The sequence below is a fragment of the Bacillus sp. SG20033 genome, from assembly GCF_044570195.1.
Taxonomy (GTDB): Bacteria; Bacillota; Bacilli; order Bacillales; family Bacillaceae; genus Bacillus; species Bacillus subtilis.
This window is the reverse complement of sequence record NZ_CP172606.1, coordinates 3,042,919-3,099,838: the sequence shown is the minus strand read 5'-3', so window position 1 is coordinate 3,099,838 and position 56,920 is coordinate 3,042,919. Positions and strand designations below refer to the sequence as shown.

The 56,920-nt window shown below is 44.2% G+C and carries 59 protein-coding genes and 1 other annotated feature (2 of these 60 running past the window's edge); of the genes, 46 read left to right on the top strand and 13 right to left on the bottom strand.

Annotated features, from left to right (window positions below; all coding sequences use genetic code 11):
• Together motP and motS are read left to right on the top strand one after the other, a co-directional pair.
• Positions 1-714: the 3' portion of a flagellar motor protein MotP gene (gene motP, locus ACFVP7_RS16390; RefSeq protein ID WP_015714528.1), read on the top strand. The gene continues 105 nt to the left of window position 1, outside the view; 714 of the gene's 819 nt are visible here — the last part of the coding sequence; the start codon falls outside the window, past its left edge; its stop codon occupies positions 712-714.
• Positions 704-1,414 (top strand): flagellar motor protein MotS, encoded by a 711-nt coding sequence (motS, locus tag ACFVP7_RS16385; protein ID WP_338730685.1) that lies wholly within the window; start codon positions 704-706, stop codon positions 1,412-1,414. The genes motP and motS overlap by 11 nt, the downstream gene beginning before the upstream one ends.
• Positions 1,415-1,442: 28 nt before the next feature.
• On the opposite strand, the gene ACFVP7_RS16380 is transcribed toward motS, so the two are convergent.
• The 3 genes from ACFVP7_RS16380 to acuA are packed head-to-tail and all read right to left on the bottom strand — an operon-like array spanning position 1,443 to position 3,906.
• The gene (locus ACFVP7_RS16380; protein ID WP_338730684.1) at positions 1,443-2,606 is read right to left on the bottom strand and encodes an acetoin utilization protein AcuC; all 1,164 of its coding nucleotides are present in this window, start codon (positions 2,604-2,606) and stop codon (positions 1,443-1,445) included.
• Entirely contained in the window at positions 2,603-3,247 is a 645-nt protein-coding gene (locus ACFVP7_RS16375) for an acetoin utilization AcuB family protein (RefSeq protein ID WP_003229294.1), read from the bottom strand. The genes ACFVP7_RS16380 and ACFVP7_RS16375 overlap by 4 nt, the downstream gene beginning before the upstream one ends.
• 26 nt (positions 3,248-3,273) lie before the next feature.
• Entirely contained in the window at positions 3,274-3,906 is a 633-nt protein-coding gene (gene acuA, locus ACFVP7_RS16370) for an acetoin utilization protein acetyltransferase AcuA (RefSeq protein ID WP_003229296.1), read from the bottom strand.
• Positions 3,907-4,066: 160 nt separating this feature from the next.
• On the opposite strand from acuA, the gene acsA reads away from it, so the two are divergent.
• The 3 genes from acsA (at position 4,067) to sr7p (ending at position 7,653) form a co-directional block, all read left to right on the top strand.
• Positions 4,067-5,785 (top strand): acetate--CoA ligase, encoded by a 1,719-nt coding sequence (gene acsA, locus ACFVP7_RS16365; protein ID WP_396582496.1) that lies wholly within the window; start codon positions 4,067-4,069, stop codon positions 5,783-5,785.
• Positions 5,786-5,839: 54 nt separating this feature from the next.
• Positions 5,840-6,076: a binding site (T-box leader), on the top strand.
• Positions 6,077-6,126: 50 nt separating this feature from the next.
• Complete coding sequence (gene tyrS, locus ACFVP7_RS16360) at positions 6,127-7,395, top strand: tyrosine--tRNA ligase (protein ID WP_003229300.1); 1,269 nt, start codon at positions 6,127-6,129, stop codon at positions 7,393-7,395.
• Between the two features lie 129 nt (positions 7,396-7,524).
• Positions 7,525-7,653 (top strand): small protein SR7P, encoded by a 129-nt coding sequence (sr7p, locus tag ACFVP7_RS16355; protein WP_260849809.1) that lies wholly within the window; start codon positions 7,525-7,527, stop codon positions 7,651-7,653.
• Between the two features lie 21 nt (positions 7,654-7,674).
• Here the strand turns inward: sr7p and rpsD are convergent, their stop codons facing one another.
• Positions 7,675-8,277 (bottom strand): 30S ribosomal protein S4, encoded by a 603-nt coding sequence (rpsD, locus tag ACFVP7_RS16350; protein ID WP_003229304.1) that lies wholly within the window; start codon positions 8,275-8,277, stop codon positions 7,675-7,677.
• 294 nt (positions 8,278-8,571) lie between these two features.
• Between rpsD and ACFVP7_RS16345 the strand changes: the two genes are divergently transcribed.
• Positions 8,572-10,311, top strand: coding sequence for a diguanylate cyclase domain-containing protein (locus ACFVP7_RS16345; RefSeq protein WP_338730682.1), 1,740 nt, complete (start codon positions 8,572-8,574; stop codon positions 10,309-10,311).
• 37 nt (positions 10,312-10,348) lie between these two features.
• Here the strand turns inward: ACFVP7_RS16345 and ACFVP7_RS16340 are convergent, their stop codons facing one another.
• Positions 10,349-10,840, bottom strand: a complete 492-nt coding sequence (locus ACFVP7_RS16340) for a GAF domain-containing protein (protein WP_014477664.1) — start codon at positions 10,838-10,840, stop codon at positions 10,349-10,351.
• Between the two features lie 126 nt (positions 10,841-10,966).
• Here ACFVP7_RS16340 and refZ point away from each other — a divergent pair, with 126 nt between their 5' ends.
• A complete protein-coding gene (gene refZ / locus ACFVP7_RS16335; protein ID WP_042974951.1) occupies positions 10,967-11,590 on the top strand; it encodes a transcriptional regulator RefZ in 624 nt (207 codons plus the stop codon).
• On the opposite strand, the gene hisJ is transcribed toward refZ, so the two are convergent.
• Positions 11,587-12,393 carry a histidinol-phosphatase HisJ gene (hisJ, locus tag ACFVP7_RS16330; protein ID WP_003229318.1) on the bottom strand — a complete coding sequence of 269 codons (807 nt, stop codon included), beginning with the start codon at positions 12,391-12,393 and terminating at the stop codon, positions 11,587-11,589. The genes refZ and hisJ overlap by 4 nt on opposite strands.
• Positions 12,394-12,589: 196 nt before the next feature.
• On the opposite strand from hisJ, the gene ezrA reads away from it, so the two are divergent.
• Positions 12,590-14,278, top strand: a complete 1,689-nt coding sequence (gene ezrA, locus ACFVP7_RS16325; protein WP_014480561.1) for a septation ring formation regulator EzrA — start codon at positions 12,590-12,592, stop codon at positions 14,276-14,278.
• Between the two features lie 95 nt (positions 14,279-14,373).
• On the opposite strand, the gene brnQ is transcribed toward ezrA, so the two are convergent.
• Positions 14,374-15,711, bottom strand: a complete 1,338-nt coding sequence (gene brnQ / locus ACFVP7_RS16320; protein WP_003229322.1) for a branched-chain amino acid transport system II carrier protein — start codon at positions 15,709-15,711, stop codon at positions 14,374-14,376.
• A 194-nt stretch (positions 15,712-15,905) separates the two neighbouring features.
• Here brnQ and ACFVP7_RS16315 point away from each other — a divergent pair, with 194 nt between their 5' ends.
• The 5 genes from ACFVP7_RS16315 (at position 15,906) to ACFVP7_RS16295 (ending at position 21,940) form a co-directional block, all read left to right on the top strand.
• Positions 15,906-17,051, top strand: a complete 1,146-nt coding sequence (locus ACFVP7_RS16315; RefSeq protein WP_086344201.1) for a cysteine desulfurase family protein — start codon at positions 15,906-15,908, stop codon at positions 17,049-17,051.
• A gap of 3 nt (positions 17,052-17,054) precedes the next feature.
• Positions 17,055-18,260, top strand: a complete 1,206-nt coding sequence (gene thiI / locus ACFVP7_RS16310) for a tRNA uracil 4-sulfurtransferase ThiI (protein WP_130572697.1) — start codon at positions 17,055-17,057, stop codon at positions 18,258-18,260.
• 93 nt (positions 18,261-18,353) lie between these two features.
• Positions 18,354-18,563, top strand: coding sequence for an alpha type acid-soluble spore protein SspA (gene sspA, locus ACFVP7_RS16305; RefSeq protein WP_003223491.1), 210 nt, complete (start codon positions 18,354-18,356; stop codon positions 18,561-18,563).
• 178 nt (positions 18,564-18,741) lie between these two features.
• Complete coding sequence (gene mbcS, locus ACFVP7_RS16300; RefSeq protein WP_029318249.1) at positions 18,742-20,331, top strand: acyl-CoA synthetase MbcS; 1,590 nt, start codon at positions 18,742-18,744, stop codon at positions 20,329-20,331.
• Between the two features lie 19 nt (positions 20,332-20,350).
• On the top strand, positions 20,351-21,940 hold the full coding sequence (locus ACFVP7_RS16295; protein WP_338730681.1) for an amidohydrolase: 1,590 nt from the start codon (positions 20,351-20,353) through the stop codon (positions 21,938-21,940).
• A 31-nt stretch (positions 21,941-21,971) separates the two neighbouring features.
• Here the strand turns inward: ACFVP7_RS16295 and ACFVP7_RS16290 are convergent, their stop codons facing one another.
• The gene (locus tag ACFVP7_RS16290; protein ID WP_338730680.1) at positions 21,972-22,775 is read right to left on the bottom strand and encodes an NAD kinase; all 804 of its coding nucleotides are present in this window, start codon (positions 22,773-22,775) and stop codon (positions 21,972-21,974) included.
• 185 nt (positions 22,776-22,960) lie between these two features.
• Here ACFVP7_RS16290 and sppA point away from each other — a divergent pair, with 185 nt between their 5' ends.
• The 14 genes from sppA to ACFVP7_RS16220 all read left to right on the top strand — a co-directional run bounded on the left by sppA (position 22,961) and on the right by ACFVP7_RS16220 (position 34,092).
• Complete coding sequence (sppA, locus tag ACFVP7_RS16285; RefSeq protein WP_069703824.1) at positions 22,961-23,968, top strand: signal peptide peptidase SppA; 1,008 nt, start codon at positions 22,961-22,963, stop codon at positions 23,966-23,968.
• Positions 23,969-23,980: 12 nt separating this feature from the next.
• Positions 23,981-24,475, top strand: a complete 495-nt coding sequence (locus ACFVP7_RS16280) for an RDD family protein (RefSeq protein WP_014477652.1) — start codon at positions 23,981-23,983, stop codon at positions 24,473-24,475.
• Positions 24,476-24,549: 74 nt separating this feature from the next.
• Positions 24,550-25,230: a DUF2953 domain-containing protein gene (locus ACFVP7_RS16275; RefSeq protein ID WP_004399127.1), complete on the top strand. Its 681-nt coding sequence runs from the start codon at positions 24,550-24,552 to the stop codon at positions 25,228-25,230.
• Between the two features lie 13 nt (positions 25,231-25,243).
• Positions 25,244-25,699: a GerW family sporulation protein gene (gene ytfJ / locus ACFVP7_RS16270; protein ID WP_003223504.1), complete on the top strand. Its 456-nt coding sequence runs from the start codon at positions 25,244-25,246 to the stop codon at positions 25,697-25,699.
• A gap of 109 nt (positions 25,700-25,808) precedes the next feature.
• On the top strand, positions 25,809-26,312 hold the full coding sequence (tpx, locus tag ACFVP7_RS16265) for a thiol peroxidase (RefSeq protein ID WP_003223506.1): 504 nt from the start codon (positions 25,809-25,811) through the stop codon (positions 26,310-26,312).
• Positions 26,313-26,372: 60 nt separating this feature from the next.
• Positions 26,373-27,362: a class I SAM-dependent methyltransferase gene (locus ACFVP7_RS16260; protein ID WP_003229346.1), complete on the top strand. Its 990-nt coding sequence runs from the start codon at positions 26,373-26,375 to the stop codon at positions 27,360-27,362.
• Entirely contained in the window at positions 27,334-27,537 is a 204-nt protein-coding gene (locus ACFVP7_RS16255) for a hypothetical protein (RefSeq protein ID WP_123372909.1), read from the top strand. The genes ACFVP7_RS16260 and ACFVP7_RS16255 overlap by 29 nt, the downstream gene beginning before the upstream one ends.
• Positions 27,538-27,709: 172 nt before the next feature.
• Complete coding sequence (locus tag ACFVP7_RS16250; RefSeq protein ID WP_003223511.1) at positions 27,710-28,897, top strand: acetate kinase; 1,188 nt, start codon at positions 27,710-27,712, stop codon at positions 28,895-28,897.
• 84 nt (positions 28,898-28,981) lie between these two features.
• The gene (locus ACFVP7_RS16245) at positions 28,982-29,494 is read left to right on the top strand and encodes a molybdenum cofactor biosynthesis protein B (protein ID WP_338730679.1); all 513 of its coding nucleotides are present in this window, start codon (positions 28,982-28,984) and stop codon (positions 29,492-29,494) included.
• A gap of 169 nt (positions 29,495-29,663) precedes the next feature.
• Positions 29,664-30,875: an argininosuccinate synthase gene (locus ACFVP7_RS16240; protein ID WP_003229357.1), complete on the top strand. Its 1,212-nt coding sequence runs from the start codon at positions 29,664-29,666 to the stop codon at positions 30,873-30,875.
• The gene (gene argH / locus ACFVP7_RS16235; protein ID WP_088467328.1) at positions 30,872-32,257 is read left to right on the top strand and encodes an argininosuccinate lyase; all 1,386 of its coding nucleotides are present in this window, start codon (positions 30,872-30,874) and stop codon (positions 32,255-32,257) included. Before ACFVP7_RS16240 ends, argH begins: the two co-directional genes overlap by 4 nt.
• A gap of 61 nt (positions 32,258-32,318) precedes the next feature.
• Positions 32,319-32,453 (top strand): hypothetical protein, encoded by a 135-nt coding sequence (locus ACFVP7_RS16230; protein WP_004399018.1) that lies wholly within the window; start codon positions 32,319-32,321, stop codon positions 32,451-32,453.
• A 126-nt stretch (positions 32,454-32,579) separates the two neighbouring features.
• A complete protein-coding gene (locus ACFVP7_RS16225; RefSeq protein ID WP_227057862.1) occupies positions 32,580-33,347 on the top strand; it encodes an SDR family oxidoreductase in 768 nt (255 codons plus the stop codon).
• A gap of 61 nt (positions 33,348-33,408) precedes the next feature.
• Positions 33,409-34,092, top strand: a complete 684-nt coding sequence (locus ACFVP7_RS16220) for a metal-dependent hydrolase (protein WP_003245964.1) — start codon at positions 33,409-33,411, stop codon at positions 34,090-34,092.
• A gap of 50 nt (positions 34,093-34,142) precedes the next feature.
• On the opposite strand, the gene ytlI is transcribed toward ACFVP7_RS16220, so the two are convergent.
• On the bottom strand, positions 34,143-35,069 hold the full coding sequence (gene ytlI, locus ACFVP7_RS16215; RefSeq protein WP_122895541.1) for a LysR family transcriptional regulator YtlI: 927 nt from the start codon (positions 35,067-35,069) through the stop codon (positions 34,143-34,145).
• A 152-nt stretch (positions 35,070-35,221) separates the two neighbouring features.
• Between ytlI and snaA the strand changes: the two genes are divergently transcribed.
• From snaA to ACFVP7_RS16150, 13 genes are all read left to right on the top strand, one after another.
• The gene (gene snaA, locus ACFVP7_RS16210) at positions 35,222-35,758 is read left to right on the top strand and encodes an N-acetyltransferase SnaA (RefSeq protein ID WP_338730678.1); all 537 of its coding nucleotides are present in this window, start codon (positions 35,222-35,224) and stop codon (positions 35,756-35,758) included.
• 13 nt (positions 35,759-35,771) lie between these two features.
• Positions 35,772-36,581, top strand: a complete 810-nt coding sequence (gene tcyJ / locus ACFVP7_RS16205) for a sulfur-containing amino acid ABC transporter substrate-binding protein TcyJ (protein ID WP_396582488.1) — start codon at positions 35,772-35,774, stop codon at positions 36,579-36,581.
• A 13-nt stretch (positions 36,582-36,594) separates the two neighbouring features.
• Positions 36,595-37,410: a sulfur-containing amino acid ABC transporter substrate-binding protein TcyK gene (tcyK, locus tag ACFVP7_RS16200; protein ID WP_338730677.1), complete on the top strand. Its 816-nt coding sequence runs from the start codon at positions 36,595-36,597 to the stop codon at positions 37,408-37,410.
• Between the two features lie 21 nt (positions 37,411-37,431).
• A complete protein-coding gene (gene tcyL / locus ACFVP7_RS16195; protein WP_004399112.1) occupies positions 37,432-38,151 on the top strand; it encodes a sulfur-containing amino acid ABC transporter permease TcyL in 720 nt (239 codons plus the stop codon).
• Positions 38,152-38,180: 29 nt separating this feature from the next.
• Positions 38,181-38,888: a sulfur-containing amino acid ABC transporter permease TcyM gene (tcyM, locus tag ACFVP7_RS16190; RefSeq protein WP_019712895.1), complete on the top strand. Its 708-nt coding sequence runs from the start codon at positions 38,181-38,183 to the stop codon at positions 38,886-38,888.
• Positions 38,885-39,664 carry a sulfur-containing amino-acid ABC transporter ATP-binding protein TcyN gene (gene tcyN, locus ACFVP7_RS16185; RefSeq protein ID WP_003229383.1) on the top strand — a complete coding sequence of 260 codons (780 nt, stop codon included), beginning with the start codon at positions 38,885-38,887 and terminating at the stop codon, positions 39,662-39,664. Before tcyM ends, tcyN begins: the two co-directional genes overlap by 4 nt.
• On the top strand, positions 39,661-40,665 hold the full coding sequence (locus ACFVP7_RS16180) for an LLM class flavin-dependent oxidoreductase (protein ID WP_004398798.1): 1,005 nt from the start codon (positions 39,661-39,663) through the stop codon (positions 40,663-40,665). The genes tcyN and ACFVP7_RS16180 overlap by 4 nt, the downstream gene beginning before the upstream one ends.
• A gap of 14 nt (positions 40,666-40,679) precedes the next feature.
• The gene (locus tag ACFVP7_RS16175) at positions 40,680-40,961 is read left to right on the top strand and encodes a glutaredoxin family protein (protein ID WP_163131705.1); all 282 of its coding nucleotides are present in this window, start codon (positions 40,680-40,682) and stop codon (positions 40,959-40,961) included.
• Positions 40,958-42,286 (top strand): LLM class flavin-dependent oxidoreductase, encoded by a 1,329-nt coding sequence (locus ACFVP7_RS16170; RefSeq protein ID WP_163131703.1) that lies wholly within the window; start codon positions 40,958-40,960, stop codon positions 42,284-42,286. Before ACFVP7_RS16175 ends, ACFVP7_RS16170 begins: the two co-directional genes overlap by 4 nt.
• A 46-nt stretch (positions 42,287-42,332) precedes the next feature.
• On the top strand, positions 42,333-43,025 hold the full coding sequence (gene ribR / locus ACFVP7_RS16165) for an RNA-binding riboflavin kinase RibR (RefSeq protein ID WP_029318236.1): 693 nt from the start codon (positions 42,333-42,335) through the stop codon (positions 43,023-43,025).
• 17 nt (positions 43,026-43,042) lie between these two features.
• A complete protein-coding gene (sndA, locus tag ACFVP7_RS16160) occupies positions 43,043-44,293 on the top strand; it encodes an S-alkyl-N-acetyl-metabolite deacetylase SndA (protein ID WP_163131701.1) in 1,251 nt (416 codons plus the stop codon).
• Between the two features lie 18 nt (positions 44,294-44,311).
• Entirely contained in the window at positions 44,312-45,214 is a 903-nt protein-coding gene (locus tag ACFVP7_RS16155; RefSeq protein WP_088467317.1) for a sulfite exporter TauE/SafE family protein, read from the top strand.
• A gap of 175 nt (positions 45,215-45,389) precedes the next feature.
• Positions 45,390-46,709 (top strand): CBS domain-containing protein, encoded by a 1,320-nt coding sequence (locus ACFVP7_RS16150; RefSeq protein ID WP_004398641.1) that lies wholly within the window; start codon positions 45,390-45,392, stop codon positions 46,707-46,709.
• A gap of 18 nt (positions 46,710-46,727) precedes the next feature.
• On the opposite strand, the gene ACFVP7_RS16145 is transcribed toward ACFVP7_RS16150, so the two are convergent.
• The gene (locus ACFVP7_RS16145) at positions 46,728-47,030 is read right to left on the bottom strand and encodes a YtpI family protein (protein WP_396582483.1); all 303 of its coding nucleotides are present in this window, start codon (positions 47,028-47,030) and stop codon (positions 46,728-46,730) included.
• A 130-nt stretch (positions 47,031-47,160) separates the two neighbouring features.
• On the opposite strand from ACFVP7_RS16145, the gene nrnA reads away from it, so the two are divergent.
• Positions 47,161-48,102 carry a bifunctional oligoribonuclease/PAP phosphatase NrnA gene (nrnA, locus tag ACFVP7_RS16140; RefSeq protein WP_134156553.1) on the top strand — a complete coding sequence of 314 codons (942 nt, stop codon included), beginning with the start codon at positions 47,161-47,163 and terminating at the stop codon, positions 48,100-48,102.
• A 16-nt stretch (positions 48,103-48,118) separates the two neighbouring features.
• Here the strand turns inward: nrnA and ACFVP7_RS16135 are convergent, their stop codons facing one another.
• The 3 genes from ACFVP7_RS16135 to ytrH all read right to left on the bottom strand — a co-directional run bounded on the left by ACFVP7_RS16135 (position 48,119) and on the right by ytrH (position 49,253).
• Entirely contained in the window at positions 48,119-48,310 is a 192-nt protein-coding gene (locus tag ACFVP7_RS16135; protein WP_003229407.1) for a hypothetical protein, read from the bottom strand.
• Between the two features lie 101 nt (positions 48,311-48,411).
• Positions 48,412-48,915 (bottom strand): sporulation membrane protein YtrI, encoded by a 504-nt coding sequence (ytrI, locus tag ACFVP7_RS16130; RefSeq protein ID WP_003229408.1) that lies wholly within the window; start codon positions 48,913-48,915, stop codon positions 48,412-48,414.
• The gene (gene ytrH / locus ACFVP7_RS16125) at positions 48,912-49,253 is read right to left on the bottom strand and encodes a sporulation membrane protein YtrH (protein ID WP_003229410.1); all 342 of its coding nucleotides are present in this window, start codon (positions 49,251-49,253) and stop codon (positions 48,912-48,914) included. The genes ytrI and ytrH overlap by 4 nt, the downstream gene beginning before the upstream one ends.
• 139 nt (positions 49,254-49,392) lie before the next feature.
• On the opposite strand from ytrH, the gene dnaE reads away from it, so the two are divergent.
• From dnaE to pfkA, 5 genes are all read left to right on the top strand, one after another.
• Positions 49,393-52,740: a DNA polymerase III subunit alpha gene (gene dnaE, locus ACFVP7_RS16120; RefSeq protein WP_396582481.1), complete on the top strand. Its 3,348-nt coding sequence runs from the start codon at positions 49,393-49,395 to the stop codon at positions 52,738-52,740.
• 136 nt (positions 52,741-52,876) lie between these two features.
• Entirely contained in the window at positions 52,877-54,109 is a 1,233-nt protein-coding gene (gene maeB, locus ACFVP7_RS16115; protein ID WP_014664951.1) for an NADP-dependent malic enzyme, read from the top strand.
• Between the two features lie 334 nt (positions 54,110-54,443).
• Positions 54,444-55,316 (top strand): acetyl-CoA carboxylase, carboxyltransferase subunit beta, encoded by an 873-nt coding sequence (gene accD / locus ACFVP7_RS16110; protein WP_003223544.1) that lies wholly within the window; start codon positions 54,444-54,446, stop codon positions 55,314-55,316.
• On the top strand, positions 55,301-56,278 hold the full coding sequence (gene accA, locus ACFVP7_RS16105) for an acetyl-CoA carboxylase carboxyl transferase subunit alpha (protein WP_003229417.1): 978 nt from the start codon (positions 55,301-55,303) through the stop codon (positions 56,276-56,278). The genes accD and accA overlap by 16 nt, the downstream gene beginning before the upstream one ends.
• Before the next feature lie 183 nt (positions 56,279-56,461).
• Positions 56,462-56,920: the 5' portion of a 6-phosphofructokinase gene (gene pfkA / locus ACFVP7_RS16100; protein ID WP_003237788.1), read on the top strand. The gene runs 501 nt beyond the window's last position; only the first 459 of its 960 coding nucleotides appear in the window; the start codon lies at positions 56,462-56,464; the stop codon falls past the right edge of the window.

Sequence of the window (56,920 nt, the reverse complement as noted above, 5' to 3'; positions counted from 1 at the left end):
CTTGATCTGACCTCTTTCTTCATCGTAACAGGGGGACTTTGCGCCGCTGTTTTTATCAGTTTTCCGCCAAGAGAGCTGAAAAAAGCGCCCTCTGTGTTAAAGCAGGCATTCATCCGCCAGGAAGACAATGTGAAAGATCTTGTGAAAACCTTTGTTTCCCTTTCCGATCACGCGCGAAAACACGGGCTTTTATCATTGGATGATCAGGCTCGGGAAATCAAAGATCCATTCTTGAAAAAAGGGCTGCTTTTAGCGATTGACGGCTGGGATGAAGAAACGATTCGGCTCGTCATGGATTCAGAAATCGCAGCAATGGAGGAACGGCACCGAAAAGGGCGGCGAGTTTTTGAAAAAGCGGGAGAATTCGCTCCGGCGTGGGGAATGATCGGAACACTCGTCGGGCTTGTGCTGATGCTCAAAAACTTAAATGACCCGCATATGCTTGGACCAAATATGGCCATTGCGCTTCTGACGACTTTGTATGGTTCATTACTGGCAAATATGGTCTTCAACCCGATCGCGGCTAAGCTTGAAGAGAAAACAGAAAGTGAAATTTTCATCAAGCAGGTAATGGTGGAAGGGATTATCGGTGTTCAATCCGGAAAAAACCCGCGCAACCTTGAAAGCCAGCTGGTCGTTTTCAGCTCACGGGAAGAATGGAAGAAGCAGCCAAAACAAGTAAAAACAAAAAAGGGATCTGTACATGAAGCTTAGAAGAGAACGTTTTGAAAGAAGGAATGGAAGCGCAAAAAACAGTCAATCTTCGTCCAGCTGGATGGTAACCTTTACAGATCTGATCACCTTGATCCTTGTGTTCTTTATTTTACTCTTTTCGATGTCCCAAATCGATCTGCAAAAATTCAAAGCGGCAGTGGACTCGATCCAGAAGGAAGGCAACGGGCTTCAGCCGGACCAAACATCCATAGAAAAAAAGAATACATCCCCATCTGATACGAAGAAGCAAGAGGATCAGCAGGATCAGCTTCTCAAGAAAGTAAATACATATATAAAAGACAATCATTTGAAGGCCCAAATGACAGCCAAACGGGATGAACGCGGTGTCGTGCTCGTTCTTCAGGAGGCTGTGCTGTTTGATACAGGTGAGGCAAAGGTGCTGAAAAATGCCGAAACACTTCTTCACCAAATTGCCGTTCTTCTTCAAACAATTCCAAATGACATTCAGGTGGAGGGGCATACAGACAGCCGAAACATTTCGACATACAGATACCCGTCGAATTGGGAGCTATCAGCAGCACGGGCAAGTGGAGTGATTCAATACTTCACGTCAAAAGAGAAGCTTCCCTCCAAGCGCTTTATTGCTGTCGGGTATGCGGATACTAAGCCGGTAAAGGATAACAAGACAAATGAACACATGAAGGAAAATCGGCGTGTGGAAATAGTGATCAAAAAATAAAAAACGACCTCTTCGTAAAGGTCGTTTTTTATTTTGTTCTTTGCTGTTCAGAACGTATCGCATATAATGCTTTGCTGACAGTTTGGGCATTTTTTTCTGTAATTTCAGGCTTGCGGGGAATCGGAGGATATAAATCAGCCGGATCGCTCCAGCTCGACGGAAGGGCCACGGGGCATTGTTTTTGCCATTTAGCAATCCATTCCGGCGGGATCTCGTGTCCCGGATCAATTCCCTTCATTTCAAGCCATATTCTGGCCCAGGCGCGGGGCACGACACGCCAAATATCATATCCGCCGCCTCCGACTGCAATCCATTTCCCTCCGCAATATTGATGAGCCAGAGTGTGTGCAAGACGGGGGATTTCTTCGTATATATTGATTGTTGCTGATAAATGCGTCAGCGGGTCGTAGTAATGGGCATCGGCGCCGTTTTGACTGATAATGACATCAGGCTCGAAATACGCGGCGACTTCTGAAGCTGCTGTCCGGTAAGCCTCAAGAAAAGAATCATCCTCTGTAAAAGCGTCAAGCGGGATATTAAAGGAATAGCCATATCCTTTTCCGCTGCCTTTTTCTTGGATCTGGCCGGTTCCGGGGAATAAATACCTTCCTGTTTCATGAATGGACAGCGTGCATACGTCAGGATTATCGTAAAATGTAAATTGCACACCGTCCCCGTGGTGGGCGTCCGTATCAATATAAAGCACTCTGGCGCTATATTTTTTCTGGATATATTGAATCGCCACAGCGCTGTCGTTGTATATGCAGAATCCTGATGCTCTCCCGCGAAAGCCATGATGAAGCCCTCCGCCAAGGTTTGCCGCATGCAGGGCTTGTCCTGACATGACCCAGTCTGCGGCCGTTAAAGTGCCGCCGACCAAGAGTGATGCCGCTTCGTGCATGCCGGCAAAGACGGGTGTGTCCTCAGTGCCGAGCCCGTAGCTTTCTCCTTCTTCAGCGGGAAGCTTTCCGGCGCCCGCAAGCTTTACAGCCTGAATGTAATCGTCCGTGTGGACAAGGGAAAGCTCCTCTTCTGAAGCGAGTCTGGGGGTGACAATGTCTCCATCATCAAAGGCATTGATCGACTTAAGCAAATCATATGTTAACAGAACCCGCTGCTGATTAAAGGGATGCTCCTGATGAAACATATAGGTTTGGTAGGATGGAGAATAGATAAATACACTGTCTCTCATAGCAGGTCCCTTTGCTCTGACGGCCATACGACGTGGTGTCCATTTCTTTGTAATGCCTGCAAAAACGGCAGCGGATTCATCGTTTTTACACGGAAGACAAGGACTTTTACACCGGGATCGTCATGCGGATAAACAAGCACGCTTAATATTTTCACTTGAAGGTCTTGGCAAAGACTGCTGATCTCAGCGAGGCTTTTGGTGATGTCGTTTACTTTTATCTCAATTTGCGATCCCGGCTGGTCAGCGCCTGTCAATTTGACAAACGTCCGCAGCAAATCGGTTTTTGTTAAAATGCCTATTAATTTTTGATGGTGTACCACTGGAAGGCAGCCGATGCCATGCTCGTAGAACACGGCTGATATTTCTTCGACAAAATCTAACGGGTGGGCGCAGACAACATCCTTTTTCATAATTGAATCTACGCTTCGTGTGAGAAATAGGCTTCGTTTGTTTTCTTCAAAAATACTCGGGCTGGCCTGTTTCATGTCTCTGTCTGTAATCATGCCGATCACGTGTCGTTCTTCATCTACAACAGGCAGATGCCTGATATGGAATTCCTTCAGTTTGCATATGGCTGTTTCAAGCGTATCCGTCTTCGTTAATGTAATGACATCTCTTTTCATGATTTGCTCAACAATCATTATTTTTTCCCCTTTGTCAGTGTCAGTTAATACATATAACGATGATAAAAACGGAGCCTGTCAAATTGCTCAATTGATTCTTGGCTGACGTTTTTTCCGATGCGGGCCATCAGACAGTTTGCAGGGTGGGAGCTGATCTCCGGCTCATCCGTTGCAAACCAGACCAATCCGCCTGCATTCATCATCTTTTCCATGATCTTTCTGTATTCCCACACATCTTTTTTCATCCCTTTTAAATCCCAATGCCAATAATATTCTGTCGTCATCACAATGTAGTTTTCCATTTGTTCATCCATCATGCTGACGGTCAGGAGCGTCTTTCCGACAGCGCATCCCCGATAGTCCGGCGCTACTTCGATGGCTCCGAGCTCAATCAAATCCTCCATATTTCCTTCAGACCATCTTTCGAGCGGGTCAGGATATAAATACGTGACATAGCCGACAATGGTTCGGCCGTCTCTGGCAATAATAATGCGCCCTTCGGGAAGGCCTGCAATGTCGACTAGCGCTTCATGCTGCTCGCGAGGCGGGCGAAATGCGGTTAAATCTTTATGAAACTCATAACCTGCCAAATCCTCTGGAGAGACAGGCCCTTCTATCAGTAAAGAGCCGGTTGCTGTTTTGATGTTTGCTGAATGGTATGTTTTATGATGTTCCACTAATTCACCGTCCCATCAATTCTTATCAAAAATACATGCCTTCTTTAAGAATACCAAATTATAAAGCGTTTTCAACATGGTTTATATTTTAAAAATTGAGAAGAATATGAATATATACTATAATAATTGTGACAACTTCAGCAAAGGGGGATGTTTGGGCATGAATTTGAAAGCGTTACCAGCAATAGAGGGGGATCATAACTTAAAAAACTATGAAGAAACGTACCGGCATTTTGATTGGGCCGAGGCAGAGAAACATTTCTCTTGGCATGAGACAGGGAAACTGAATGCGGCGTATGAAGCGATTGACCGCCATGCCGAATCGTTTCGAAAAAACAAAGTAGCGCTTTATTATAAAGACGCAAAAAGGGATGAAAAATACACATTTAAAGAAATGAAGGAAGAATCAAACAGAGCCGGGAATGTGCTGAGACAGTATGGAAATGTGGAAAAAGGGGACCGCGTTTTTATTTTTATGCCGAGATCACCCGAGCTTTATTTTATTATGCTTGGCGCAATCAAAATTGGCGCCATCGCCGGGCCGCTGTTCGAAGCATTTATGGAGGGAGCGGTGAAAGACCGGCTTGAAAACAGTGAGGCAAAGGTTGTTGTCACAACACCTGAGCTGCTGGAGAGAATACCGGTAGACAAACTGCCTCACTTGCAGCATGTCTTCGTAGTCGGGGGAGAGGCTGAGAGCGGCACGAATATCATCAATTATGATGAAGCAGCGAAACAGGAGAGCACAAGACTGGATATCGAATGGATGGATAAAAAAGACGGCTTTCTGCTTCACTATACATCAGGTTCCACTGGTACGCCAAAGGGCGTGCTGCATGTCCATGAAGCGATGATTCAGCAATATCAAACAGGAAAGTGGGTCCTTGATTTAAAGGAAGAAGACATTTATTGGTGCACGGCTGATCCAGGCTGGGTGACAGGTACGGTATACGGCATTTTTGCACCGTGGCTGAACGGAGCGACAAATGTCATCGTCGGCGGACGTTTCAGCCCGGAAAGCTGGTATGGTACGATTGAACAGCTTGGCGTCAATGTCTGGTACAGCGCGCCGACTGCTTTTCGGATGCTGATGGGAGCGGGAGATGAAATGGCTGCGAAATATGATCTAACTTCACTCCGGCATGTGCTCAGTGTCGGTGAGCCGCTAAATCCGGAAGTCATCAGATGGGGACATAAAGTTTTTAACAAACGAATCCATGATACCTGGTGGATGACCGAAACGGGCAGTCAGCTCATCTGCAACTATCCTTGCATGGATATTAAACCGGGTTCAATGGGTAAGCCGATTCCAGGAGTGGAGGCAGCGATCGTTGACAATCAAGGCAACGAGCTTCCGCCGTACCGAATGGGCAATCTCGCCATCAAAAAGGGCTGGCCTTCCATGATGCATACCATTTGGAATAACCCTGAAAAGTATGAATCGTATTTCATGCCGGGCGGCTGGTATGTGTCTGGGGATTCTGCTTACATGGATGAAGAGGGATACTTTTGGTTCCAAGGCAGAGTTGATGACGTCATCATGACCTCCGGTGAGCGCGTCGGCCCATTTGAAGTGGAAAGCAAGCTTGTCGAACATCCGGCTATTGCAGAAGCAGGCGTAATCGGAAAGCCTGACCCGGTGCGTGGAGAAATCATTAAAGCCTTTATTGCACTCAGGGAAGGATTTGAGCCGTCTGATAAACTGAAAGAAGAGATCCGCCTATTTGTAAAGCAGGGTCTTGCAGCCCATGCGGCTCCGCGTGAGATCGAATTTAAAGATAAGCTTCCGAAAACCCGAAGCGGAAAGATCATGAGGCGTGTGCTGAAGGCATGGGAGCTTAATCTTCCTGCTGGAGATCTGTCAACAATGGAGGATTAAAAGGCGGCGTTGACACAGGATTTTATTTATGTTAAAAATGATATAGCTTCATATGAAAAGGTAAAGATTGAGACAAGTAGAATATCCTTACGTTCCAGAGAGCTGATGGCCGGTGAAAATCAGCACAGACGGATATATCGAATACACTCATGAACCGCTTTTGCAAACAAAGCCGGCCAGGCTTTCAGTAGTGAAAGAACGGACCTGATCCGTTATCAGGCAAAGTGATAAGACGAATGTTTGCATTCTCTTATTAGTAGGGTGGTACCGCGATAATCAATCGTCCCTTCGTGTAAACGAAGGGGCGTTTTTTATTTTAATCAAAAAAGGAGCTTTATCTTATGACTAACTTACTTGAAGACTTATCCTTCCGCGGATTGATTCAGCAAATGACAGATGAAGAAGGGTTAAATAAACAGCTGAATGAAGAAAAAATCCGCTTGTACTCAGGCTTTGATCCGACAGCAGACAGCTTGCATATCGGACACCTGCTGCCTATTTTAACACTTCGCCGTTTTCAGCTTGCAGGGCATCATCCGATTGCGCTTGTGGGGGGCGCGACGGGCCTCATCGGTGATCCAAGCGGAAAAAAAGCAGAGCGTACACTAAACACTGCTGACATCGTATCCGAATGGTCCCAAAAAATCAAAAACCAGCTGTCCAGATTTCTAGATTTTGAAGCAGCAGAAAACCCAGCTGTCATCGCGAACAACTTTGACTGGATCGGCAAAATGAATGTGATCGATTTTCTTCGTGACGTTGGTAAAAATTTCGGCATCAATTACATGCTGGCAAAAGATACGGTCAGCTCAAGAATTGAATCCGGCATCTCGTACACGGAATTCAGCTACATGATTCTTCAATCTTATGATTTCTTAAATCTTTACAGAGACAAAAACTGTAAACTGCAAATCGGCGGAAGCGATCAGTGGGGCAACATCACAGCGGGTCTTGAACTGATCAGAAAATCAGAAGAAGAAGGAGCAAAAGCGTTCGGCCTAACGATTCCGCTTGTCACAAAAGCAGACGGCACGAAGTTCGGAAAAACGGAAGGCGGCGCGATCTGGCTTGATAAAGAAAAAACATCGCCATATGAATTCTATCAATTCTGGATCAACACAGACGACCGTGACGTTGTCAAATACTTGAAATACTTTACGTTCCTTTCAAAAGAGGAAATTGAAGCGTACGCTGAAAAAACAGAAACGGCGCCAGAAAAACGTGAAGCGCAAAAACGCCTGGCAGAAGAAGTGACATCACTTGTTCACGGACGCGAGGCGCTGGAGCAAGCCATCAACATCTCCCAAGCGCTGTTCAGCGGCAATATTAAAGAGCTTTCTGCTCAAGACGTAAAAGTAGGCTTTAAAGATGTTCCTTCTATGGAAGTTGACAGCACCCAAGAGCTTTCACTTGTAGATGTGTTGGTGCAATCTAAATTATCTCCTTCTAAACGCCAAGCGCGTGAAGACATCCAAAACGGAGCTGTTTACATTAACGGCGAACGCCAGACGGAAATAAATTATACCCTATCAGGTGAAGACCGTATCGAAAACCAATTTACTGTTCTGCGCCGCGGGAAGAAAAAATACTTCCTTGTGACGTATAAATAAGAAAAAGATCCTTTGCCACTGAAGGCAAAGGATCTTTTTGTTTACCGCATAGGAATGAAAGGAAAAGAGTATATTAGATAGGGCAAACACGACCAATCACCACCTTTTAAATGAAAGGAGCGCTAAAGCGTGAATCTCATGTGTACGATTGCAAAAGAACGACTGCAGCGGGATTATTGGGAGCAGCAGGCGCAGGATAGTGTTGGCCAGCAAGAGGCAAAAGACAAAACAGACGATAAAAAAACCCCGACCGCATAGCGGCAGGGGTTTTTAAAACGATTAACGAGAGTAGAACTCAACGATAAGCGCTTCGTTAATTTCCGGAGCAAGTTCAGAACGCTCAGGAAGACGAGTGAAAGTACCTTCAAGCTTTTCAGCGTCGAAAGTAAGGTATTCAGGAACGAAGTTGTTCACTTCAACAGATTCTTTGATGATAGAAAGGTTTCTTGATTTTTCGCGAACACCGATTGTTTGACCAGGTTTCACTAGGTAAGACGGGATGTCAACGCGGCTTCCGTCTACAAGAATGTGACCGTGGTTAACCAATTGGCGAGCTTGACGGCGAGTACGTGCTAAACCTAGCTTGTACACAACGTTATCAAGACGAGAATCTAAAAGAATCATGAAGTTTTCACCGTGTTTACCAGCTAGTTTGCCAGCTTTGTCAAACAAAGTGCGGAATTGACGTTCGTTTACACCGTACATGTGACGAAGCTTTTGCTTTTCTTGCAATTGCAAACCGTATTCTGATAATTTTTTACGTTGTCCTGGGCCGTGTGGACCTGGAGCGTAAGGGCGTTTTTCTAATTCTTTTCCTGTACCGCTAAGAGAGATTCCTAGACGGCGGGACAGTTTCCAAGATGGACCTGTATAGCGAGCCATAATGTGACTCCTCCTTTGGTTTTATTTTTGTGGAAAATAAAAACCGTCTGCTCTATTCGACCATGCACATTTTGTTTTCATGTATCCTCGCTCCAGCAGCAGAGAGTTACACGATACACCTTATTGATAAGGAACAAAATGAAAACATAGAAGCTGAACAAAAAGGCTGCAATATTTCACACAAAGGTCATTATATAATTTATTTGTTTTGAAGTCAACCATTCCTCCATTATTGCTTCACCGTTTATGATATAATAAACAAAAATTAGTGGTAAACTTTTAGGTGATAAAAACATGGTAGAACAAACTAAAGATCAATTATCCGCCTTTCATTATCATATGCTCGATTTTTTATTAACCAAATCTGAAAAAGTCACATTCACCGACTCTTTAATATGGCTGGCTTCTGCTATTCAAACCTATTTTTCAACCTTTTGTGTTTCGCTTACACCGTCATCATCAGACTTTGTGACAAAACTGGCAGATGATGAAGCGCGTTTTTCCGCTTCAAAAATAAACGCTTCATGTTACCTGATTGAGGACGGCTCCGGCAGGCGTTTCCATCTTGCGTGCAGGCAGGATGAAGAGATTCCTGAAGGGCTTCCGGACGTGGTTGCTTCATTTTTAAACCAGTCGATGAAACAGGAAAGACTCTATAACAAAACGATCTACCAAAAAAAGATATACAAAATGACAGAGCTGTTCCATTCACTGCTTGATCAGACAGATGTGCTGAAGCAGCTTTTAGAAAGCTTGACCAGCACATTTTCTCTTTTTGAGTTTTCTTTATTTATATCGCACGATCAAGACCAATGTTTAGGGATTCCTGCAAAAGAGCTGTATATGGAAGGGGAAAAATCCGATTCCTTTGCGCTCAAAGTGTATTTGTCCGGAGACATTTTGCGGAAAAATGAATCTGCCGCCTATATTCCGATCAAAGGACAGCAGGGCACATACGGGGTGTTGAAGGCTGAAGGAACGGGTGACAGCTTTCTTACTGATGCCTGCCTTGATGAAATGTCGCTGTTAGCAAACGCGGCGGGAAAAGCGTTTGAAAATGCCCAGCTCTACGAACAATCCAAAGCAAGCATCGCAAATTTGGAATTGATTAATGAAACATCACGCCGCCTGAATCAGCGGCTGACACTGACTGATACAATGAATGATCTGGCTGTGAGAATGGCAGAATCGTTTCAGGCAGAAGAAGTGGGATTTTTTCATATAGACCATTTTGAAAACCTAACATTGCTCCCAGGCAGCACAGCATTTTTTAAAGAAGCGAAGCCGTCAGATTTTTATAATGAGCTGAAAGAAAAGCTGTATGAAGGTGAAAAAGGGGTTTTCATCGGGAATGGCCAGTCTGTTTTTGGGAAGGCGGGGTACGGCTCGCTGATGGCTGCTCCGATGATTCAAAACGACCGGCTTTTAGGCTTTGCGGTTTTATTGAAACAGGAGCTGTACGCTTTTACATTTGAAATGTACAAGCTGTTTCAGGCGCTGATTCATCACGCGACACTGGCTGTAACCAATTCAATGCTTCGCGACCGCCTTGAGCATCTCGTGAAAACAGATCAGCTGACTGAACTGTATTCACGAGCGTATTTAGATGAAAAAATTCAATACAGCATGAAAATCCACCAAAAGGGTGTTTTTATTCTTGTTGATATTGATAATTTTAAAAATGTAAATGATACGTACGGCCATCAGACTGGGGACGAGATTTTAATTCAAGTCGCTTCAGTGATTAAAAGCAACATCCGAAAGCATGATGTCGGTGCCCGCTGGGGAGGAGAGGAGCTGGCGATTTATTTGCCAAATGTGCCGGTTGCAGTGGGGAAACGGATTACCGAGCGACTGGTTTACGCAGTCAGAAAAAATACGAAACCCGAGGTAACCATTTCCTGCGGTATCTCCTGCTGGACGACAGAAACAAAAAAGTCGCTGAAAGAGCTTGTGCATGAGGCAGACGAAGCGCTCTACAGCGCGAAACGGAGCGGGAAAAACCGCTTGATGGTTCATGACTCAATAAAATAAAAAAAGCCCAAAACGATATCAGTTTTGGGCTTTTATATTACTGCGCTAACGCTTTTTCTAGCGTTTCGGCAAATTGAGTTAAGTATTTTTCATCAATTTCGTCGAAACGGTTTTTCACTGGGCTGTCGATGTCCAAGACGCCGACAATTTTTCCGTCTACACGAATCGGAAGCACAATTTCTGATTGGGACGCTGCATCGCAGGCGATATGTCCAGGAAACGCGTTTACATCCTCAACACGTTCCACTTTTCCGTTTGCGTACGCTGTGCCGCAAACCCCTCTGCCGAAAGGAATCCGAACACATGCCGGGAGGCCTTGGAACGGACCTAACACAAGCTGTCCATCCTCTTCTTTGGCAAAATAGAAACCCGCCCAGTTGACTTCAGGCAGCGAATGATACAGCAGTGCTGAGGCATTTGCATAGTTAGCTATTTGGTCTGTTTCGTCTTCGGTCATGGCTTCGAGCTGTTTTAGCAGAAGCTGATAGTCTTTTTCTTTATCTCCAGATTGTTTTTCGACATGGAACATGGAAAACCCTCACTTTTTCTATAATATAAAACAAAGTTCCGGCTTTTCTGCCGGCATTTGTCGATAAGCTCTTACAGGAACAGCGGCTTTCTGCTTGAATAGTATCAAGAGGAAGGAGTGAGCCGTATGAAAGTAAGCACCAAAGACAAAATTATTGAATCTGCTGTCATGCTTTTTAACCAAAAAGGATTTTCTGGCACGTCTGTCCGTGAAATCGCAAAGTCAGCTGATGTAAATGTTGCGCACATCTCCTACTATTTTAAAGGCAAAGGAGGCTTGATGGAACACTTAGTTTCAGAGTTTTACGAGGGCTACAGCAAAACGCTTGAAACAGCGGCAAGCAATATCTCTTCTCAAAGCACGCAGGAACAGCTTCTTCAATTGGTTTTCGATATTTTATCCTATCAGCATAATCATCGTCAATTAACTCGTTTTGTCTACCGGGAAGTCACAATTGACTCCACATTAATCAGGGAAATTATGTCGACATATCTAATGAAGGAAAAGTATATCTTCCAGCTGATCATTGAGGAAGGAGAAAAACAGCGTGAATATTTAACGCTGCCGATGCCTCATTTTATTCTCCAATTAAAATCTCTCTTGATGATGCCCTATCTCCAGCCTCAATATATTTCAGAAGTACTCTACATGCAGCCGCACGAGCCGTATTTTTATAAAATGTATTTTGAAGAAATCAAGATTTGGATCAGAAGCGTCTTCCGGACAGGGGACGTGGCGCTCACCAACTAGCACCGTTCCAAAAACGCCTCATACGCATATCCGACATCTCCCGCTTGATGGGCATCTGACCCAAACACAAGCGGGATCTTCTTTTGCTTCGCTTCATTCAGCATCCAATCCTCGATATAAATACCGCCAGCGTAAGTTTTTCTTAAGCCGGAAGTATTGAAGTCGAGCTCCATTCCGTTTTCTTCAATGGCATTCAGGCACAGGGAAACGAGGCCGCGAATATGTTCTGACATGCTGTATGGAAACAGCTTGATGAATTTTTGGACGAGTGTGATGTGACCGACTCTTTTTGGCTTATAAACGCCGAGAGATGCTACAATGGAAGAATAGATACTCCGGTAATATTGTTCATATACCGCTTCAATGCTTCCGCAGGCTGAAATCAGCTCTTTGAAGGTATGCTCGTCATAATCAAGGCATAGATAGGAAGAGTCTGTGCGCAAAAAATGAACGGATAAGATGCTGTCATCTAAATATGGCCCGTATGTGTCTAGGAATAATGTAATTTCGTCTTCAAATTCAGCGATATAATCGACTTCAAGTCCTGTCCGTATGCTAAGCTGTCCGCGATATTCTTTTTTTAATCCGGAAATTTCATGAATATAGCGTTCCAAAGAAGCTTGCGCCATCGCGCTGTCTTTCAGCGGCGTGGGATCGGTAAAAGAGGGCGGCAATGGGGCGTGTTCGGTAAAAGTAATCGATTCGAACCCTTTTTTTAAGGCTTCTTCTGCATATTGTCTGAGTGTGTCATTGGAGCCGTGAGGGCAAAATGGTGTGTGAATATGTCCGTCTCGCTTTTGCATTGATGTCACCCCATGAAAAAATAGTCAAATCCTGCCGATTTTGCACAAAAAGTTTTTGATTTCTGGTCAAAAAATGTTTGTTACATGGTATCATAATAACAATGAAAACGACAGTTTTTCTCAATACATATCCTGAAATCTTTCTGAATAAATAAAACACCCTGACAGATTAAGGTAAACAGCAAGGGGGCTCATTATGGAGTTTGTCATTGGATTATTAATTGTACTGCTTGCGCTGTTTGCGGCAGGCTACTTTTTCAGGAAAAAAATCTACGCCGAAATCGACCGGCTGGAATCGTGGAAGATTGAAATTCTAAATCGGTCGATCGTGGAAGAAATGTCTAAAATAAAACATTTAAAAATGACGGGTCAGACAGAAGAGTTCTTTGAGAAGTGGCGTGAAGAATGGGATGAGATTGTCACAGCCCACATGCCGAAAGTTGAAGAGCTCCTTTATGATGCCGAGGAAAATGCAGACAAATACCGGTTTAAAAAGGCCAATCAAGTGCTCGTTCATATCGACGACCTGCTGACAGCGGCTGAATCAAGCATTGAAAAGATTCTTCGGGAAATCAGCGATCTTGTCACAAGTGAGGAAAAGAGCCGTGAAGAGATTGAACAGGTGAGGGAGCGCTATTCGAAATCTCGAAAAAACCTGCTGGCTTACAGCCACCTTTACGGGGAGCTTTATGACAGCCTTGAAAAGGATCTGGACGAAATTTGGAGCGGCATCAAACAATTTGAAGAAGAAACAGAAGGCGGAAACTATATTACTGCACGAAAAGTACTGCTTGAGCAGGACCGCAATCTTGAACGGCTTCAGTCATACATAGATGATGTGCCGAAGCTGTTAGCTGACTGTAAACAGACGGTGCCCGGACAGATTGCAAAGCTCAAGGATGGCTATGGCGAAATGAAAGAAAAAGGGTACAAGCTTGAGCATATCCAGCTTGATAAGGAATTAGAAAATCTGTCAAACCAGCTGAAACGAGCGGAACATGTCCTGATGACTGAGCTGGATATTGATGAAGCGTCCGCAATCCTGCAGCTCATTGACGAAAATATTCAATCTGTTTATCAGCAGCTGGAGGGCGAAGTTGAGGCCGGTCAATCCGTACTAAGCAAAATGCCTGAATTGATTATTGCTTACGACAAGCTTAAAGAAGAGAAAGAGCATACGAAGGCGGAAACTGAGCTGGTGAAGGAAAGCTACAGGCTGACAGCCGGTGAGCTCGGCAAACAGCAGGCTTTTGAAAAGCGCCTTGATGAAATTGGAAAGCTGCTATCATCCGTTAAAGATAAGCTTGATGCAGAGCATGTCGCTTACTCACTTTTAGTAGAAGAAGTTGCTTCAATAGAGAAGCAAATTGAAGAAGTGAAAAAAGAGCATGCCGAGTATCGTGAAAATCTGCAAGCGCTGAGAAAAGAAGAGCTTCAGGCGAGGGAGACACTCAGCAATTTGAAAAAAACAATTTCTGAGACAGCTAGACTGCTGAAGACTAGCAACATTCCAGGGATTCCGAGCCATATTCAAGAGATGCTGGAGAACGCGCATCATCATATTCAAGAAACAGTCAATCAACTAAACGAACTTCCATTAAATATGGAAGAAGCCGGAGCCCATTTGAAACAAGCAGAAGAAATCGTCAACAGGGCAAGCCGGGAATCAGAGGAACTTGTCGAGCAGGTCATCCTCATTGAAAAAATCATTCAGTTCGGAAACCGGTTCAGAAGCCAGAATCATATTTTATCTGAACAGCTGAAAGAAGCGGAAAGACGTTTTTATGCTTTTGATTATGACGACTCTTATGAAATTGCAGCTGCCGCTGTAGAAAAGGCTGCGCCAGGTGCAGTTGAAAAAATCAAAGCAGACATATCCGCTTAGATAATCACGACTATGAAAAAGAGCCCGCAGTGTAATGAGCAGGCTCTTTTTTTCATTGCAAAACGCCTGCGCAATAACGCAGGCGTTCTGTGACATTAACTTATTTCATTAAGCTGTTTGGATGGTCCGATGAATAAGGTAAGCACATAGCCGATAACCGCTCCGACGATTCCTGGAAGCACCCAGCCGATGCCGAGGCTGTAAAGAGGAAGATTCGCATTTAGAAACACATCTAAAGATCCAAGTGAAAAACCGGCTGCTTTGATACCGTCTAAAATACTGAAAAGTCCTGTACCGATCAAGCATGCGATGTACACTTCGCGTCTTTCTTTAAAGATCTTATCGATGAAGGAAAGAACGATAATGACAATGGCAAGCGGATAGATAGCTGATAAAATAGGAACAGAAAACGCGATAATTTGCGCGAGTCCGAAATTCGCAATGATCAAGCTGAATAACGTGACAATCGTAACGACAATTTTATATGATAATGCCGGAATAAGTTTTGAAAAATATTGGCCGCAAGATGTGACAAGGCCGATGCTTGTTGTTAAACATGCGACTGTAATCGCTGCTCCGAGTACGATGTTGCCTAATGAACCGAATAAATAATGGGAAGACGCAGATAAAATTTTAGCTCCTTCACCAACAGGACCGATGGCATTTGTGCTTGTTGCACCTAAATAAGCAAGGGATACATAAATGAAAGTCAGCCCTAAAGCGGCAATCACACCTGCTTTAATGCAGGCTGCAGCAAGAGCTTTAGACTGTGTAACGCCTTTGCTTTTTACAGCATTTACAACGACAACGCCAAATACAATTGAAGCAAGTGCGTCCATTGTTTTATAGCCTTCTAAAAATCCTTTAAAAACCGGTGTTCCTTTATATGCTTCTGTCACGGCGCCCAATCCGCCCATCGGCGTGAAGATGGCTTTGAGAACAATGATTAAAATAATTGTGAATTTGATGGGAGTCAGAATTTTTCCGACTCGATCCACAACCTTAGATGGGTTTAACGCTAAATAGTACGTAACGCCGAAAAAGATAAGTGTAAATATTAATAAAGAAAGTCTTTCTGGTACGCCAGTCAAAAACGGTACAGCGCCAATTTCATATGAAACAGTTCCTGTTCTCGGGATGGCGAATAATGGTCCGATTGATAAATAAAGCACGACAGTAAAGATTGTGCCGAAAACAGGGTGCGCTTTGTCAGCAAGGCCTTTAGCGTCCTTACCGGTTAATGCGATGGCGATAATGCCGAGAAGCGGCAGGCCTACCCCTGTCAGTAAAAATCCGCCGATGGCCTTCCAGACGTTGTGTCCGGCTGCTTGTCCAAGTTCCGGCGGATAAATCATATTTCCTGCTCCAAAGAATAACGCAAATAGCATGAAACCAATAATAATGGTATCTTTGACAGGCAGTGAGTGTTTCATGAAAAAAATCCTCCTAATAATTATGTTAAAATATTCTGTCAATTAATTGTCAGATAATATGACGAAACGAACAAATCTTATTATATGGTAAAAAAATTAGAAGTCAATACTAGTTTTTCGTAATTTTCTATTAAATTTTGTTATGGTAACATAAATATCATACCTTGTACCGCTTTCATAAAGGAGTAAAAAAGATGATATATTTAGATAATAGTTCAACTACGAAGCCCTACGATGAAGTCTTGAACGTGTATGAACAGACAAGCAGCCGATACTTTGGCAATCCTTCATCTTTGCACCGATATGGAGCCGAAACGGAACAGCTGCTTCAAGCAGCCAAAAATCAAATCAAAAGGTCCTTAGGCCTAAAAAAATATGATATTGTATTTACGTCAGGCGCCACAGAAGCCAATAATGCGGCTTTAAAAGGAGCGGCTTTGTCAAAGATAAAAACAGGCAAACATATCATTGCCACTTCTATTGAACATCCATCCGTTACGGAATCGTTAGAACAGCTGAAAGAATTGTTCGGGTTTGATATCACTTATCTTTCTGTGAATGAAGACGGATTTGTTTCTATTGAAGAACTAAAAGCAGCCATCCGTCCCGATACTGTGCTTGTCAGCATGATGCATGTGAACAATGAAGTCGGTTCCGTGCAGCCGATTGAAGAGGCAGGAGAAGTGCTGAAAGAGCATTCGAACATTTTGTTTCACGTCGATTATGTGCAGGGCATCTATAAAGTGCCCTTGGCAATTGAAAAGGCCGGCATTGATCTATGTTCAATTTCGGGGCATAAATTTCACGGCCTAAAGGGGACAGGCGCACTTATTGTAAAAGAAGGAACACGCCTTATTCCGCTCATAACGGGAGGCTCTCAGCAAAAAGGCATACGGGCCGGAACAGAACATACTGCTGGTGCGGTTTCGCTTGCCAAGGCCATTAATCTGGCCTCTGCTGATTTTGACACACGGCTTGACACGATGACTGCCGCAAAGGAATTGTTTATGAAAAGGCTGAGTGAAATTGAGGGCGTCGTTATCAACACGCCTCAAATGAATAGCGCGCCGCACATTATTAATTTCTCTGTACCGGGGATTAAAGCGGAAGTGCTTTTACACATGCTTGAGGAACAGGATATATTCGTCTCCACAACATCGGCTTGCTCGGCAAAAGAACATAAGCCCAGTAAAGTTCTCTTAGAGATGGGCAAAGGAGAGCAGATTGCCGGAAGCAGCATCAGAATCAGTTTAAATTACAGCCAGACAAGCGATGTGGCAGAACCGTTTATGAACGCGCTTCGTCCTGGTATCAAAAAATTAAGGGAAATGATGAGGTAGAACATGAATTACGATCATATATTAATTCGTTTTGGGGAAATTTCGACCAAAGGCAAAAACAGAAAAAGCTTTATTGAGCGCTTAAAACAAAACATCAGACTCGTTTTGAAAGACTATCCGAATTTAAAATACTTTTCCAACAGGGATCGTATGACGATTACATTAAATGGAGAGGATCCTGAGGCTCTTTTTCCTCATTTAAGGCAAGTGTTTGGGATTCAAAGCTTCAGCCTGGCAATTAAATGTGACAGCCGCCTTGATGATATTAAGGCAACCGCACTAAAGGCTATCAAAGATCAGTATAAACCAGGTGATACGTTTAAAGTCGCGACAAAGAGAGCGTATAAGCAATTTGAATTAGATACAAACCAGATGAACGCTGAAATCGGCGGCCATATTTTGCGAAATACAGAAGGATTGACGGTCGATGTTCGCAACCCAGACATCCCGCTCAGAATCGAAATCAGGGAAGAAGCAACATTTTTGACAATTCGTGATGAAAAAGGTGCAGGCGGGCTGCCAGTTGGTTCAGCAGGAAAAGCGATGCTGATGCTTTCTGGCGGTTTTGACAGCCCTGTGGCCGGTTTTTATGCGATGAAACGGGGATTGTCGGTAGAAGCTGTTCATTTCTTCAGCCCGCCATACACAAGCGAGCGCGCAAAGCAAAAGGTAATGGATCTGGCGAAATGTCTGTCCCGTTTTGGGGGAAGCATGACACTTCATATTGTTCCATTTACAAAAACGCAAGAGCTCATTCAAAAACAAATTCCTGAAAATTACACAATGACGGCAACCCGCCGCCTCATGCTTCAGATCGCCGACAGAATCAGAGAAAAGAGAAACGGGCTTGCCATTATTACGGGAGAAAGCCTCGGTCAGGTAGCGAGCCAAACGCTTGAAAGCATGTATGCAATTAATGCGGTGACGTCAACACCGATTTTGCGTCCGCTAATCGCCATGGACAAAACAGAAATCATCGAAAAATCACGGGAAATTGGCACATATGAGACAAGTATTCAGCCGTTTGAAGACTGCTGCACGATCTTTACACCGCCAAGCCCGAAAACACGCCCTAAAAAAGAGAAAATTGAACACTTTGAAAGCTTTGTTGATTTCGAGCCGTATATTCAAGAAGCGGTAGATAACATTGAGACAATGACCCTTTATAGCGAACAAGAAGCTAACGATAAATTCGCTGAACTCTTTTAAATCAATTTTCAGCTCCTGTATACAATTACCAAAGTTTTTCTGAATGAAGCCATGTGTTTTGACACATTCTATACTCACAAGGAGGTGAGACACATGGCTAACAATAACTCAGGTAACAGCAACAACCTTTTAGTACCAGGAGCTGCTCAAGCGATCGACCAAATGAAATTAGAAATCGCTTCTGAATTCGGTGTAAACCTTGGAGCAGACACAACTTCTCGCGCTAACGGTTCTGTTGGAGGAGAGATCACAAAACGTCTTGTATCTTTTGCTCAACAAAACATGGGCGGAGGACAATTCTAATTTACAATTTCACATAATGGCTTAGGAGTGGGGGTATCCCCACTCTTTTTCATTTTTTACATATAAAAAAGGACCAGCGGCCTATAAAATCTATGTTTACAGAGGTTGCTTTTAGGCATATCCTTACGGAAAGAGCCTGTATTTATGTATAATGGGTGGAGAAAGTGAGGAGTTGTTCGTGTTAAAACGTGAAGATTTAATTGCCCCTGTGCAATATAATTTAGTGAATGAAATGGAAAAGTTCAGTGCTGCTGGACAAAAAACCGCTCTTCTATGGGAGGACGAGTCGGGCAAGCAAGAATCTTGGTCGTATGAAAAGCTGATGGAAGAAACAAATAAAATCGGAGCGGCCTTAGCTGATCTTGGATTTAAAAAGGGAGACAAGCTGATTGTAATGGTTCCGCGGGTGCTTGAAGCCTATGCTGTTTATTTGGCTATCCTGAAATCAGGAATGGTTGTCATTCCGTGCTCCGAAATGCTTCGCGCGAAAGATCTTGAATACCGGATTGAACATGCAGAGGTAAAAGGCGCTATCGTCTACTCAGAATTTATTGGCGCTTTCCGGGATGTCAGTACGACTGACAAACTGATTACACTGTCTATTGGTGAAAATGATGCCGGCTGGAAAAACCTCTTATCAATTGAAGCGGACGGAAGCCAATTTAAAACAGCTGACACAACAAGAGATGATATGGCTTTCTTATCTTATACATCCGGGACAACAGGTCAGCCGAAAGGTGTTGTACATACACATGGATGGGCATTTGCTCATTTAAAAACTTCTGCCGGCGCTTGGCTTGATATTTCTGAAAAGGATATCGTCTGGGCAACTGCTGCCCCTGGCTGGCAAAAGTGGGTATGGAGTCCGTTTTTAGCGGTGCTTGGCAGCGGAGCAACCGGTTTTGTGTACCACGGCAGATTCAAAGCAGAAAAATATCTAGAGCTTTTAAATCGCTACAAAATCAATGTTTTCTGCTGCACTCCGACAGAATACCGCTTAATGGCGAAGGTTGAAGGCTTGGAACGCTTTGATCTTTCTGCCCTGCACAGCGCTGTTTCCGCAGGTGAGCCGCTCAACCGTGAAGTCATTGATGTTTTCCAAAAGCACTTTGGCATTAAGGTACGGGACGGATATGGCCAAACAGAAAGCACGCTTTTGGTTGGTGTTTTGAAAGATACGCCTATTAAACCGGGAAGCATGGGAAAACCGACACCGGGAAATCAGGTGGAGATCATAAATGAAGACGGTGAAATCTGCAAACCTGGTGAGGTTGGCGATATCGCTGTTCACCTCAGTACGCCTGCGCTCTTTAAAGAGTATTTTAAAGATCCGGAAAGAATGAAAACACAAATTCGCGGCGATTATTTCCTAACGGGAGACAGAGCAAGAAAAGATGAGGAAGGTTACTTCTGGTTTGAAAGCCGAAATGACGATATTATTATCAGCTCCGGCTATACGATCGGGCCTTTCGAGGTGGAAGACGCGCTTGTTAAGCACCCAGAAGTAAAAGAATGTGCTGTTGTCGCAAGCCCTGATGAAATCAGAGGCTCCATCGTAAAGGCATATGTTGTCCTGCAAAATCATGAAAAACGCAGTGATGAGCTTGTCAAAATGCTGCAAAACCATGTGAAGACGATTACCGCTCCATACAAATATCCTAGAGAAATTGAATTTGTGGAAAGCCTGCCGAAAACGGCTTCTGCAAAAATCAGACGAGTGGAATTAAGAAAACGTGAAGAACAGCTCAAAGCCAATAAAAAGGCGTAAAGAAAGAGAGTGAACGTGAATGAAGGCGATATGGCACGGCGGTTTCATTTATACGATGCTCGAAGAAGGCGATCGGACTGAGGCAGTTTATGTTGAGGATGGTGTTATAAAAGGCACCGGCAGCTATGAACGTTTGAAGGAAAAGTACGGGTCGCCGGAAACAGAAGAAATCAGCCTGAACGGAGCAGTGATGTTCCCCGGTTTTGTTGACAGCCATCTACATTTGATCGGCCACGGTGAGAAACAGCTTCAGCTCGATCTGTCCGCACTGACGTCGAAAGATTCAATTTTACAGGCTGCGAAGGAAAGAGAGCGGCAGCTTCCTAAAAACGATTGGCTCATTGGAGAAGGCTGGAATGAAAATCAGTTTGAGACACCTGACTACTTGACTAAGCATGATCTTGATCGCCTGTTTCCTGACAGGCCCGTCTTGCTCAAGCGTATATGCCGGCATGCAATAGCTGTCAATTCTGCGGCTCTTCAAGCAGCGGGAATTTCAAGAAATACTCCTGATCCTGACGGCGGAGTCATCGTAAAAGATGCAAATGGCGAGCCGACCGGACTCCTGTTTGATAAGGCGCAGGATTTGATTCTGAAGGCTGTCCCGCCAGTCTCCCAGCACTATGTTGATGAGGCATTAACGGCTGCAATAAAGGATTGCTGGACAAAAGGCCTGACGGGCGGTCATTCGGAAGACTTGTCCTATTATGGTGATGTTTCGGTGCCGATGAAAGCTTATGAGAAAGCTGCCGCTGGCGGAAAGTATCCGTTTCGCTGCCATTTGCTCGTTCATCATGAAGCTGTCGATCGATGGGAGCAGCTGGAGAAGCTGTCCGGCCCGTATGTGGAGTTCGGTGCTATGAAAATCTTTGCGGACGGGGCGCTTGGCGGGAGAACGGCTTTATTGAAAGAACCATATCAGGATGATCCATCAACAAATGGTGTTCAGGTTCACGATGACGAAACCCTTGGCCGGCTCATTCGCAAAGCGAGAGAAAAAGGGATGGAGGTTGCTGTTCATGCAATCGGCGATCTTGCTTTTGAAAAAGTGCTGAACGCAATAGAAAAGCATCCGCCCAAAAACGGCCGGCATGATCGGCTTATTCATGCTCAAGTGCTTGATAACGAATTAATCGAGAGAGCAGCACGCATGCCGATCGCGCTTGATCTTCAGCCGCATTTCGTTGCAAGCGACTTTCCGTGGGTCATTGACCGTCTCGGAAAAGACCGGATGAAGACTGCATTTGCCTGGAAAACCCTCATATCTAAAGGCATTTTATGCGCGGGCGGTTCAGACGCCCCGATTGAGCCTGTTGACCCGCTTCTAGGGATCCAGTCCGCAGTCCTCCGGAAAAGCAGTCATGAGCAAAATGGGCCAAGCTATAATGAAAGTGAATGTTTACCTGTACATGAAGCGATAAAGCTTTATACAGAAGGTAGCGCCGGTATCATTTATAAAGAGAAGTCACGCGGAAAAATTGCGGAAGGCTATGACGCGGATTTTACAGTTCTCAGTGGTGATCCGTTTGCCATTGACCCCGCACAGCTTCATCTTTTAGAGATTAAAAAAACCGTGATTAACGGCCAGATTGTATATGAGAAATCATAAAAGGACAGGCAGCAGCCTGTCCTTTTATTTTCTATAAAAAAGTACGCTTCACTTTTTCCCAAAATGAATTGTCCTTTAGTTTGACTGTTTTGATTTGCTTATTAGACAGTTTGATTTCGATCGTCTTCACATTTCTCGTGCTGAGTGCTTCATTGTCTAAGCCAATGATTGGGTGCTCATTGCCGTCTTGTACCACACGAAGGGTCAGCTTTCGGTCAGAGCTGAGGACAAATGGCGAGCCGAGTGTCCGGTAGGTATTATTGTTAAGGGATGCAAGCTCTGATACCTGCATGCATGGAAGCAATGGATCAACAACAGCTCCTGCAACAGACTTGTTATAGGCGGTGCTGCCTGTAGGCGTTGAGATAATCATCCCGTCACCTCTAAATGTTTCAAAGTGCAGATCGTCAATCAGCACGTCCATCACAAAGGTTTTGATGATGCTTGAGCGGATGGATACCTCGTTTAAGCAGTGAAAAGGACTGGCTTGATCCACTGTCACTTCAATCAGCGGGTATTTTCTCACTTCAATTTGTTCGAACGTCATTGCATCGACCATTTTTTCTCGCTCATCACTATGAAAGTCGCAATATAAATGAGCTTTCCCCTTTTTGGTAATGCCGACGTACAAGCAGTCGTCACGAAAATTCGTCTTTCTGACTGCCTGCAAAAATGTGCCGTCCCCGCCAATGCTAGCGATAATATTGGCGTCTGAGTGCTGGTTCACAACGGTAAATCCATGCTCTTCCGCCAATTGTGTTAACGAGTGGGCTTGTTCGTTCGTTTCCTGATCCTGTTTGTGAAAAAAATAAACATTACGGCGTTGATCGGTCATATCCCATTTCCCCTTTGCTGTCATATTTAAGTTTTTCTGCCATCCAGTATTTGTGATAAAATACCTTTGGCCATAAGTGTACCACGTTTGCCGGCAGCCCGTTAAGCCGGAGCTTTCTCATGAAGTGAAACATTTTTCATATTGAATCGTATAATGAGAGAGTTTAGGAAAAAGGAGGAGAAAAAATGAATGCAAAAAGATGGATTGCATTAGTGATTGCTCTGGGGATTTTCGGCGTGTCTATTATCGTCAGCATCTCTATGAGTTTCTTTGAAAGCGTCAAAGGCGCTCAAACGGATCTCACATCACTGACGGATGAATCGCAGGAAAAGACGCTGGAAAACGGCAGTCTCTCAAGTAAAATTGCCGTATTAGAGGTCAGCGGCACCATTCAGGATAATGGGGACTCAAGCAGTCTGCTTGGTGCAGACGGATATAACCACAGAACGTTCTTAAAAAACCTTGAGCGCGCAAAAGATGACAAGACGGTCAAAGGTATCGTTCTGAAGGTGAATTCTCCGGGTGGCGGAGTGTATGAAAGTGCTGAAATACATAAGAAACTGGAAGAAATCAAGAAAGAAACGAAAAAACCGATTTACGTGTCAATGGGTTCGATGGCAGCATCAGGAGGCTATTACATCTCAACAGCGGCTGATAAGATTTTTGCGACACCGGAAACCCTGACCGGGTCACTCGGCGTCATTATGGAAAGCGTCAATTATTCAAAGCTTGCCGATAAGCTTGGCATTTCTTATGAAACGATTAAGAGCGGGGCCCATAAGGACATTATGTCTCCTTCCCGTGAGATGACGAAAGAAGAAAAAAACATCATGCAATCGATGGTTGATAATTCGTATGAAGGCTTTGTTGATGTCATTTCAAAAGGGCGCGGCATGTCGAAAGCAGAGGTAAAGAAAATTGCGGACGGCCGCGTGTATGACGGACGGCAGGCGAAAAAACTGAACCTCGTTGATGAGCTTGGTTTTTATGACGATACCATTACGGCCATGAAAAAGGATCACAAGGATTTGAAAAACGCCTCTGTCATTTCTTATGAGGAAAGCTTCGGATTAGGCTCACTGTTTTCCATGGGCGCGAACAAAATGTTTAAAAGTGAAATTGATTTTTTGAATATGAGAGAAATTCTATCGCAATCCGGTTCGCCGAGAATGATGTATCTCTATGCGAAGTAGGAGGGAACAATAATGGACGCGACATATGAAGAGTTAGAGCGCAATGACATCAAAGGCCCGCAAGAAGCGGAGCAGCTGACACATGCCTATGCTGGCTTTTGGGTTCGTTTCTGGGCTTTCCTGCTTGATTGGCTCGTGATATGGGGATTAAACCATTTGCTCGTTTCTCCCCTCTTTACCGTATTGGATCTGCCGAAAACATCCGGCATGTTTACCTTCTCGGCCTACAGTGTGACAACGCTTATTGTGTATCTTGCCTATTTCGCACTAATGACAAAATACTTCAGGCAGACGCTTGGTAAAATGGTGTTCGGCCTCAAAGTGGTTTCTGTGAAGCAAGATAGCAAGCTGACATGGAGTACAGTGATTTTTCGTGAAGTGGTTGGACGGTATATTGATAAGATTTGGATTTTATATATCGTTGTTGCTTTTTCACCTACAAAACAAGGGATTCATGATTACATCGCGGATACCACCGTGGTGCATGAAAAATTATACCGCAAATAACCGATAACCCGGACTTCCGTCCGGGTTTATTTTTTTAGGAATTGGCGATAATGCTCCTAGAGGAAGTGAAGAATATGGTGTATGTACTGACAGCCATTCTTATTCTCATAGGGATCGTACTGCTTCTCAGAATGAAAATTCATGTTGCGCTGGAGTATCTTCATGCCGATGATAATGACAAATTGACCTTGAAGATTACGGCGCTGTTTGGCCTTATAAGGATCAAAAAAACAATCCCGGCGATTAAGGTAAACAAAGAAGACGGAACAGTGGATATCAAACAAAAAACTGAATCTAAAATGAAAAAAAGCAGCGGAAAGAAAAAAATTACACAAAACGATGTGCAGCAAAGCATTAATAAAATCGAAATGCTTTTGCATCAGGTTACCAGACTACGAAAAATCAGCGCGTCTTTTCTCGCGCATTTACATATCACAAAACTAGAATGGGTTACAGTAATCGGAATTCAGGATGCGGCAGTGACAGGTGTGTTAACAGGTGCTGTATGGGGTGTGAAGGGCGGTATCGCAGCAATGCTCTACGACCACCTGGACTTTGTGAATAAACCTGTCTATGAGGTGATCCCGTCGTTTCAAGTCCCAGTTTCCAAGACCCATTTTCAGTGTATATTCTTTTTTCGCTTTGGACATGCTATGCTTGCAGCTTTCAAATTCGTCAAATACGGACGGGAGCTATCCGTATTAAAGAAGAATCCGTCGGCTAGAATGACTTCAAAGAATGATTCATCAGTTTAAGGAGGAAGCGTATATGGCAGACCATCCCATCCAAGGTTTAATGAAAACCGCAATGGAAAACTTGAAGGAAATGATTGATGTTAACACCATCATCGGAGATCCAGTAGAAACGCCTGATGGAAGTGTGATTTTAACTGTTTCTAAAGTTGGATTCGGATTCGCCGCAGGCGGAAGCGAGTTTGGCGGAAAGCCGGCCGAAAAGAAATCGGAAGACGATGAGACAAGAGAACAGAAACTTCCTTTCGGAGGCGGAAGCGGGGGCGGTGTGTCCATTACGCCGATCGCGTTTTTAATTGTCGGATCGACAGGCATCAGAATGCTTCATTTAGATGAAAATACCCATTTAATAGAGAAAATTTTAGACGCAGCCCCTCAAACACTCGAACGCATCCAGCAAATGTTCAAGAAAAATAACAAAAACCAAGGCCAGGGCCAAAATCAAAACCAAATGAACAATATGAATTATTAAAAAAAGGTTAACTGCGCTGGCCGCAGTTAACTTTTTTTTGGCATAAACTTTGCAGTTTGCAGGAAACTTTACTATGATAGAGACATACATACAAAAGGGAGGAATTATAATGGCTGAAATTACATTCAAAGGCGGTCCGGTTACACTTGTCGGACAAGAAGTGAAGGTAGGAGATCAAGCTCCTGATTTCACAGTGCTGACTAACAGCCTTGAAGAAAAATCGTTAGCTGACATGAAAGGAAAGGTAACGATTATTTCTGTTATCCCTTCAATTGATACAGGTGTTTGTGATGCACAAACACGCCGTTTTAACGAAGAAGCTGCAAAGCTTGGAGATGTCAACGTCTACACAATCAGTGCAGACCTTCCATTCGCGCAAGCGCGCTGGTGCGGCGCTAACGGAATTGACAAAGTGGAAACACTGTCTGACCACAGAGATATGTCATTTGGCGAAGCGTTCGGTGTGTATATTAAAGAACTTCGTCTGCTTGCGCGTTCCGTATTTGTCCTTGATGAGAACGGAAAAGTCGTTTACGCTGAATATGTAAGCGAAGCAACAAATCACCCGAACTATGAAAAGCCAATTGAGGCTGCTAAGGCATTAGTGAAGTAAGCAGGGAAAAAAGCTCCAGGCTGCCGCCGGAGCTTTTTTCATGGCAAGGAGGAACACAATATGCAAAAAGACCATGTAGGTGCGGTGTATGAGCTGTTAAACGAAGCAGCGATTATGATAAAGAATGAATTGCAGATTTCATATATAGAGGCGCTGGCCGAAGCAGGAGAAATGTATTTTCTTGAAAAAACGGATCAGCTGAAACTGCCTGCTGATCAGAAAACCAAACAACTTCAGGCTCTGCTTGAAAAAGCGGAATTCGGCACGTATGAGCATGAGTGGGTACGCAAGGCTTTTCAGCTTGCCGTCCTTAAAGGAATGAAAGATATCTCCCATCCAAACAGACAAATGACGCCGGATACGATCGGGCTTTTCATCAGCTATTTGGTGAATAAGTTTATGGCGGACAAAAAGGAACTGACCATTCTTGATCCAGCCTTGGGAACTGGGAACCTTCTGTTTACCGTGCTGAACCAGCTGTCTGAAAAAACGGCAAACAGCTTTGGCATTGAAATTGATGATGTGCTCTTGAAGATCGCCTATGCCCAAGCGAATCTTCTGAAAAAAGAGCTTGAGCTTTTCCACCAGGACAGCCTTGAGCCGTTGTTTATCGATCCAGTTGACACGGTCATTTGTGATCTGCCAGTCGGCTATTATCCGAATGACGAAGGAGCAGAAGCGTTTGAGCTCAAAGCTGACGAAGGCCATTCCTTCGCTCATCATCTGTTTATTGAACAGAGCGTCAAGCATACCAAACCGGGCGGCTACTTATTTTTTATGATTCCGAATCATTTGTTTGAGAGCTCCCAAAGCGGCAAGCTGAAACAGTTTTTCAAAGATAAGGTTCATATCAACGCACTGTTGCAGCTGCCAAAATCTATTTTTAAAGACGAAGCTCATGCCAAAAGCATCCTTGTGCTTCAGAAACAAGGAGAGAATACGAAAGCGCCGGGGCAAATTCTGCTTGCGAATCTTCCGTCTTTCTCCAATCAAAAGGCGATGCTTGATATGATGGCTCAATTTGATGAATGGTTTAAAAAAGAAAAGTAAGTGTTTTAAAAGCAGCTTAGGCAGCCGTATGAGGTCGATGCCTAAGCTGCTTTTATTTATGCTTTTGAAGACCGGACTTGACGAATTGAATCCAGCTTTGAAACACAAAATACAGAGGGAAAAACCGCAAATTGTAAGCGTTCATCAATACAAAACCTATAGGGAATGTGTCTGAAAATAACGACTTCTTATTGTAAGCGTTATCAATACGCAAGTTGACTTGAAAAGCCGACATGACAATGTTTAAATGGAAAAGTCAGATATTTTTCGGAGAAGATGTTGATATTCACCGGGAAAAAAGTACGAAAAACGAAGTTGTTGATACAGAGTATAAAGGAGCGTCAATCATGTCCAAAATTATTGCAATTAACGCAGGAAGCTCGTCTTTGAAATTTCAGCTTTTCGAAATGCCTTCAGAAACCGTTTTAACGAAGGGTTTAGTTGAACGAATCGGTATCGCCGACAGTGTATTCACAATTTCTGTGAACGGCGAAAAAAATACAGAAGTAACTGATATTCCGGATCATGCGGTAGCTGTTAAAATGCTGCTGAATAAGTTAACGGAATTCGGCATTATTAAAGACTTGAATGAAATTGACGGAATTGGCCATCGTGTCGTTCACGGCGGAGAAAAATTCAGCGATTCTGTTTTATTAACGGATGAAACCATTAAGGAAATCGAAGATATTTCTGAATTGGCACCGCTTCACAATCCGGCAAATATCGTTGGAATTAAAGCGTTCAAAGAAGTGCTTCCAAATGTTCCTGCGGTAGCTGTATTTGATACGGCATTCCACCAAACAATGCCTGAGCAGTCTTACCTGTACAGCTTGCCGTATGAATACTATGAAAAATTCGGCATCCGTAAATACGGCTTCCACGGCACTTCACATAAATATGTAACTGAGCGTGCGGCAGAGCTTCTCGGCCGTCCGTTAAAAGACTTGCGCCTGATTTCCTGCCACCTTGGAAACGGAGCAAGTATTGCGGCTGTTGAAGGCGGAAAATCAATTGACACATCCATGGGCTTTACGCCGCTTGCCGGTGTAGCAATGGGTACACGCTCTGGAAACATCGACCCTGCCCTGATTCCATACATCATGGAGAAAACAGGCCAAACGGCTGACGAAGTATTGAATACATTAAACAAAAAAAGCGGACTGCTCGGCATTTCCGGTTTCTCAAGCGATCTTCGTGACATCGTTGAAGCAACGAAAGAAGGAAATGAGCGCGCGGAAACGGCTCTTGAAGTATTCGCAAGCAGAATCCACAAATACATCGGTTCTTACGCTGCAAGAATGAGCGGTGTAGATGCGATCATCTTTACTGCCGGTATCGGTGAAAACAGTGTGGAAGTCAGAGAACGCGTTCTTCGCGGTTTAGAATTCATGGGCGTATACTGGGATCCTGCGCTTAATAACGTGCGCGGCGAGGAAGCTTTCATCAGCTATCCGCATTCTCCAGTAAAAGTCATGATCATTCCGACTGATGAAGAAGTCATGATTGCGCGCGACGTTGTTCGTTTAGCAAAATAAATCGCATGAAAGCACATTCTCTTGAATGTGCTTTTTTGTTGATGCATGATAGTGACAGACAGAAAACATAAAAGAGGTGGGCCAATGAGCGTTCAAGAGCATAAACAAGAAGCTCCCGATATCGTTCGGTGCAAAGTGATTACTGTCAGTGACACGAGGATAGATGAAACCGATAAAAGCGGCAAGCTGATGATCTCATTTTTAGAAGAAGCCGGTCATCATATTGCCGCATATGAAATTGTAAAAGACGAAAAGGATGCTTTGCAACGGTCAGTGCTTGCGGGCTGCATGGATGAACAGACAGACGCGGTACTCTTAAACGGAGGGACAGGCATAGCAGATCGGGATGTCACAATTGAAGCCATAACGCCGCTGTTTTCGAAAGAACTGCCCGGCTTTGGAGAAATATTCAGGATGCTGAGTTATACAGAGGATATCGGCTCTGCCGCAATCATGTCGAGAGCAACTGCCGGCGTCATTCAGCATACCGCTGTTTTCTCAACGCCAGGCTCAAGCGGCGCGGTAAAGCTGGCAATGAATAAGCTGATTATTCCCGAACTTGCGCATGTGGTCAGAGAAATCAGAAAAGACAAGTAAATGAATAAATACTATGAAACTTCACCTGAAATTTAGGTGAAGTTTTTTTTATAAAAGGCTTGAAAAAACGAAACGTACTTGTTAAAGTGTATACATACAAAATGTATTTTTATTAAAAATAATTTATTTTTATACAAAATAGAAACACGGTTGAGAGGGGATTTTTATCATGTCAGAACAGAAAAAAGTCGTATTAGCATACTCAGGGGGTCTTGATACTTCCGTCGCAATAAAATGGCTTCAGGAGCAAGGATATAATGTCATCGCCTGCTGCCTGGATGTCGGTGAGGGCAAAGATTTGGCATTTGTTCAGCAGAAAGCGCTTGAAGTCGGCGCGACAAACTCCTACGTGATCGATGCAAAAGAAGAATTTGCACAGGATTACGCGCTTATCTCTTTGCAGGCCCACACAATGTATGAAGGAAAATACCCGCTTGTTTCGGCATTATCTCGACCGCTGATCGCGAAAAAACTGGTTGAAATTGCGGAAAAAGAAGATGCACAGGCGATTGCCCACGGATGCACAGGGAAAGGAAATGACCAGGTTCGTTTCGAAGTCTCCATTAAATCATTAAACCCTGACCTTGAAGTCATCGCGCCGGTTCGCGAATGGCAGTGGTCACGTGAAGAAGAAATTGAATATGCGGCTAGCCGCGGCATTCCGATTCCGATCAATCTTGACAGCCCGTATTCTATCGACCAAAACCTCTGGGGACGCGCCAATGAGTGCGGCATTTTAGAAGATCCATGGGCGGCGCCGCCAGAAGGTGCATACGATTTAACAGCTCCGCTGGAAAAAACGCCGGACACGCCGGAAGTGATTGAAATTGCATTTGAACAGGGCGTGCCTGTCTCCATTGACGGTGTTTCCTACTCGCTTTCTGAGCTGATCTTGAAGCTGAATGAAATGGCGGGCGCGCACGGTGTCGGACGTATCGACCACGTGGAAAACCGCCTCGTCGGCATTAAATCCCGGGAAGTATACGAATGCCCTGGTGCGATGACACTGATCAAAGCGCATAAAGAATTAGAAGATTTGACACTGGTGAAAGAGGTAGCCCACTTTAAACCGATCATCGAGCAAAAAATGTCAGAAATCATTTATAACGGCTTATGGTTCTCGCCGTTAAAAGACGCGCTGCACGCTTTCTTAAAAGAAACGCAAAAGCATGTCACAGGCATTGTCCGCGTGAAGCTGTTTAAAGGCCATGCAATTGTAGAAGGACGTAAATCGGAATACTCTCTATATGATGAAAAACTTGCAACATATACAAAAGACGATGCATTTGATCACCATGCAGCAATCGGATTTATCGAGCTTTGGGGACTTCCGACAAAAGTGAACAGCATCGTGAAAAAGAAGGAGCAGATTAAAGCATGAAGAAGCTTTGGGGAGGCCGATTTCAAAAAACACCGGAAAAATGGGTCGACGAGTTCGGCGCGTCCATATCATTTGACCAAAATTTAGTTGCTGAAGACATTACAGGGTCTCTCGCGCATGCTGCCATGCTGAAAAAATGCGGTATTCTGACAGCAGAAGAAGAGTTGAAAATCCGAGAGGGCCTGAATACCCTTTTGCAAAAAGCAGAGGAGGGAGCATTGGAATTCTCAGTCGATTATGAGGATATTCATTTGAACATTGAGAAAATGCTCATTGACGAAATCGGTCCTCTTGGCGGCAAGCTGCATACCGGCAGAAGCCGGAATGACCAGGTGGCGACTGACATGCATTTATATTTGAAGAATCATGTCGGCCACATCATCGATCTGATTGAGGCATTCCAAAGTGCGCTGATTGAAAAGGCGGATGCGAACGTTGAAACGATTCTGCCGGGCTACACACATCTGCAGCGCGCCCAGCCGATTTCATTCGCTCACCATCTGCTTGCGTATTTCTGGATGCTTGAGCGCGACAAGGAGCGTTTTCAGGATTCGATGAAGCGGATTAACAAATCTCCGCTCGGCTGCGGGGCGCTCGCGGGAACAACCTTCCCAATTGACCGTGATTATTCAGCGGAACTGCTCGGCTTTGATGCCATTTATGAAAACAGCTTGGACGGCGTCAGCGACAGAGACTTCATTTTGGAGTTTTTAAGCAACAGCAGTATGCTGATGATGCACCTATCCCGTTTCTCTGAAGAAATCATTTTATGGTGCTCGCAGGAGTTTAAATTCATCGAGCTTGACGATACGTACGCAACAGGAAGCAGCATGATGCCGCAAAAGAAAAATCCTGATATGGCGGAGCTGATTCGCGGCAAAACAGGACGCGTATACGGCGATATGATGGGGCTGTTTACGATCATGAAAGGACTTCCGCTCGCTTACAACAAAGATCTGCAGGAAGACAAAGAGGGCATGTTTGACACGGTGAAAACGGTGGAGGGCAGCCTGCAAATCTTTACAGGCATGATCCAAACAATGACTGTAAACAAAGACGTCATGAAGCAAGCAACAAAACAAGACTTTTCAAATGCGACGGAACTGGCGGATTATTTAGCTAAAAAGGGAATGCCGTTCAGAGAAGCGCATGAAGTGGTCGGGAAACTTGTGTACACATGCATCGAAAGAGGGATCTATTTAAGCGATATGCCGTTTGGCGAGTTTCAGCAGGCGAGCACACTATTCGAAGAAGATATTTACACTGTGTTAGACCCTTACTACGCAGTTGAAAAAAGAATGAGCGCCGGGGGCACCGGATTCAAACAGGTAAAGCAGGCGCTTGAAAAAGCGAAAGCTTGTGTGGCAGCAGGAGTTTGTTAAAATTTCCTTCATAAAATCCCGTCATTATAGCCAACCTACCTCTATAATGATGGGAGGCAGAATGATGAAAAAAGAACCGGAACGCTATATTTATGATGAACAAGAAAGCCAGGAGACAACAAGGCTCATTTCAGAAGCGTATCAAAGCGGTTATGTCGATATGCCTGATCAGGAGTCTTCATCTCCTGCAGAATAAGCTGTCTGTACAGGCAGCTTTTTTTGTATGCCAAAGTGTAAAAAGTGATATTGCAAGCCTTTTATAGTAAAGTAGAAGAAGAAACACTTTATTGAAAGCGGCGACGTTGCTTTGGGAGGTATTCATGTGCGACATGCTTTAATTACTGCCGGTTCGAAGGGTTTAGGCCGCAAAGTGACTGAAACGTTGCTTGCAAAGGGGTATTCAGTAACAGTCAATTACAGACAGGATGAGGAGGCAGTCAGCCGCCTGAAGGAAGCCTGTCCAGATTGTCTTGACCGGCTGCAATTTGTAAAAGGTGATGTCACCAAAAAAGAAGATCTGCTGCGTATTGCAGAGGCTGCCTTAAACCGCTTCGGAAGGATCGACTTTTTGATTAACAACGCGGGACCATACATATTTGAACGTAAAAAGTTAGCCGATTATACTGATGATGAATGGTATGACATGCTGGAAGGAAATTTAAGCGCCGTCTTTCATTTATTCAAAGCGGTTATTCCTATTATGAGAAAACAGCAATTTGGACGCATCATTACGTACGGATTCCAAGGTGCGGCTCACGCGCCCGGCTGGCTTCACCGATCGGCATTTGGCGCTGCGAAAGTGGGCTTGGCTTCTTTGACGAAGACAATTGCCATTGAAGAAGCCGAATTCGGCATAACCGCCAACATGGTTTGCCCAGGAGACATTGTCGGCGACATGAAAGAAGCATCGATAGAGGAAGCCAGAATGCGAATCGGCAAAGAAAAAACGCCGATAGGAAGATCCGGTACAGGCGAGGATATCGCCCGGATTATCGCTTTCTTGTGTGAGGAGAACTCAGACCTTGTGACAGGGACTATCATTGAAGCCACCGGTGGCCTCAATGTCATTAACAAGAATCAAACAACATAAGTTTTTCAGCTTTTTAAAAAGGGAAAATAAAAAAACAAAATCATGTGACGAGGTGAAAGAAATGAAAGTGACATATCACGGACATTCTGTAATCACAGTGGAAACGAAGGACCATCATATTATTTTTGATCCGTTTTTAACAGGGAATTCATTAACGGATATAAAGCCGGAGGATGTAAAAGCGGATGTCATCTTACTAACGCACGGCCACAATGACCATGTCGGTGATACTGAACAAATCGCCAAGCAAAATAACGCGTTGGTTATAGCCCCGAACGAGCTCGCTGTGTACTTAGGCTGGAAAGGCTTGAATGTTCATCCAATGCATATTGGCGGCTCCCGCCAGTTCGATTTTGGAAAAGTGAAGCTTACACAGGCCTTTCATGGATCAGCCATCACAGATGAAGAAAACAAAACGATCACTTACACAGGCATGCCTGCCGGTATTTTGCTGACTGTAGAAGATAAAACGATTTTCCACGCGGGCGATACGGCTCTTTTCTCTGATATGAAACTCATTGGCGAATTGAATCATATCGACCTTGCTTTCCTGCCGATTGGCGATAACTTTACAATGGGGCCTGAAGACGCCAAGCTTGCCGCTGAATGGCTGCGCGCAAAACAGGTCGTGCCGGTGCATTACAATACATTCCCGGTCATCGAACAAGACCCAGAAGCATTCGCTGACAGCCTGCCGGGCGGAGTCGGCAAAGTCATGTCGGTCGGTGAGACGATCGAGCTTTAAACCGTGAAACCACCTCCTGATGAATCAGGAGGTGGTTTTTATTTTTTCAGTTATCCTGTAATGGTCTTATCAGAGGTTCCTTCCAATTCTTTGCTGCGCTGCTGAAAACGTTTGGTTATCCGGGCGATCAAGTCCTTCGTGGCGCGGTCAAAATGATCTTCTTTTTGATTTGTCAACAGCCCTATGGGCGGGGTGATATCCAGGTTCAGAATTGGAATGACTTTAGTGCCGTTGAACGGTTTAGAATGTGCGGTGCTGGTAAAGATTGAAATTCCAATGTTTTCACGTACGTAATATTCATGTGACATGCTGCTTGTGAGCTCCATTTTTTTGTAGCGATTCCCGAGTTCTCTATGTAAGTGCTGTTCAATTTGTAAGCGAATGGGGCAATTGGCGGGCGTAAATATGAAGCGCTCTTCTGCTAAATCAGACAAATGGACAGCCTTCTTCTCAGCGAGCGGATGTTGATCAGATACAATCACATTTAATGTGTCATAAAAAAATGGATGGTAGTAATTTTCAAGAATCAGCTCCGGCTCGCCGCAGACTGCAAAATCAATCGTCCCGTCTAAGAGCTTTTGACTGCAGGTATTGGCGTCATCAACCTTGATATTAACTGTTATCTTTGGGTAATCCTTTAAGAAATCCTTTAAAATCTCGGGGAATATCAGACTGGCGGTTGGCTCTGAAACCCCTATGTTGATAATGCCTGCCTCTTCTTCCTTTAAGTCGGAGAGGTTGTGTTTAAGCGCCTCGTATTGTATCAAAAGATCTCCTGTTCGTTCATAAAAAAGCTTTCCTGCTTTTGTCAACTGCAGGCTTTTTCCTCTTTCAAACAGCAGTACGCCTAAATCCTGCTCCAATTGCTTCATACGCATCGATATCGTCGGCTGCGAGTAGTTGAGTATTTCTGCAGCTTTATAGAAGCTTCCAAATTTTACAATCGTATGAAACGTTTTGATTGAGCGTAACTCCAATGTGCTCCCTCCTGTTTTTCATCATTAAAAATACTGAAGTGAAGGTTTACTTTTTTTGATTAGTCAAAGATCAGAGTATGCTTTATAGTATAAACAATAAAAGCTTAGTAAACAAATAGGAATTATATATTTTGAGAAGAGGAGTGACAAAAATGAGTGAGGACATTTTTCGACTGGCAACTGTTGAAGATGCACCGGAGCTGTTGAAACTGGTTAACAGCGCATTTCAGCCCATTCGGCAGCTGGATATTGATTGGCCATCCACGAGAGCTGATATCCAAATGGTATCAGAAAATATTAAACATCATTCAGCGATTGTGCTGGAGCGGGATGGGAAGCTGATTTCAACGATTACAATCAGGTTCCCGTGGGAGAGTGAGACGCCTCCTTCAAAATATCCGTTTGTGTGGTGGTTTGCGACACTGCCGGAATATAAAGGGCAAGGCGCCGGAAGTAAGCTGCTTACGTATGTTGAAGAAAAAGTGCTTCGAGATATGCTGAAGGCTCCTGCGCTGACACTCGGCACATCGGCGCGCAAGCATCCTTGGCTTGCTGACATGTACAGAAGGAGAGGGTATGAAGTGTATTTTGAGCAGGAAAAAGACGGGGACATAGGTGTGATGATGCACAAGGTTCTGATTCCGGAACGATTTAACCCAACGCTTTTAGGTGCGCCCAGCTGGGCATGATGTGAGGCAGCCTATGAATAAGCGTAAAGGATTGGTTTTGCTGCTGTCAGTGTTTGCATTACTTGGCGGGGGATGTTCGCAAACAAATAACAAAACAGATCGTCAGGCTCAAACGGTCATAGTCGGCACTGGAACAGATTTTCCGAATATTGCGTTTTTAGATGAAAAAGGCGATTTGACCGGGTATGACATTGAAGTGATGAAAGCCATCGATAAGGAGTTGCCTCAATATACATTTGAATTTAAAACGATGGATTTCTCAAATCTGCTGACGAGTCTCGGAAATAAAAAAATTGATGTGATTGCGCACAATATGGCCAAAAATAAAGAACGAGAAAAGCGTTTTTTGTATCATAAAGTCCCATATAACTACTCGCCGATGTACATCACGGTGAAAGAGGATAATCACAAGATTCATACATTAAAAGACTTACACGGAAAAACAGTCATAGTTGGCGCCACGTCAAATGCGGCAGATTATATTACAAAGTACAACAAAACGCACGGCAGCCCAATTCATTTAAAATATGCGGGACAGGGAAGCAATGACACCGCCAATCAAATTGAAACCGGGCGCGCAGATGCAACGATATCTACACCGTTTGCCGTCGATTTTCAGAATAAAACGCACGCCTTCCGCCAAAAGACAGTCGGTGACGTGTTATTAGATACTGAGGTGTACTTTATGTTTAATAAAGGCAGCCAAACCTTGGCGGATGACACGGATCAAGCGATTAAAAAGCTGGAGAAAAACGGAACGCTAAAAAAACTAAGCCGAAAATGGCTCGGGGCAGATTATTCAAAATCAAGTTTTGAAAAATAAATGGGGCGATGAGATGAAAACGAAAGCAGCATTCATGGCAATATTATTTTCGCTTATAACAGTTCTGTCAGCTTGCGGTGCTGCAGGCAGTCAAACGACGGGAGCCGGGCAAAAGAAGGTACAGACGATCACGGTCGGAACTGGAACCCAATTTCCGAATATTTGCTTTATCGATGAAAAAGGTGATTTAACCGGTTATGATGTCGAACTGATCAAAGAGCTTGATAAGCGCCTGCCACATTATAAATTCACATTTAAAACGATGGAATTTTCCAACCTGCTTGTCAGCCTCGGACAGCATAAAGTCGATATCGTGGCACATCAAATGGAGAAAAGCAAAGAGCGTGAGAAAAAATTTCTGTTTAACAAGGTTGCTTACAACCATTTTCCTTTAAAAATTACTGTGCTTCAAAATAACGATACGATCCGTGGAATTGAAGACTTAAAAGGAAAACGGGTGATTACGAGTGCAACCTCCAACGGAGCGCTTGTACTGAAAAAATGGAATGAGGATAATGGACGGCCGTTTGAGATTGCCTATGAGGGCCAAGGCGCAAATGAGACTGCGAATCAGTTGAAATCGGGGCGTGCGGACGCAACGATCTCAACGCCTTTTGCAGTAGACTTTCAAAACAAGACGAGCGCTATTAAAGAAAAAACCGTCGGTAATGTGCTTTCAAATGCCAAAGTGTATTTTATGTTTAACAAAAATGAACAAACGTTAAGTGACGATATTGATAAAGCCTTACAGGAAATCATTGATGACGGAACGTTGAAAAGGCTCAGTTTGAAATGGCTTGGTGACGACTATTCCAAAGAGCAGTATTAGGTAAAAAGAGAGGGAGCAGTGATGGAAAAAGCGTTTGATATGAACATGATTGGAGATTTTGTGCCGACGTTAACCGCTTATTTACCGGTTACATTATACATTTTAACACTGTCCTTGCTTTTCGGTTTTGTATTAGGACTCTTTCTGGCACTGCCCCGCATCTACAATATTCCAATTGTAAATCAATTGGCAAAAGTGTATATCTCATTTTTCAGGGGAACGCCTATCATGGTGCAGCTTTTCATCGTGTTTTACGGAATCCCGGCGCTTACGGGGCTTATCGGGATTGATACATCAAAAATGGACCCGTTTTATGCTGCTGTCGCAACCTACGCGTTAAGCAATGCAGCCGCGGCCGCAGAAATCATTCGAGCGGGGGTGGGCAGTGTAGATAAAGGCCAAACGGAAGCGGCGTACAGTATTGGCTTAAGCGGTAGTCAGGCCTTCAGGCGAATCGTTCTGCCCCAGGCACTTGTCCAGGCGTTTCCGAATATGGGAAACATGGTGATCAGTTCTTTAAAAGATACATCTCTAGCTTTTTCAATAGGTGTTATGGATATGTCCGGAAGGGGCCAAACACTGATTACCTCAAGCAACCATTCTCTTGAAGTTTACATTGCGTTATCGATTGTTTATTATGCTGTAGCGGTTTTATTCGAATGGTTCTTTCGAGTGGCAGAAAAACGAATCAAGAAGAATCAAACAAGGATTGTTACTGTTTTTGACATGAACATACATTGATATATTTCTTCGGATGAGGGGGGAGAAGATTGCAATTTGACTTTCCATTTATCGTTTCCGCTATGAAAGAAATGGTAAAGACCATTCCTCTGACATTGATGATGGCTGTTTTGCCGATTGTGTTTGGATTTCTCGTGGCTCTTGGAAATATAATTGTTAGAATTTTTAGAATTAAGGGCTTGGTGGCTTGCTCAAGGTTTTATGTGTCTTTCTTTCGAAGTACACCTGCAATTCTTCACATTATGTTGATTTATTTAGGGATACCGCCTGTTGCAGATCAAGTCAGCAGTTTTTTTCATCTCGGCTGGTCCGCTAATGAGATACCGGTCTCCATGTTTGTCATCATGGCCTTGTCTTTAACTGCCGGAGCTTATCTCACAGAAATCATCCGGTCGGGCATTCTGGCGATGGATACCGGACAGGTCGAAGCGGCTTATTCAATCGGCTTGACATACAGCCAAACCTTTCGGCGTGTAATATTGCCGCAGGCGCTGATGGTTTCCATCCCAAACTTCACAAATTTGGGTATCGGCTTTTTGCATACCACCTCTATCGCGGCTATAGTGGCTGTCCCAGAGATTACAGGGACGGCGACTATCGTTGCTTCTGATAATTATGCATTTTTAGAAGCGTTTATCGGAGCAGCGATTATCTATTGGGTGCTGACTCTAATCCTAGAATCCGTAAATGGAGTATTAGAGAGAAAGGCAGCCAGATTTCAAGGAGGCACTTTATGATTGAGATTAAAAATATCCATAAACAGTTTGGCATCCACCATGTATTAAAAGGGATAAATCTCACGGTACGCAAGGGAGAAGTTGTGACGATTATCGGGCCGAGCGGATCAGGGAAAACCACCTTTTTACGGTGCCTGAATTTATTAGAACGTCCAGACGAAGGGATCATTTCTATACATGACAAAGTGATTAATTGCAGCTTTCCGTCGAAAAAAGAGGTTCACTGGCTCAGAAAACAGACGGCAATGGTATTTCAGCAATACCACCTGTTTGCTCACAAAACGGTGATTGAAAATGTCATGGAGGGCTTGACGATTGCCCGGAAAATGAGAAAACAAGACGCGTATGCCGTAGCGGAAAATGAACTGAGAAAGGTCGGGCTTCAAGATAAATTGAACGCTTATCCGAGTCAGTTATCGGGAGGACAAAAGCAGAGGGTAGGGATAGCAAGGGCGCTTGCCATTCATCCTGATGTGCTGCTGTTCGATGAGCCGACGGCAGCGCTTGATCCGGAGCTGGTCGGTGAAGTGCTTGAGGTAATGCTGGAAATCGTGAAAACCGGAGCCACCATGATTGTTGTTACACATGAAATGGAGTTTGCAAGAAGGGTCTCTGATCAAGTTGTTTTTATGGATGAAGGAGTCATTGTTGAACAAGGAACCCCGGAGGAAGTCTTTCGCCATACCAAAAAAGACAGAACGAGGCAGTTTCTCCGCCGTGTTTCGCCGGAATATTTATTTGAACCAAAAGAACACATAAAGGAGCCGGTGATATGATCCGCTTAAGTATTTTAGACCAAAGCTTGATTGGTGAAGGGGAGACAGCAGCTGATACATTACAGCATACAGTGAAATTGGCACAAATGGCTGAAGAATGTGGATATCACCGATTTTGGGTGGCCGAACATCACAACAATGATGAGATTGCAGGGTCTGCACCCGAGGTTCTTTTAGGCTATCTTGCTGCAAGCACAAGAAAAATTCGTTTAGCATCAGGCGGAGTGATGCTGCAGCATTACAGCTCTTATAAAGTAGCGGAGCAATTCCATCTTCTATCAGCGTTAGCTCCCGGCCGTATAGATCTTGGAGTGGGCAAAGCGCCCGGCGGGTTTCAGCTGTCCACAGACGCGCTGCAGGCCGAATATAAAAAACCGGTGCGTCAGTTTGATGAAAAACTGGAGGAGCTTACTCATTTCGTTCGGGATGATTTTCCTGATACCCACCGCTATGCCGCATTGCGTCCTAGGCCGCAGGTTGATCGGAAGCCGGGTATTTTTCTATTGGGAGGAAGCACAGAGAGTGCCATTTCTGCTGCAAAACTGGGAATCTCTTTTGTCTTTGCTTACTTTATTAACGGTGAAGAGGAAGTGCTGAAGGAAGCCCGCCGAGCATTTGACGCGCATCTCCCGCCAGGATCTGAGGCTGAATTTCATCTTGCCCCCGCTGTTTTTGCGGCACATACAAAAGAAGAAGCGGAAAAACATATTGTGTCGCGTGAATCGATAAAAGTGGTTTTGAAAGACGGGCGTAAGGTCAACGTCGGTTCCCGCGAACAGGCTGAGGCCTATCTGGAAAACGTCACAGAGCCCTATGACATCATCGTGCAAAAAACCGGGATTATTGCCGGAACAAAGGAAGAAGTGGCAGAAGAATTAACACGTTTATCAGGCACATACAAAATCAATGATTTTGTTATTTTTACACCTATCAAAAATGCTGTAGAAAAACAGCTGTCTTATCAGCTGCTGAGCGATGCAGTTTTAGCTGCAAAACGTTAAGGAGGGACAGAAGAATGAGTGATGTTGTGAACATTGTGGTTTGGAGTAAAAAAGGCTGTTCGTATTGTGAGGAAGTCAAGAATTATTTGAATGAAAAAGGGTTCCCGTTCCAAAATATCGATGTTTCAGAGAAAGAGGAACTTCGAGATATTTTACAGGCGAAATATGGGGTACGCCATGTGCCTGTGGTCGAAATCGGGCGCGGCAATCACTATCAAGGGATAACTGAAATCGGCATTGAACACCTTGATCTTGCACTTGCGAATCATGCACAGATAAAGGAGGCAAAAAGATGACACGTTCAGATTTTATTCAGTTTGGAGCCATGATTCACGGTGTCGGGGGAACAACTGACGGCTGGCGTCATCCCGATGTTGATCCCTCGGCCAGCACGAATATTGAATTTTACATGAAAAAGGCGCAAACAGCTGAAAAAGGTTTGTTTAGTTTTATTTTCATTGCAGACGGCTTATTTATTTCTGAAAAATCGATTCCTCATTTTTTAAACCGTTTTGAACCGATCACCATTTTATCTGCGCTGGCATCGGTTACAAAAAATATTGGTTTAGTAGGGACGTTCTCTACATCTTTTACTGAGCCATTCACTATCTCCAGACAATTGATGTCGCTGGACCATATCAGCGGGGGCAGGGCTGGCTGGAATCTTGTTACTTCTCCACAGGAAGGAGCGGCGCGCAACCATAGTAAGTCTAATTTGCCAGAACATACTGAACGTTACGAGATTGCACAGGAGCATTTGGATGTTGTGCGCGGGCTGTGGAATTCCTGGGAGCATGACGCATTTATACACAATAAGAAAACAGGGCAGTTTTTCGATCCGGCGAAGCTTCATCGCCTGAATCATAAAGGAAAGTATTTTCAAGTAGAGGGGCCCTTGAATATCGGGCGCTCTAAGCAGGGAGAGCCTGTAGTGTTTCAAGCGGGCTCATCAGAAACAGGCCGGCAGTTTGCTGCTAAAAATGCGGATGCGATTTTTACCCATTCCAATTCATTAGAAGAGACAAAAGCGTTTTATGCGGATGTGAAAAGGCGAGCTGCTGATGAAGGGCGTGATCCTTCAAGTGTGCGGATTTTTCCAGGGATCAGCCCGATTGTGGCAGATACGGAAGAAGAGGCGGAAAAGAAGTATCGTGAATTTGCAGAATTGATACCGATTGAAAATGCTGTTACTTATTTGGCCCGTTTTTTTGATGATTATGATCTGAGTGTTTACCCGTTGGATGAGCCATTTCCTGATATTGGCGATGTGGGAAAGAATGCGTTTCAAAGCACAACAGACCGGATTAAGAGAGAAGCAAAAGCCAGAAATCTGTCATTGCGGGAGGTAGCACAGGAAATGGCTTTCCCACGGCCTCTATTCATCGGCACACCAGAGCGTGTCGCATCCTTAATTGAAACTTGGTTCAACGCTGAGGCGGCGGATGGGTTTATCATTGGGTCGGATATACCGGGAACACTTGATGCTTTTGTAGAAAAGGTGATTCCGATTCTTCAAGAAAGAGGGCTGTATCGTCAAGATTATCGCGGCGGGACCTTGCGGGAAAATCTCGGTCTTGGCATTCCGCAGCATCAATCTGTTTTACATTCATCACATCAATAGGTTTCGTCTGATCGAATGCGGAAGCTGAGAGGGGAGGCTGACTTTTTTGACGATCATTGCCGGTACGGTTGTGAAAGGAAAACAATTAGGCAGAAAGCTTGGATTCCCCACGGCAAATGTAGATGCAAAAATGCATGGGCTGCGTAATGGAGTTTATGGAGTTCTGGCGACAGTCAATCACCAATTTCATTTAGGGGTTATGAATATCGGTGTGAAACCGACGGTGGGCTCTAACCTTAAAAGGACATTGGAGATTTTTTTGTTTGACTTTCATAGAGACATCTATGGAGAAAAAATCGAATGCAGCATTCTCTTTAAAATTAGAGAAGAAAGAAGGTTTGATTCTTTGGAGTCTTTAACAAAGCAAATTAAAAAGGATATTTCGTGCGTTGCAAAACGCTTTGAGCTGATTGGGATTATGGCACCGAACAAAAAAGAAAGCCTGCTTTCCCATCAGGAGTTAAATCTTCCGGATCTCTGCTTTTACAAGAAATGTAACAACCTATATGGCGTCAACCGAGGCGTATACAATGTCATTGATAACTGGTTTTTTGAGTACGGAATTACACAAGTAGCTTACAGGCGCATTTATATTTTATCTTTTTTAAGCTTTTTGAAAGAAGATAATCCGAAAGTTTCCAGCAAGTATATAAGATTTGGGGCGGGCGGTCTTGCTGATAAATTGAACCGATTTATTTCATCTTATGTTGAAGAGTCTGAAGAAAATATATTGGGATAGGGAAAGGAGCGGAACATATGTCTTTGGATTATTGGAGAAATATAGAAGGCTCCTATCCATATCAGACTACAGGAAATGACATCCTGAAGTTGAAAGAGGAGTCTAATCCCGTAAATCTCTCAACGCTAGAAAAGCAGCTCATCGGCATTCGCCGGCACCTGCACCAATATCCTGAACTGTCAAAAGAAGAATTTGAAACAACTGCTTTTATAAAAAAATGCCTTAAAGAAAAGGGGATACAGATTCGCCCTACTGCTCTAAAAACGGGTGTGTTCGCAGATATAGCAGGGGAGTCAGAAGGTCCGGCGATTGCTTTGAGGGCTGATATTGACGCCTTGCCAATTGAAGAAAAAACAGGATTGCCTTATGCGTCTAAACATAAAGGGATCATGCATGCGTGCGGTCATGATTTTCATACGGCAGCGCTTCTTGGTGCGGCCTTTTTATTGAAGGAAAATCAAGACAGTCTGAAAGGAAAGATTCGTTTATTATTTCAGCCGGCAGAGGAAGCGGGTGCAGGCGCTGCAAAAGTGATAGAGGACGGCCAACTGGATGGCATTGATGCGGTTATTGGCCTTCACAATAAACCGGATATCGCGGTTGGGACTGTAGGGTTAAAAACAGGCCCGCTTATGGCTGCTGTTGACCGATTTAAAGTAGAGATAGAAGGGAAAGGAGCTCATGCAGCATTGCCGCATAATGGTTTTGATCCAATTGTCGGCGCCTCTCAGCTTATTGTCGCCCTGCAAACGATTGTAAGCAGAAATGTAAACCCGCTGCAAAGCGCGATTTTAACCGTAGGGAAAATCAACGGCGGCAGCACTTGGAATGTCATTCCGGATACAGTTGTCATTGAGGGCACTGTTCGTACATTTGATTCAGAGGTTCGTGATCAAGTGAAACAGCGTTTTTTGGCAGTCGCAGAGCAGATTTCTGCCGCATTCTCGTTAAAGGCAAATGTGAAGTGGCATTCCGGACCGCCGCCGCTTTGTAATGATGAGGCAATTACGGGGCTGGTGCGAGACGCTGCGCATAAAGCGAAACTTCAAGTCATTGATCCCGTCCCATCAACCGCGGGGGAAGATTTTGCTTATTATCTTGAGCATATTCCGGGATCCTTTGCGTTTTTTGGAACAGACGGTGATCATGATTGGCACCACCCTGCATTTACAATTGATGAAACTGCCATTATCAAAGCCTCTTATTTTTTATATGAAAGCGCCAAGAGATTGTTAGATTCGAATGAAGAGTCAAAAATATCTGATTGATATAGATGGGGTGTTCTGATGAAGAAATTAATCGTTTTTGCATTTATTGGTTTATTGTCGCAGTTAATAGACGGTTCGTTAGGTATGGCTTATGGGGTTACCTCAACTTCTTTGTTATTGGCGTTTGGCATCACACCTGCTGTGGCTTCGGCTTCTGTCCATTTAGCGGAAGTCGTAACGACTGCCGCATCGGGAGTGTCGCATATTAAATTTGGCAATGTTGACAAACAAACCGTTTATCAGCTTGTCATTCCCGGCTCTATAGGCGCTTTTTTAGGCGCGGCATTCCTCAGCCAATTACCTGGAGATGTGGCGAAACCCTATATTTCTTTGTTTTTGCTCCTTCTGGGCGGATATGTATTGATCAGGTTTTTATTTCAATATAAGCCGGCTCTTGAGAAGAAGCATGTGCCTTTAAACCGAAAACAATCCATCCCATTGGGAGTGATCGCTGGTTTTGCAGATGCCACAGGCGGAGGCGGCTGGGGACCGGTGACCACTCCGATTTTATTATCCCGCAAAGGCTTGAGCCCGAGGAAAGTTGTCGGGACTGTAGACACAAGTGAATTTGCCATCGCCGTATCTGCAACCGCCGGTTTTCTTATTTCATTAGGATGGGAGGACGTCAATTGGTTATGGGTGTTTTCACTAATGGCCGGCGGAATTATCGCTGCCCCTATCGCAGCATGGCTGGTGCAGAAGTTTCATCCGCAATTGATGGGTGTGCTTGTAGGAGGATTTATTATTCTGGTAAATGCCAGAACATTAATAAATGAATGGATCGCAAATACAGCTGTTTATCCATTGATCTATACGGCCATAGGGGCGATATGGCTATTCGCAGTTTTATTTGTTTTATCTAAAATAGGGAATCGAAATATTGTTAAGACAGCGGTTGATGTCCATTTAAAAGAAAAATAAAGGTTTTTCCGCTTTAAGATGTAAAAGGAATCACGAGGTCCTTGCGCTTGACTGAAACGAAATCAACGCTGTAAGAAGCCGGTCGGGCTTCTTTTTTATTTTCCAGCCTCATTGCGTATAAATCCTTTGAAACCTTATAATAAAAACAAGAAGACTGTCCTTAGAGGTGAAAGGCTTGGCAACGAAGCATGAACAAATTTTAACGTATATCGATTCACTGCCTGTCGGTGAAAAAATTTCTGTCCGAAGAATTGCAAAGGAAATGAAAGTAAGCGAAGGAACCGCGTACAGAGCGATCAAGGAAGCAGAGAATAAAGGGTTTGTCAGCACGATTGAACGTGTGGGCACAATCAGAATTGAACAAAAGAAAAAAGAGAACATTGAAAAGCTTACCTATGCAGAGGTTGTAAATGTTATAGACGGACAAGTGCTCGGAGGCAGGGCAGGGCTCCATAAGACATTGAATAAATTCGTCATCGGCGCGATGGAGCTTGACGCGATGATGCGTTACACCGCAGCGGGGAATCTTTTGATTGTCGGAAACAGAATCAATGCACACAGGCAGGCGCTTGAAGCGGGCGCGGCCGTATTGGTGACCGGGGGCTTTAACACGGATGACAGCATTGTGCAGCTGGCAGATGAGCTTGAACTGCCGATTTTATCCACGAGCTATGACACCTTTACAGTTGCCGCGATGATTAACCGGGCAATTTATGACCAGCTGATCAAAAAAGAAATTGTTTTGGTGGAGGACATCCTAACACCTGCTGACCGCACGGTATATCTTTCGCCTAAGGATAAACTTGAAAAATGGTATGAGAAAAATTTTGAAACGGGGCACGGCCGCTTTCCGGTTGTCGACGATCAAATGAAAATCCATGGCATTCTGACATCAAAAGATATTGCTGGCCATGACCGAAATGCATCTATAGAAAAAGTTATGACCAAAAATCCCGTCACGGTTATTGGGAAAACATCTGTCGCTTCAGCTGCGCAAATGATGGTATGGGAAGGGATCGAAGTGCTTCCCGTCACTGACGGCCACCAAAAACTCATCGGCATGATCAGCCGCCAAGACGTATTGAAAGCTCTTCAAATGATTCAAAAGCAGCCGCAGGTCGGGGAGAAGCTTGATGATATCGTTTCAAGGGGGTTTAAAGATGAGGGTGATGATAAAGAAGATCAAACGGTTTACGAGTATGAAGTCACGCCGCAAATGACAAATCAGCTTGGAACCATTTCTTATGGCGTATTTACGACCATTTTGACGCAAGCGGCAAACCGATTTTTGCGCTCGAAAAAACGCGGCGAACTCGTCATAGAGAGCATCACCATCTTCTTTTTGAAGCCTGTGCAGATGGAATCAGTCATCGAAGTCAAACCTCGCATCTTGGAGGCCGGCAGAAAGTTCGGGAAAATGGAAGTGGAAGTGCACAGCCAAGGTCATATCGTGTCTAAAGCGATGCTGATGGTTCAGCTGATGGAAAGAAGCTAAGGGACGTTCAGGCGCCCCTTACGCGTGATCTCTTTCAGCTTCTTTGGCGTGAAGGGGATTGTAATGCCTAAAGGCTTTATAACCTGCCCAAGCGCTTCCTGCTCCTATGACGATAAAGATACCGCCGATTACTAACGTTAATACTGAATGGAATAATATCATTTGGTTAAGCCCGTAGAACAGGACTAGTGACCCTAAGGCCATGCTTGATTTTGCTGAACATATTTCTTTTGCCAAAGGTGGCTTTGCCCGTACGCCTTTTACTTTATAGTACACATAAAAGCAGGCTGAAAGCCCAATCAAAAAAACAAGAACCAGCATAAATGAAATCCTCCATCGTAAAAGTTTACAAACCCATTTTATACAAAAACGGGCTTGGTTTTGACGTTATTTTTCTTTTCCGTCGGCAGAGAATGTGATTTAATGAATAAAAACAATAAAGGAGTATCAAATGAAAACAGAATTGATCAGAACCATATCATTATATGACACGATTATCTTACATAGACATGTGCGTCCTGATCCGGATGCCTACGGATCACAGTGCGGGCTTACGGAAATCCTGCGTGAAACATATCCTGAAAAAAATATTTTTGCGGTCGGCACGCCTGAACCGTCCCTCTCTTTCTTATATTCCCTTGATGAGGTGGACAATGAAACATATGAAGGCGCACTTGTCATTGTCTGCGATACGGCAAATCAGGAAAGAATCGACGATCAGCGTTATCCTTCAGGCGCCAAACTAATGAAAATCGACCACCATCCGAACGAAGATCCATACGGTGACCTTCTCTGGGTCGATACAAGCGCCAGCTCAGTAAGTGAAATGATTTACGAGCTGTATTTAGAAGGAAAAGAGCACGGCTGGAAGCTGAATACGAAAGCGGCAGAGCTGATCTACGCCGGCATTGTTGGAGATACCGGACGCTTTTTATTTCCAAATACCACGGAAAAAACATTAAAATATGCAGGCGAGCTCATTCAGTATCCATTCTCTTCCTCAGAGTTATTTAATCAATTGTATGAAACAAAACTGAATGTGGTGAAGCTTAACGGCTTTATCTTTCAAAATGTGTCTTTGTCCGAAAACGGGGCGGCTTCTGTTTTCATCAAAAAGGATACGCTTGAAAAATTCGGCACAACGGCTTCTGAAGCGTCGCAGCTTGTCGGGACGCTTGGCAATATCTCAGGTATTCGCGCCTGGGTGTTTTTCGTAGAAGAAGACGATCAAATCAGAGTCAGATTCCGTTCGAAGGGGCCTGTCATTAACGGACTTGCCCGGAAATATAACGGCGGAGGGCATCCGTTTGCTTCAGGCGCCTCTATTTACAGCTGGGATGAAGCTGATCGGATTTTAGCTGATCTGGAAACATTATGTAAAGAACACGAGTGAGGGGAGACCCTCTCTCTTAGTGTTCATCTGTGACGGGGATGAACCAGCAGCCGAAATCAGTAAGGTCCTCGTAGACTTGGAGATTGTGTGATTGAAGTTCTTTTTTGATGAGGGAAGCGAGTGAGTTTGTTTCGGCATATGCAGAAAAACCTTGTCTGAGACGGGCTGCTTGATCTTTTGCTAACTGACGGTCACTGTAAACCTCCATTTCCCTTCCTCCTTCCTTTCGCCATTAAGCCTCACATATAGTTTATAAAAAAGAATGGGAAAAAGCGACAGAAGTTTGGAGAATTTAAAAAAAATCCATAATTATGTGGCGAAAGATATTTCAAGTTCTACTGTCAGTCTCGTATAAATAATCAATTCTCTGACGGTTGCCTCGTATTTTTTTTCATTGATCATATAGACTTTATTTTCAATTGTCCGCTTCAAGAGATCCTTTGTTTGATAGACGCTCTCTATGTCTTTTGTAATCACCTCTGAAATATCATCCTTTACATGCTCCTCGAATTTCGTTTTATCCGGCTGTGATATTTTATATTTATCCCCATTCAGCAATTTGACGCTGACGCTTTGAATCAGCAGTTTTCTTTTATTATCTTCATTCAGTTTATGGAGGTCTTCCTGATAGATCGAAATTTGATTGTTCAAGTCTTTTACATGCTCTTTTTGCTTTTCGATGAGGCTGACCTGCTCCTCTTGGAATGTTCCGTAAGTAAACAGGAAAAAGAACCAGCTGATTACGGCTCCGCACATCATTCCCGCGAAAAAACGCTGCCATCCCGGTTTTTTGTAATGCTGGGGGACCCTCATGAAGAAAGATGCTCCTGGGTCAGCCATGATATAATGAGCCAGCCGCTTTGCGCGCCTCCCATGGCCGAAATAATTAAAAGAAGCTGTTTAAAGATATCTCTCGTATTGCCTTCGAGTATGCCGCGTTCAAAGCTGTATACCGCATCAAAGGTGCCTCCGATAGCTGCAACAAGCGCCCATATTTTTAACCGGTTGGCAAGCTTTGTAATGGCCGTAAGCGGGGGTTCGCCTGCCAAATATGCTCCGAGCCCTCCGATGAGTGCGCCCCCGATCAGCACCCCTAACGCAATGAAGTAGCTATTGATAAAATTCACCATAAATCCTGCTTCCTGATCCATCTTTATCACCTCACCTTTTATATCATATTGAGCTTTCAGGACAAGTATGATGATGAGTCAAAAAAGAACATTTGTTTCTTTTGGAAACCGGCCTTATAATGAGGGAAGAAATGAATCGTAATGAGAAAGAGGTGATAGCATGTCTTTTGTTCACCTGCAAGTGCATAGCGGGTATAGCCTGCTAAACAGCGCCGCGGCTGTGGAAGAGCTCGTCAGTGAAGCTGACAGGCTCGGATATGCGTCTTTGGCGCTGACAGATGATCATGTCATGTACGGAGCTATTCAATTTTATAAAGCTTGCAAGGCGAGAGGGATCAACCCAATAATCGGTTTGACGGCTTCTGTTTTTACAGATGACAGCGAGCTTGAAGCATACCCGCTCGTCCTGCTGGCAAAATCAAATACAGGCTATCAAAACCTGCTGAAAATCAGCAGCGTTCTGCAATCTAAATCAAAAGGCGGACTGAAGCCGAAATGGCTTCACAGTTATCGAGAAGGGATTATCGCAATAACGCCCGGCGAAAAAGGATATATTGAAACGCTTCTTGAAGGAGGGCTGTTCGAACAGGCTGCTCAAGCCTCGCTGGAATTTCAGTCTATATTCGGAAAGGGAGCTTTTTATTTCTCCTATCAGCCTTTTAAAGGGAATCAAGTCTTGTCTGAGCAGATTCTAAAGCTGTCAGAAGAAACGGGTATCCCTGTTACGGCCACAGGCGATGTGCATTACATAAGGAAGGAAGATAAGGCTGCCTACCGTTGTCTGAAAGCGATTAAAGCGGGGGAAAAACTGACGGATGCACCCGCTGAAGATTTGCCTGATCTCGATTTGAAACCACTCGAAGAAATGCAAAACATTTATCGAGAGCATCCCGAGGCACTGCAAGCTTCTGTAGAGATCGCGGAACAATGCCGGGTTGACGTCAGTCTCGGGCAGACCCGTCTACCGTCTTTTCCGACCCCAGACGGAACGTCCGCTGATGATTATTTAACGGATATCTGTATGGAGGGACTAAGCAGCCGTTTCGGCAAGCCTGATGAACGATACCTTCGCCGTCTTCAATATGAGCTTGATGTCATCAAGCGGATGAAGTTCAGCGATTACTTTCTGATCGTGTGGGATTTTATGAAGCACGCCCATGAAAAAGGGATTGTTACAGGACCGGGAAGGGGTTCTGCGGCAGGTTCTCTTGTGGCATATGTGCTGTATATCACAGATGTTGACCCGATTAAGCATCACCTTCTGTTTGAAAGATTTTTAAATCCCGAACGCGTCAGCATGCCGGATATTGATATTGACTTTCCCGATACTAGAAGGGATGAAGTCATTCAATATGTTCAGCAGAAATACGGTGCAATGCACGTCGCTCAGATTATCACCTTTGGAACACTTGCGGCAAAGGCGGCGCTCCGGGACGTCGGCAGAGTATTCGGCGTCAGCCCGAAGGAGGCAGATCAGCTTGCAAAACTCATTCCTTCAAGACCGGGCATGACGCTGGATGAAGCGAGACAGCAGTCACCGCAGCTGGATAAGCGGCTTCGGGAGTCAAGCCTGCTTCAGCAAGTCTATTCAATTGCCCGGAAAATAGAAGGGCTGCCAAGGCATGCATCAACCCACGCAGCGGGCGTTGTCCTGAGTGAAGAACCGTTAACAGATGTTGTTCCGCTTCAAGAAGGGCATGAAGGGATCTATTTAACGCAATACGCGATGGACCATCTTGAAGACTTGGGCCTTTTAAAAATGGATTTCTTAGGTTTGAGGAACCTGACACTTATTGAATCCATCACTTCAATGATTGAAAAAGAAGAAAATATTAAAATAGAGCTTTCAAGTATTTCCTACAGCGATGACAAAACGTTCTCCTTGCTGTCAAAAGGGGATACGACAGGTATTTTCCAGCTTGAATCTGCAGGGATGAGAAGCGTCTTGAAACGGCTGAAACCTTCGGACCTAGAAGATATTGTGGCAGTCAATGCACTGTACCGGCCGGGTCCGATGGAAAATATTCCGTTATTTATCGACCGTAAACACGGCCGGTCGCCTGTTCACTATCCTCATGAAGATTTAAGGAGCATTTTGGAAGATACATATGGCGTCATTGTGTATCAGGAACAAATTATGATGATTGCTTCCCGTATGGCGGGGTTTTCTTTAGGCGAAGCGGACCTATTGAGAAGGGCAGTCAGCAAAAAGAAAAAAGAAATCCTGGACAGAGAGCGAAGCCATTTTGTTGAAGGGTGCTTAAAAAAGGAGTATTCTGTAGACACTGCAAATGAGGTCTACGATTTAATCGTCAAATTCGCAAACTATGGCTTTAACCGAAGCCATGCGGTGGCATACAGCATGATCGGGTGCCAGCTTGCGTATTTGAAAGCTCATTATCCGTTATATTTTATGTGCGGATTGCTGACAAGCGTCATTGGCAATGAGGATAAAATCTCTCAATATCTTTACGAAGCAAAGGGGAGCGGGATTCGTATCCTTCCTCCGTCAGTGAATAAAAGCAGTTTTCCGTTTACAGTTGAAAACGGATCTGTCAGATACAGCCTCCGCGCAATAAAAAGTGTAGGCGTCTCAGCAGTCAAAGATATATATAAAGCAAGAAAAGAGAAACCATTTGAAGATCTTTTCGATTTCTGCTTTCGCGTGCCGTCAAAAAGCGTAAATCGCAAAATGCTTGAAGCACTTATCTTTTCTGGTGCGATGGACGAATTCGGCCAAAACCGGGCCACGCTGCTCGCATCCATTGATGTTGCTTTGGAACATGCTGAGCTATTCGCCGCGGACGATGACCAAATGGGATTGTTTTTAGATGAATCGTTTTCAATTAAGCCGAAGTATGTGGAGACGGAGGAGCTTCCTCTGGTGGATTTACTTGCGTTTGAAAAGGAAACGCTTGGCATTTATTTTTCAAATCATCCCCTCTCCGCCTTCCGAAAACAGCTCACTGCGCAAGGAGCAGTCTCCATTCTGCAGGCTCAGCGGGCAGTCAAAAGGCAGCTTTCACTAGGCGTTCTGCTGTCGAAGATCAAAACGATTCGGACGAAAACAGGTCAAAACATGGCGTTTTTAACGCTCAGTGATGAAACCGGCGAGATGGAAGCCGTAGTCTTCCCTGAACAATTCAGACAGCTTTCTCCCGTTTTAAGAGAAGGCGCTCTTTTGTTCACAGCGGGGAAATGTGAAGTTAGACAAGATAAGATCCAATTCATCATGTCCCGGGCAGAATTATTAGAAAATATGGATGCAGAAAAAGCGCCATCGGTTTATATAAAAATAGAAAGCAGTCAGCACAGCCAGGAGATCCTGGCAAAGATTAAGCGCATTTTGCTGGAGCATAAAGGGGAAACAGGCGTTTATCTCTATTATGAAAGGCAAAAACAGACGATTAAGCTACCTGAGTCGTTCCATATCAATGCAGATCACCAGGTGTTATATCGCTTAAAAGAGCTGTTGGGTCAAAAAAACGTCGTTTTAAAACAGTGGTAACGATTCGCTTTTTGTTATACAATTGGAGCAATTATGTGATCCTGTTTAAATATTCAGATAGATTTACTCCGCAGAATGCAGCAATCAACGCAGCAGTATACGAATCAAAAAATATCCATAAGGAGTGTTTAGGAGAATGTCATTAAGAGAAGAAGCATTACACCTGCATAAAGTCAACCAGGGGAAACTGGAGTCTAAATCAAAAGTAGAGGTCAGAAATGCGAAAGATCTAAGCCTCGCGTATTCTCCGGGTGTTGCAGAACCGTGTAAGGATATTCATGAAGACATTAACAAAGTATATGATTATACAATGAAGGGGAACATGGTAGCAGTTGTAACTGACGGTACAGCTGTACTTGGCCTTGGAAACATCGGCCCTGAAGCGGCGCTTCCTGTTATGGAAGGGAAAGCAGTTCTTTTCAAAAGCTTTGCGGGCGTAGATGCGTTCCCGATTGCTTTAAACACAAACGATGTTGATAAAATCGTTGAAACTGTAAAATTGTTGGAACCTACATTTGGCGGCGTCAACCTTGAAGATATTGCAGCGCCAAACTGCTTTATCATTGAAGAGCGCCTCAAAAAAGAAACAAACATCCCGGTTTTCCATGATGATCAGCACGGTACTGCCATTGTAACCGTAGCAGGTCTTGTGAACGCGCTGAAACTGTCTGGAAAATCCATGTCATCCATTAAAGTTGTCGCAAACGGCGCGGGTGCGGCTGGCATTGCGATTATCAAGCTTCTTCATCATTATGGCGTTCGCGACATTGTGATGTGCGATTCCAAAGGGGCCATTTATGAAGGGCGCCCGAACGGCATGAACGATGTCAAAAATGAAGTGGCGAAGTTCACGAACCAAGATCGCAAAGACGGTTCTCTGAAAGATGTCATCGTTGATGCTGACGTATTTATCGGTGTCTCTGTAGCAGGCGCGTTAACAAAAGAAATGGTTCAAAGCATGGCAAAAGATCCGATTATCTTTGCAATGGCAAATCCAAATCCGGAAATCATGCCGGAAGATGCGCGTGAAGCCGGAGCAAGCGTTATCGGAACTGGCCGTTCTGACTTCCCGAACCAAGTAAACAATGTTCTTGCATTCCCTGGTATTTTCCGCGGAGCGCTTGATGTGCGTGCCACTCATATTAACGAGGAAATGAAAATCGCAGCGGTTGAAGCTATTGCTTCACTGGTGTCAGAAGATGAGCTTAGCGCAGATTATGTCATCCCTGCACCGTTTGATAAACGTGTTGCGCCTGCTGTTGCGAAGGCTGTGGCAAAGGCTGCGATGGAAACAGGTGTTGCAAGAATCACTGTTGACCCTGAGGAAGTCGCAGAAAAAACAAGAAAACTTACGATTATTGGTGAATAATTTTAATTCATTCCAAAAATGGCAGCGCGTTGGCGAAGACCGGCGCGCTGTTCTCAAGTTAAACTGACGGCTGAAATTTTTTTAGGGGGTTAGCCTTAAAAAAATTTCAGCCGGGTTTAACATTATTTTTGAATGCGCTGTCAACCTTGTCGTTTCAACACCTTATCTGATTTCATACAAGCCTTTCCGAGCACGTCATCGAATAAAAAGTTGTCGAATTGAGGATGACAGCGTTTGACAAAAAAAGTACAATAGTTTCGGTAAAGTTATTAGCAAGTCTATCTGTTTGATGACATGCGGTGAAGAGAACCCTTCACAAAAGGGAGGTAATCATTTGTTAAAGGATATATTCACGAAAAAGAAAAAGTATGCTTCCGTACCATCTGATCAAGCGAAGCACGATGTTCCGGAAGGCATTATGACAAAATGTCCTAAGTGTAAAAAAATCATGCTCACTAAAGAGTTGGATAAAAATATGCGGGTATGCATGAACTGCGATTATCATTTCCCAATGAACGCAAAACAGCGTATCGAAAGCTTGATGGATGAACAATCCTTTGAGGAATTCAATCAGGGAATGCTCTCGGAAAATCCGCTTGGTTTCCCGGGATATCTGGAAAAGCTTGAAAAAGATCGCGAGAAAACATCCTTAAACGAGGCTGTTGTGACAGGCAAAGGCACCATCGGCGGACACCCGGCTGTTGTCGCCGTCATGGACTCTTCATTCAGAATGGGCAGCATGGGTTCAGTCGTCGGTGAAAAAATCACGCTTGCGATTGAAAAAGCAAAAGCTGATAAAGTTCCGTTTATTATTTTTACGGCTTCAGGCGGCGCTAGAATGCAGGAAGGCGTATTAAGTTTGATGCAGATGGCTAAGACAAGCTCTGCGTTAAAACTGTTCAGTGAAGAACAGGGTCTTATTATTTCAGTAATGACGCATCCGACTACCGGGGGCGTATCAGCAAGCTTTGCATCCCTTGGCGATTACAATTTCGCTGAGCCTGGCGCGCTGATCGGTTTTGCCGGAAGACGGATTATTGAACAGACAATAGGAGAAAAACTGCCTGAGGACTTCCAAACGGCTGAATTTTTATTAAAACATGGACAGCTTGATGCGGTTATTCATCGCGACGATATGAAAAAAACGTTAGAAAATCTGCTGGATATGCATCAAACAGGAGGTGACATTGAGTGGCTCCAAGATTAGAATTTGAAAAACCGGTGATTGAACTGCAAACCAAAATCGCCGAACTAAAAAAATTCACCCAAGATTCCGATATGGATCTAAGTGCGGAAATCGAACGGCTCGAAGACCGTCTCGCTAAGCTTCAGGATGATATTTACAAAAATTTGAAGCCGTGGGACCGGGTTCAAATCGCGCGTCTGGCGGACCGTCCGACAACTCTTGATTATATCGAACACCTGTTTACCGACTTTTTTGAATGTCACGGAGACAGAGCGTACGGGGACGATGAAGCCATTGTCGGCGGGATTGCGAAGTTCCACGGCCTCCCTGTAACGGTAATCGGGCATCAGCGCGGCAAAGACACGAAGGAAAACCTAGTCCGCAATTTTGGGATGCCGCATCCTGAAGGCTACAGAAAAGCGCTTCGTCTGATGAAACAGGCTGACAAATTTAACAGACCAATTATCTGTTTTATTGATACGAAGGGGGCATACCCTGGACGAGCAGCTGAAGAAAGAGGACAAAGTGAAGCTATTGCCAAAAACCTGTTTGAGATGGCCGGCCTTCGAGTGCCTGTTATCTGCATCGTCATCGGTGAAGGCGGAAGCGGCGGAGCCCTTGGTCTGGGTGTAGGGAATCACTTGCATATGCTGGAAAACTCTACTTATTCTGTTATTTCTCCGGAAGGTGCCGCGGCACTTTTATGGAAGGACTCCAGTCTTGCTAAAAAAGCAGCAGAAACAATGAAAATCACTGCGCCGGATTTAAAAGAATTAGGTATTATAGATCATATGATTAAAGAAGTAAAAGGCGGAGCGCACCATGATGTGAAGCTGCAGGCAAGCTATATGGACGAAACCCTTAAACAATCGTTAAAAACTTTGCTGAAGCTGAGCGAAGAAGAATTAGTTCAGCAGCGCTATGAAAAATATAAAGCAATTGGCAAAGTCTCGGTTGAAGATCAATATATCGGGGTAAACTAAATAAACGTGAAGCCTTTGGCTCACGTTTATTTTTTGTGACATTCCTTAAATTTTATTTAAAAACAATTTATTTAATTGTATAATAGGTAAGGTTTCATAGGGAGGATGGAGATCCCTTTTCATTGTTTTTAGGGCAATGATCATGTTATGTTTAATCATATATGTTGCTGAGGTGAATGGAGAATGAAACGTATAGGGGTATTAACGAGCGGCGGGGATTCCCCGGGAATGAACGCAGCAGTTCGCGCAGTAGTCAGAAAAGCGATCTATCATGACGTTGAAGTTTACGGTATTTACAACGGATACGCGGGATTGATCAGCGGAAAGATTGAAAAGCTTGAACTCGGATCAGTAGGCGATATTATACATCGTGGAGGAACTAAGCTTTATACGGCAAGATGTCCTGAATTCAAAACAGTTGAAGGCCGTGAAAAAGGGATAGAAAACTTGAAGAAGCTTGGTATTGAAGGCCTTGTTGTTATCGGCGGAGACGGTTCATATATGGGTGCGAAAAAATTAACGGAACACGGGTTTCCATGTGTAGGTGTACCGGGTACAATTGATAATGACATTCCGGGCACTGATTTTACAATCGGTTTCGATACAGCTTTAAATACAGTAATTGACGCAATTGATAAGATT

What these genes read in the sequence shown, in the direction of transcription:
- motS (WP_338730685.1), top strand. Translation starts at nt 704, where the DNA reads ATGAAGCTTAGAAGAGAACGTTTTGAAAGAAGGAATGGAAGCGCAAAA.
- ACFVP7_RS16380 (WP_338730684.1), bottom strand. Translation starts at nt 2,606, where the DNA reads ATGAGAGACAGTGTATTTATCTATTCTCCATCCTACCAAACCTATATG.
- ACFVP7_RS16375 (WP_003229294.1), bottom strand. Translation starts at nt 3,247, where the DNA reads ATGATTGTTGAGCAAATCATGAAAAGAGATGTCATTACATTAACGAAG.
- acsA (WP_396582496.1), top strand. Translation starts at nt 4,067, where the DNA reads ATGAATTTGAAAGCGTTACCAGCAATAGAGGGGGATCATAACTTAAAA.
- tyrS (WP_003229300.1), top strand. Translation starts at nt 6,127, where the DNA reads ATGACTAACTTACTTGAAGACTTATCCTTCCGCGGATTGATTCAGCAA.
- rpsD (WP_003229304.1), bottom strand. Translation starts at nt 8,277, where the DNA reads ATGGCTCGCTATACAGGTCCATCTTGGAAACTGTCCCGCCGTCTAGGA.
- ACFVP7_RS16345 (WP_338730682.1), top strand. Translation starts at nt 8,572, where the DNA reads ATGGTAGAACAAACTAAAGATCAATTATCCGCCTTTCATTATCATATG.
- ACFVP7_RS16340 (WP_014477664.1), bottom strand. Translation starts at nt 10,840, where the DNA reads ATGTTCCATGTCGAAAAACAATCTGGAGATAAAGAAAAAGACTATCAG.
- refZ (WP_042974951.1), top strand. Translation starts at nt 10,967, where the DNA reads ATGAAAGTAAGCACCAAAGACAAAATTATTGAATCTGCTGTCATGCTT.
- hisJ (WP_003229318.1), bottom strand. Translation starts at nt 12,393, where the DNA reads ATGCAAAAGCGAGACGGACATATTCACACACCATTTTGCCCTCACGGC.
- ezrA (WP_014480561.1), top strand. Translation starts at nt 12,590, where the DNA reads ATGGAGTTTGTCATTGGATTATTAATTGTACTGCTTGCGCTGTTTGCG.
- brnQ (WP_003229322.1), bottom strand. Translation starts at nt 15,711, where the DNA reads ATGAAACACTCACTGCCTGTCAAAGATACCATTATTATTGGTTTCATG.
- ACFVP7_RS16315 (WP_086344201.1), top strand. Translation starts at nt 15,906, where the DNA reads ATGATATATTTAGATAATAGTTCAACTACGAAGCCCTACGATGAAGTC.
- thiI (WP_130572697.1), top strand. Translation starts at nt 17,055, where the DNA reads ATGAATTACGATCATATATTAATTCGTTTTGGGGAAATTTCGACCAAA.
- sspA (WP_003223491.1), top strand. Translation starts at nt 18,354, where the DNA reads ATGGCTAACAATAACTCAGGTAACAGCAACAACCTTTTAGTACCAGGA.
- ACFVP7_RS16295 (WP_338730681.1), top strand. Translation starts at nt 20,351, where the DNA reads ATGAAGGCGATATGGCACGGCGGTTTCATTTATACGATGCTCGAAGAA.
- ACFVP7_RS16290 (WP_338730680.1), bottom strand. Translation starts at nt 22,775, where the DNA reads ATGACCGATCAACGCCGTAATGTTTATTTTTTTCACAAACAGGATCAG.
- sppA (WP_069703824.1), top strand. Translation starts at nt 22,961, where the DNA reads ATGAATGCAAAAAGATGGATTGCATTAGTGATTGCTCTGGGGATTTTC.
- ACFVP7_RS16280 (WP_014477652.1), top strand. Translation starts at nt 23,981, where the DNA reads ATGGACGCGACATATGAAGAGTTAGAGCGCAATGACATCAAAGGCCCG.
- ACFVP7_RS16275 (WP_004399127.1), top strand. Translation starts at nt 24,550, where the DNA reads ATGGTGTATGTACTGACAGCCATTCTTATTCTCATAGGGATCGTACTG.
- ytfJ (WP_003223504.1), top strand. Translation starts at nt 25,244, where the DNA reads ATGGCAGACCATCCCATCCAAGGTTTAATGAAAACCGCAATGGAAAAC.
- tpx (WP_003223506.1), top strand. Translation starts at nt 25,809, where the DNA reads ATGGCTGAAATTACATTCAAAGGCGGTCCGGTTACACTTGTCGGACAA.
- ACFVP7_RS16260 (WP_003229346.1), top strand. Translation starts at nt 26,373, where the DNA reads ATGCAAAAAGACCATGTAGGTGCGGTGTATGAGCTGTTAAACGAAGCA.
- ACFVP7_RS16250 (WP_003223511.1), top strand. Translation starts at nt 27,710, where the DNA reads ATGTCCAAAATTATTGCAATTAACGCAGGAAGCTCGTCTTTGAAATTT.
- ACFVP7_RS16245 (WP_338730679.1), top strand. Translation starts at nt 28,982, where the DNA reads ATGAGCGTTCAAGAGCATAAACAAGAAGCTCCCGATATCGTTCGGTGC.
- ACFVP7_RS16240 (WP_003229357.1), top strand. Translation starts at nt 29,664, where the DNA reads ATGTCAGAACAGAAAAAAGTCGTATTAGCATACTCAGGGGGTCTTGAT.
- argH (WP_088467328.1), top strand. Translation starts at nt 30,872, where the DNA reads ATGAAGAAGCTTTGGGGAGGCCGATTTCAAAAAACACCGGAAAAATGG.
- ACFVP7_RS16230 (WP_004399018.1), top strand. Translation starts at nt 32,319, where the DNA reads ATGATGAAAAAAGAACCGGAACGCTATATTTATGATGAACAAGAAAGC.
- ACFVP7_RS16220 (WP_003245964.1), top strand. Translation starts at nt 33,409, where the DNA reads ATGAAAGTGACATATCACGGACATTCTGTAATCACAGTGGAAACGAAG.
- snaA (WP_338730678.1), top strand. Translation starts at nt 35,222, where the DNA reads ATGAGTGAGGACATTTTTCGACTGGCAACTGTTGAAGATGCACCGGAG.
- tcyJ (WP_396582488.1), top strand. Translation starts at nt 35,772, where the DNA reads ATGAATAAGCGTAAAGGATTGGTTTTGCTGCTGTCAGTGTTTGCATTA.
- tcyK (WP_338730677.1), top strand. Translation starts at nt 36,595, where the DNA reads ATGAAAACGAAAGCAGCATTCATGGCAATATTATTTTCGCTTATAACA.
- tcyL (WP_004399112.1), top strand. Translation starts at nt 37,432, where the DNA reads ATGGAAAAAGCGTTTGATATGAACATGATTGGAGATTTTGTGCCGACG.
- tcyN (WP_003229383.1), top strand. Translation starts at nt 38,885, where the DNA reads ATGATTGAGATTAAAAATATCCATAAACAGTTTGGCATCCACCATGTA.
- ACFVP7_RS16180 (WP_004398798.1), top strand. Translation starts at nt 39,661, where the DNA reads ATGATCCGCTTAAGTATTTTAGACCAAAGCTTGATTGGTGAAGGGGAG.
- ACFVP7_RS16175 (WP_163131705.1), top strand. Translation starts at nt 40,680, where the DNA reads ATGAGTGATGTTGTGAACATTGTGGTTTGGAGTAAAAAAGGCTGTTCG.
- ACFVP7_RS16170 (WP_163131703.1), top strand. Translation starts at nt 40,958, where the DNA reads ATGACACGTTCAGATTTTATTCAGTTTGGAGCCATGATTCACGGTGTC.
- sndA (WP_163131701.1), top strand. Translation starts at nt 43,043, where the DNA reads ATGTCTTTGGATTATTGGAGAAATATAGAAGGCTCCTATCCATATCAG.
- ACFVP7_RS16155 (WP_088467317.1), top strand. Translation starts at nt 44,312, where the DNA reads ATGAAGAAATTAATCGTTTTTGCATTTATTGGTTTATTGTCGCAGTTA.
- ACFVP7_RS16145 (WP_396582483.1), bottom strand. Translation starts at nt 47,030, where the DNA reads ATGCTGGTTCTTGTTTTTTTGATTGGGCTTTCAGCCTGCTTTTATGTG.
- nrnA (WP_134156553.1), top strand. Translation starts at nt 47,161, where the DNA reads ATGAAAACAGAATTGATCAGAACCATATCATTATATGACACGATTATC.
- ACFVP7_RS16135 (WP_003229407.1), bottom strand. Translation starts at nt 48,310, where the DNA reads ATGGAGGTTTACAGTGACCGTCAGTTAGCAAAAGATCAAGCAGCCCGT.
- ytrI (WP_003229408.1), bottom strand. Translation starts at nt 48,915, where the DNA reads ATGAGGGTCCCCCAGCATTACAAAAAACCGGGATGGCAGCGTTTTTTC.
- ytrH (WP_003229410.1), bottom strand. Translation starts at nt 49,253, where the DNA reads ATGGATCAGGAAGCAGGATTTATGGTGAATTTTATCAATAGCTACTTC.
- dnaE (WP_396582481.1), top strand. Translation starts at nt 49,393, where the DNA reads ATGTCTTTTGTTCACCTGCAAGTGCATAGCGGGTATAGCCTGCTAAAC.
- maeB (WP_014664951.1), top strand. Translation starts at nt 52,877, where the DNA reads ATGTCATTAAGAGAAGAAGCATTACACCTGCATAAAGTCAACCAGGGG.